Source organism: Marinomonas gallaica (genome assembly GCF_049821165.1).
Taxonomy (GTDB): Bacteria; Pseudomonadota; Gammaproteobacteria; order Pseudomonadales; family Marinomonadaceae; genus Marinomonas; species Marinomonas gallaica.
Genome location: NZ_CP187511.1, coordinates 115,344 through 173,014, shown reverse-complemented (window position 1 = coordinate 173,014; position 57,671 = coordinate 115,344). Strand labels below are relative to the sequence as shown.

Genomic DNA, 57,671 nt, shown 5'->3' with positions numbered 1-57,671 from the left:
TGTTAACCCTTGCTCAATATAAATATCTTGGTGAGCAGTTGGGTCGACTGATACGTTGTAATCCGCACTCACGGTTTTTTTACCTTGTTTCAAGCGAGTAGATACAGTGGGGTTATAGATGGTTAAGGTGATTGGGTCACCCTGACCAAATCCAATGTGCTCACCGTTGAAACCTCCTGCCACCAATATCACCGGTTCAACCCGACAAAGTTCCCCTTGTTCATTGGTGGTGAGATAGTTACCTTCCCCTTTGATACCGTGTAGAAACGGTAAACTGCCTGTTTTTACCGAGGTAATATAAACCACCCCTAGTGCCTCATCGGGTAGACTGGTGGCAGGTGCTCCCAAAGACAGAGCACCTATAAATACGCTGATTAAGTACGTCAAAACACTGTTCATATTGGCTCTCCTCTTGGGTTCAGAAGGTGCGCTCTAGGCTGGCTAGGTAGACATAAAAAGTAAATCAGCAATAACATGCCGACAATTGGAATTAAGATCACCAGTACACTCCAAATGGGCATGCCTGTGTCACGAATTCGACGCACGACAATGGCAAAAAAAGGCACGATGGTTATGAGTGAATAGAGGGCATCCAGCCAGCCGGGATTATCTGTTAGGATTTCGAGGGTGGCTATGATAAGACTGACTAACAGGCTCATCAGCATGAACATCCAGAATGCTTGACGATGGGCAACGCCTTTAAAATCGGCGTAGTGTTTAAAGGCTTCGATGTACCAATACATCCTATGACTCCTATGTTGGAAGAATGTTAAATGTCGCTCAACGCTAGCTATGGCGCGTCCTAGATCAAGATATAGGACGTCAAGGAAAACGACTTAGGACATACTGATGTCATCAGATAAACGAGGAAGGATGTAAATATGTTGGCGGTGCCTTTGCCATTTGTTGTGTCATTAATGTTGTGTGTTTTGGCGGGAAGTCTGTGGCTACAACGACGCCGCTCGACCCCCTTAGCCTGTTGGTTTTTGTTGATGTGTGCCGCAACGACCGCGGTTGTTGGATTACGTTGGACATTGGATTGGGCCGTGTTTCGGACAATGCAGCCGATATTTGCCAGCATTATTCCTGTCGCAGCGTGGTGGATATTTGCGAAAGCGTCGAGTAGTCGCAAACCTTCGTGGCGGCATGCGGTAGTGCCTATTGCGGTGACAGTCGGTTCCTTGACCTATCCGCTATGGCTACCGCCATTAGACGTCATTATTACAGGGCAATACGTCGCCTATGGTGTGATGTTGTGGTGTGCTGCTAATGATGCTGAACATCCGCCAGAAAATGTTCGACTCAGTGATTGGCAATGGGCAATTCAGTCGAAGCGTGTGGCAGGTGTTATGTTGCTGTTTTCGGCCTTGATCGATGGCGCTATGACGGTTGATTTTATGCTGACAGATGGCAAACATGCGCTCTGGATACTATCGCTTGGCCATGGATTAATGTTGCCGATTTTAGCACTTGCGGTCATGTGCATCAGCGTGAGTATGGCCGATGATAGCGCCATAGAGCGCACCGACTCTTCGAGCGCGGACGTCTTGTCAGAAGCGATTTCACTGCCTGAGGGCTCCCTTGCTGAGCAACAAGAGGTCATGGCGCGAACTGAGTCTGTATTGCGCGAGCAGATGTTGTATTTGGACCCCAATCTAACGTTAGCAAGATTGGCCCGTAAAGCGGGGATACCTGCTCGACAAATATCCACAGCAGTGAATAAGCTGACGCAGCAAAACATTTCTCAGTGGGTTAATCAGTTTCGTATCGAGCATGCGAAAACCTTGCTAAAGCAAACAGACGATCCGATTACTCAGATCTACATGGACTCGGGTTTTCAAACCAAGTCCAACTTCCATCGTGAGTTTTCACGTATTACCGGTATGACGCCGTCTGCCTATCGTACACAATCAAAGGTTAATGATTAATCAATCTGTGATTGAGGTTTGCGGCTGAGAAAAGGCCACTTTAATCGACTCAAATACACGCCCATTAACGTCGTTGCGACGCCGATTAGCTGTAAATGAGTCAGTGCTTCATCGAACAGAAAGTAGCCTTCAATGGCGGCCAACGGTGGTACCAGCAGCATCAGCGTCGACACCTGCGAGGCTTTGACTTTACGCAGTAGCCAGACCAACAAAAACACTCCGCCACATGACAAAATCAATACGCCCCAGCCTATTAATGCGTAGGACTCCCAACTTTGCACAAACAGGCTTTCTTGCAAAGTCATCATAAAGCCAAAGGCGACCACGGCTGCGGCAAGATTCTGAATCGCCATTGAGGCCAAAATGTCAGAACCTGAAATCGACATTTTTTGATAAATTGAGCCGAAAGCCAGACACAAAACCCCCGCGACACCGAGTAAGGCTAACCAAGGGCTAAAGGTGGCTTCTTGAACACCCAAGTTCAGCGAAGGGCTGATGACCAGCAACAATCCGGCAATGGCGATAAACATTCCGATGACGCCAAGTAGACTGGTTTTTTCTTTGATCAGTAGAAACGCCAAGAGTGTGACAAGAATAGGCTGTATGGAACCAATCAATGCCATCACCCCAGCGGGGAGGCCTTGTGCTAAGGCAATGTAAGCAAAGCTAAGGTAAAAACTATTGAGCAGTACCCCGGCAAAGATATGCTTCGGCCATTCTCTCTTGGGAGGGAAGGCGCGCTTAAGCGCAAATGCAAGCACGACAAAGATCGTGCCTGCTAGCGCAAAGCGAATGGTCAAATACACATTGGGGTCGATTAAGCCAACAATGAACTTTCCGGTGATAAACCCCGTCGACCAAATGAGAACCAACAAAATGTAGATAATGAGCATCCGTGCACCTATAAGGCAATGATGTTTGACAGTTTAGCTGGAAACTAACATGAATACTCGTTCAACAAAACGAAACTTCTTAGAGAGCCAACAGTCCACTCATCAGGTCGCAAAACAGACTCCCTATGAAAGGTGAGAAGTGGTAGCATTTGCGTCCACGAAAAATAGCGTACGACAGCAAGAGACAGAGCCATGCCAACCTATACCGTATTACAACGAAATGATCAGATGCGAGCAGAACAAGACGCCGATGTTATTTATCAGCTAGGCTTGTGTGGCTATGTGGAAATTGGCTTTCAAGACGCTGATACAGCGGAACAAGCGGTAAGCGAATATCTAGCTAACAATGAGCTGCAGGATAATTACAAAAGGCCATTAGGCCTACGTTGGTTGATGTGGGTGGGTGGAGGTGCCGCATTTTGTTGGTTCACTTACTTGATCTTCTTCTTATTGCCACTAGCGTTTCAAGACTAAGCGTTAGACGGTCTTGAATACACTAGAGCAATTGCGTCGTGGCGAGTTAGCGGGCACGACACGGCTAACATTGAAGGAAGATCTGACGGAATTTCCGCAGGAGATTTTCTCGCTGGCCGACACTTTGGAAGTGTTGGACTTGTCGGGTAATCAATTGACGAGTCTGCCCGATGATTTGTCACGCCTGCATCGGTTAAGCATCTTATTTGCCTCGAATAATCCATTCAAGCAGTTGCCCGATGTATTAGGGACGATGCCCAAGTTAGAGATGATTGGTTTCAAGTCGTGTAAGATCGAAACACTTTCTGAATACTGCCTTCCCAAGCAAACACGTTGGTTAATCCTAACGGACAATCAGATCCAAGCGTTGCCAGAAAGCATCGGTCAACTTAGTCGGTTAGAAAAATTAGCGTTAGCGGGTAACCAACTGACCGCGTTGCCGGATTCCTTTTCAAATTTGACGAATCTTGGGCTGCTTCGCATTGCCGCTAACCAATTGGCGGCCTTTCCCGATGTGCTATTTGCATTACCTAAGCTTGCGTGGTTAGCATTCTCGGGTAATCCATTTTGTGCCGCCGGTGATGAACATCTGGATTTTAAACAAGTGCAGACAAACGATTTTGTATTGCACGAAGTGTTGGGGCAAGGCGCTTCTGGATTAATTTCGCGCGCTTCATGGCTTAAACCAATATACGGTTTTGACAGGCACGTTGCGGTAAAAGTATACAAAGGTGAAGTGACCAGCGATGGCTACCCACAAGATGAATTGGATGCTTGTTTAACAGTAGGGGAGCATGAACACCTTGTAAAACCACTGGCCTATGTTCATGAGCCAGACTGCGCAGCGCTTGTTATGGAACTTATTCCAGCGGACTATTACAACTTGGGGCAGCCCCCTAGTTTGACGTCATGCACGCGCGACACGTTCACCCAAGGACAATCCTTTAGTAGGCAGCAGGCGCTATACATCATCTCGCAAATGCAGACCTTGGTGGATCATTTTGAAGCACGACAAGTGAGCCATGGTGATTTATATGCCCACAATGTATTGATTAATCAAGACCATCATATTTTACTTGGGGATTTTGGCGCCGCATCCAAATACCACCACCTAACGCCTGCACAACAATACGGAATTCGCCGTATCGAACGTCGTGCATTGCAGTATTTTGAAGAGGACATGCTGGGGCTAGTGCGCTAGCCCCAGCAACAGACGCCTTGATTTATTTGGCTTTTAAAAAGTCAGCCACATTCAAAATGATCATTTCATTATCATCTGCGCGGCCTTGTTCACGTCCTACTGAGAATGGGAAGTTATTGTCATTCGCGACGATGATATGGTTTTCGTCGATGCGGTCCACATCTTCAATAGTGACAAATGGGAAGGTAAAGGTACCGTCCATAGTGCCTCGTGGCGCGATAGCATCAGGATCCTGGATATCCATTAAATCAATGTATGCAATCTTACGCAGCATGCCATTGTCATCGGTATCATTCAAATCAACTAAGTAAATACGCTTGAATTGAGCTGGTTTTTTCGACCAACCTTCTCGTGGATCACCACTACCACCGTCTCGTTCAATAATCAGCGCTCTATGTTCGTCTATCATATTGAAATCACCAATCGCATGGTGACTCTCGTTTAATGGGTAAAAGCGAACCGTGTCTTGCCATGTTTTACTGTCTACATCAAATGACAGTAGGCGTAAAACAGGAGTGCCATTAATGTTTTCAGGCTGTCCTGTTTTAGCATCATAGATCGGTTTTTCGAGCAGAGGGTAAAGGGTTTTACCATCGGCTGAAATAGCCATGCCTTCATACCCGCCGGAGCGCATGCTCATTAGTTCAGGGGCTTTAGTACCGGGATTAGATAAGGATTTAAATGCGTTGTCTGGCGAAGCATATTGCACACCCTCTATTTCGGTCGCTATAACATCTTGTACCACGCCTTGTTTATCAACATGGATTAACCAAGGGCCGAATTCATCGCCAATCCAGTAGCCATCAGTGACGGGTTGGATGGACTCAAGGTCAAAATCTGCGCCGGTTAAATAACGTTCGGGGCTGGTTTCATCAATGATCGGAAACGGAACTTTACGGTTAGGATCGGTTAGAAAAGTTGTTTCTTGGGGCATTACACGGCCTGACTCCCAGTCTACTTTGACTTTGTGGAACATCAGTAAGGCATCTGCTGAGTTACTTTTGGTGCCAAAACCATTATCTGTCAGAACTAGGTAATGATCTCGGTCGATCACTCTAATCCCAGAAAAGCCTTGTAACGGTTGCCCTGGAAATGGTCGAGACAGACCCGTGTGCTCATCGCTAATGGCGTACGGTTGCTCAACGCGGTGACTGTCTGGGCCTGTAAATCGGCCAGAATAATTAAAATAGCTTGAAGCTGAGTCAGGTGGAAGTACAAACGTGGCAGCAGGCAACTGTGCATGCTCCTTTAATACCGCTGAGAACTTTGTCACGTTATCAGTATCGGCGGCTAGAGTAACACTGGACATTCCTATCATTGAGATCAAACAAGCTGAACGTAGCATAAAGTCTCCTATGACTTACTGTGCAAATGATGAGCCTGTTTGATCATAAGTAATAGTTATTTAGGTTTGATGACGGCAGCCTTATTAATGATTTTAAAAGCGTCAATGCAAAGAAGAAGCATCAATGGGTATTGGTGTAATAACACGGTATTCGACGTATCGGATGCCGTGCATTGCAGTATTTTGAAGAGGAAATGCTAGCGCTGGTAAATGGCTGTGGTTTGTTGCTCATTGGTGTAGTGGTAAAAATCCACGGCCTGTTGCAGCGGTAATGGATGACTTAAGTAATACCCTTGAAGGTAACGCGCTCCAAGGTTGTTTAAGGTATCCATTTCGGCTTGGGTTTCAACACCCTCACCAAGTACCAAGCAATTGGTCTCATTGGCGAAGCCAATCAATGCAGCGGATAAAGCGCGTCGACCGAGATCTTGGTTTACGTTACAAATTAAACTGCGATCGAGTTTAATTATATCTGCAGACAGTTCTAATATATGTTGGAAACTGGCATAACCAGCACCGGCATCGTCGACGGCTAAGCGTAGACCACGTTCACGAAAGGGCTTTAGATCATTGCGGAACTGGTTGTAATCGTCGATCGGCTCTCGTTCAGTTACTTCTAACACAATACGATGTAAGGGTTGATCTTTAAGCAACTCTTTAAGCTTTGGTGAGCCCACGAATTTAGGCGATATATTCAGCGTTATAAAGCAATCGTCGGGTATTTTATCGAGAGACGCTAACGCAATGTCAATGGCATACAGTTCAAGCAGCTCGCCAAACCCAGCTTGTGATGCTCTATTGAACCAGTAGTCTGGCGTGCGATAAGGCTCGATATTGAATCTCGTTAAACATTCAAAACCAACTGTCTTTTTTTGTTGGTAATCGTAGATAGGTTGAAAAACAGACGATAAGGCACCACTGCGTATCATCGATGAGACTTCTTTTCGTATCTGCTTATGCATTCTTTTACGCTGTAAATCTTTTTCGAGATTACGTGCAGCAAAAGAAGAAAAGAGCGTCAATATGGATAAATCACGTTCAGAGAGTGTTTCGTCTGGTTGCTCGTTGAAGCAGCACAGCGTGCCGTAACAAGAGCCATCACTTAGGAGAATGGGCACACCGATGTAACTGCCAATAGTGAGTTGTTTAGTGATGGGCATTTCGGCGGTGATGGAATTTTCTCGGGTATTAGGGATCAAAGATGGCAATTTATTATCGGCAATCAATTTACAATAGGTTACTTCTTCACAGTCTTTTTGCCCTGCTGCGATATTGATCTGACAACCTTCACGTTTATTGATTTGAGTAATCTCTCGAAAGCCGTTCTTAAACCGCGAAAGAAAGGCCACATCCATATTCAAATGATGCCGGATGGACTCTACCAGTAAATTGATGTCTCTATGTATGATTTCTGAACTAAGATTCTCAAGGTCTGATGGTGCAGAGAGAATACTTAAAATAGTAGAGAATGCATGCTCTGAAAACTGTGTGTTCGCTATTTTTTGCATACGTTGCATTCTCCTTAATAGGTAGTCTTGTACGATGTATGAAATGAATTTAGTGTCAAAATAGTCATAAAATCAAACTGTTATATAAGATCGCCACTAGGCGAGCCGTTACGCAAATAAGTTGTGTTTAAGATTTAAAGGTAATGCATTGGCTCTTTAATGAATGGCTCAGTTGCGCAAGTTGTTGACTGGTTTGAGCAACTTGGGCTGCACCTTCGTTTGATGTTTTACCGATATGAACAATCTGATCAACGCTGCTGTTTATCTCATTGGCAACGAGTGTCTGCTCTTCCGCCGCACTGGCTATTTGTATATTAACATCGGTCATGTTGCTTACATTACTTGCGACAACATCCAGCGCTTCACACACTGTTCGAGCTTGGCTCATTGTTTCTTCAGCATGCTGAGCATTGATTGTCATAGCATTAACCGCTTTTTCGCTGCTACTTTGTAGTACTTTAATAATATCATCAATTTGTAATGTTGATTCTTGAGTTCTTGCTGCAAGTGTTCTGACTTCATCTGCGACGACAGCAAAACCTCTACCTTGTTCGCCTGCACGCGCGGCTTCGATTGCCGCATTTAGTGCCAATAAGTTGGTTTGCTCTGAGATGTCACTGATTACGTTAAGAATGTTAGCAATGCGCTGACTGTCGTTGCTTAGCTGATTAATGATATCGGCGGATTGCTTAATCTCATTGTTCAAGCCTTGAAGATGTTGCTCTGTATGCTCTAACTTATCACGACCTATTGCTGTGGCTTCATCTGCTTTTTTAGCCGACTCGGCTGCTTGCGCCGCATTACTTGCAATGTCGTTGACGGTAGCCGTCATTTGATTCATTGCTGTCGCCAGCTGTTCACTTTCGACTAGCTGCTGATGCATATTCTGTTGAGTTTGATCGCTAATGACGCCTAGATGTTTGGCTGATTCATCCACATCATTTGTCGCTCCTTTGATTTCCTTTATAACGGTATCAAACGCCTCCATAAGGCCATTGAAATTATTACTGATTTGAGCAACTTCGTCTTTACCTCGAACGGGTACTCGGATACTAAGGTCTTTTGTGTCTGCTACATTCCGTATGATGCGGTTTAGGTTCAGTATGGGTTGTACAAGTTTTCTTGAAAAAACAATCCCTATTAAGACCGCGAGTAAGCTGAAAATAGTCAGTGTGATCAGGGCGCTTATAATAATACTGTGAGTGAGATCGGTTATTGTGGCAAAGGCTTCTTCGGTGTCAATTTCACTTAATAATACCCATTTTAAACCTTTGAACTGAACTGGTGTAAAAGCAGAAATTACAGGCACATTGCGATAGTCGTTGATAATGTTATATCCGGTTTGTCCTGACAAACCTAAACGAACACTTTCAGTGTTAATCGCTTGTAAGCCAATATTACTGTTACGTTTTACGATGGCATTTACTACATCATTACTTGTGTCACCATTGCGTAGTGCTTGGCTAAAACCGTCCGCGTCTTCAATGAGAAATCGACTTACAGTGATCGCTTTGGATTTTTGATTGACCAAATACGTTTCGCCGGATTCCCCTAAACCAGACTGCTGCCAGTTATGATTACTGGTCATAATGTTGTTAATGCCGTCAATTGGCATTTGGAAGATTAATATACCCACACGTTGCCCTTTGTCGAAGATAGGGCTAGCGATAAATGAAGCATAGCTGTTATAAGATGGGAGATAAGCCTGAAATTGTGTGATTGCGGACTCTCCTTGATCAAGAGACATCGCCGCTTGATAAGCTTGCGCTAATCCAGAGTTTTTGTAAGGTCCATCTTTCAATGACGTCGCAAAATCGGCTTCTTTATAGACACTGTAAACAACATCACTTGTTTCTGCGGAGACGACAAAAATGTCATAGAAGCCAAAGTGTTCTAAGAAATTACGAAAGTAGGGATGGTAAGCGCTATGTGCTTGATCGTAATCTGTTTTTTGATCTGTAGCGTCTAGTAAATGCTTTGATCCAAGAGGGTGCTTATTAGTACTGATGTACTGTTGTTGAAGGGCGAGAGCCGAATCACTTAGCGAAGTATACAAAGGGTCTAGGGATAGACTTTCGCCTGGGTTATTGTATTTGAAAGTTGTTAAAAAGGATTGTTGATAATAATTTTTAACCGCTTTAAATTGCGAGTCTCTTGATACATTGGTCTGCGAAGAATAGTTTTTATAAGCTTGAGTGAACGCCCGTGTAGCTTCAATGATTAAAGGGCTACTCGATTCAGAAAGCAGCTGATCATTAATGGTATTTAGATAGTCTTCAAGGCTCGATTTTTTGGCTTCGCGAATAGCAATGAGTCGGTCTGCCGCCGCTTGCTCTAGTGCGACCGTCGCATCTTTTTTCATTTGCATTACTAGCACTGTCGTTAGTAAAGCAAGAGATATGATGGTTGTAATGACTAGAATAAGGATTGTTTTTAGCTTGATGGACATAATACATGTCTCCATCGGTAGTGGACATGTTCCCATCATAACGTTACTGATAAGGCTGAAATGTAACGTTTGTTAGAGTGCGTTAAGTATTTTTGTGAATGCCTAAACAAATGACCTTGAATCTGATAACGATCATATTGACTTAAAGCGACTGGTGGCGACGTTAGTCATAAGTGGTGTCATTGTGCTTCAACCAACCATGAGGATGATGACCACGTGGATCACGATGCGTCCAGTGCATTACACCCCCTTTGTTGTTCCATTCGTATTCACCGTAAAATTCAACAGTATCGCCTCTGCGCAAATTTGGAATACGTGGTGCGAGATCAATGTTGTGCGCTACCAGTAGTGTTTGCCCGCTGTCTAGCTTTAAAATAAAGCGCTGATGCTGAGAGCCTTTGGTGTCGTCTTTTAATACGTTAATGACGGTCCCACTGCCTCGAATTTGCAGGTCACTTTGCTGAGCTTGGTACGCTTGCTGCAAGCGTACATCATCTGCATAGCTGTGAAACGGCCATAGGCAGAGCAACATAAATAGAAAGGGAGCGAGTGTTTTCATGATTGGGTTGACTTGAGGAATATAGATAGCCCAATAGTAGTAGATAATCACTCTAGTGAGGAAGCAAAATTCACTAGAGTGAGGTAGTGTTATTAGCCCATACGATAGAACTCAGGGAAGATGGCGTTATCAGTAGGGTGTTCACCAGGTTGAACACGGACTTCGTCAGCATTAACACTTGGGTCTGTTCCTGGACGTGGGTCCCAAATCGCATCGTCACCAAGCCAGCGAGTGGACAGTGCGAAGCGATCTTGATCGGAAGATGAGTTGCCCTGTGCGCCGTGTAATGTCCATGCGGAAAAAATCAACGCATCGCCAGGTTCAAGGTCGAAACCAATCACATCAAAGCTGTCGCGGTCGGCCTCAATATCAGGACATGGAACGCCTTCTCCTTTGCCTGTCCAGCCAGCATTGGCGCCAGATGTACCAAACGCTTCAGGCAAATAGAACACCCTATCATTATGAGAGCCGCGCACGAATTCTAGTGCACTGCCTTTTACTGTGACAGGGGTTAATGCTAGCCAAATCGATGCGATTTGACGGCCTCTGAATGGCCAATATGGAACGTCTTGATGCCATGGTGTCGGTGCGGAAGTGTTGGCTTTTTTGATCAGTAAGTGATCAAAATAAAAACGTGAGGATTTACTTTGCATCGCTTGAGCTGCTAAACGCGCGCAGCCGGATTCTTTAGCGTAGCGATAGATCAGTTCATTTGTGCGCCATAAGTAGCGATCGGTGAACATACGACCTTGCTGGCTATCTTTGTCTGAGTTGTTGTCATTACACAATTGGCTAGGGTGATCCAGTTGGTGTTGACCAAATTCAGTCAATTGCTGAATCCATTTGGTGTCGACAGCGTTGCGTACGCATACGACACCGTCTTGTTGATACTGGTCTATTTCTGCTGAGGTTAACTGGCGTTCGGTCATCTCGTTCTCCATTTTTTTTATTGTTGACCAAAATATAGCCTAGGCTTTAGCATCAGATAACCTGATTAAGTAAATATGTAGTATGGAAAATTTTGATAGTTCTTCGTTGAGTTTGAAAAATCTTAAGACGCTTAAGTTAATTTACGAGCTAGGTTCTATCACGGCGGCAGCAACAGCGTTGCAACAAAATCAGCCAACCGTTAGTTATACGTTAGAGCAGATGCGCGTGGCATTTTCGGATCCATTGTTTGTTCGTTCAGGGCGTGGCATGGCACCGACTAACCGCTGTCATGAGATTATGCCTACCATCGATGAGTTGCTGCGAGGCATGACGCGTCTATTTCAACCAACCGAGTTCGCCCCCAGTCAAGCCGATTTAGACATCAGTATCAGCTGTAATATTTACGAACTTCAGGTCATTATGCCGCCACTTGTTGAGCGACTTAGAGCACTCGCGCCGAATATTCATCTGCTGTTTGGTCAATCGAATGTGAATGGGCATAAGCAATTGCAGCAAGGCCTGAGTGACATATTGCTGTCACCTGTGGAGCACGATTATGAGTCGCTGTATAAACGTTCATTATATAAGGAGCGTTATGTGTGCTTAGTGCCTTCAGGCCATGTTTTAGCTGGCAGGCCAATTAGCTTAGAAGATTATTTGAATGCGAAGCATATTGAGATTACTTACGAAGGGGGCTGGAAACCGCTTTATTTGAATCGACCTGAGCTACAAGGCGAAGAGCTTAATATTGCGCTGCGCTTGCCTTGCGCATCGAATTTTATACCGCATATGGCAGGCAACGACTTAATCGTCACCTTACCAGAGCGCTTGGCGTATTTGATCAAAGGCTCGATGCTGGTTCAGGATTGCCCATTTGAGTGTGCATTTACCTTAAACTTGTACTGGAACAAATTGACGCACCTGTCGCAGGCGCATCAATGGTTACGGCAAAACATCACCTCGATTTGCGCTGAGGAGCTTCAAGTAGGCTCTGAGTAGTTGAGTCGACATCGGAAGCCATGAGGTCATAAGGATTAGCCAACATACTTAAGCAAAATGCTGATGGCGCACACTATGAGTACGGCAAATGTCATAATCATACCGCTTTGACGAAAGATTAGCGTTTCTTTCTGCTGACTCACACCGTAGGCATGGAGTAAGCGGCCAAGACACAGCGCGGCACCAAAAATATGTACCAGCACAGGCGCGCCATTCATGCTTTCATACATCCACACTAGCAGTAATGCCAACGGGATGTACTCACCAAAGTTGGCCTGTACGCGAATAGCGCGAGTTAACAGCGTTTGCTCACCATCGCCAATACCGACTTGATATTTCATACGTAGCTTAATGACACGTGCACTGAGGAACACATAAAGGAAGGCGAGCAATGCTGCATAAATAGGAGTGATCATAAGGACGTCCTTGAGTCATAGGTAGAAGGTTAGAGTACGCTTGTCATGCTTGAGTGCAAGGTTAGAGTTCGAGAAAGTAAAACATAAAAAAACCGGAATCAGTTATCTGAATCCGGTTTTTAGAGGCGTTTTCGCTGCTCCGTTAGTTACGGATCAAGTAGTCGAATGCGCCGAGAGCAGCGGTTGCACCAGCACCCATGGAGATGATGATTTGTTTGTAGGGTACGTTGGTAACGTCACCGGCAGCAAACACACCGTCCATTGAGGTACGGCCGTGTTGGTCGATAACGATTTCGCCACGCTCCGTTAGTTCAATTGCGTCTTTCAGGAATTCGCTGTTCGGTACTAGACCGATTTGCACGAAGATTCCGGCTAGCTCTACTGTGTGTGATTCATCGGTAGTGCGATCGGTGTAGGTCAGACCATTTACACGCTCACCATCGCCCAATACTTCTGTGGTCATTGCATTTTTGATGATGGTAACGTTTGGCAGTGACTTCGCTTTTTTCACCAATACGTCATCGGCACGTAGTGTGTCGCTGAACTCCAATACCGTTACGTGCTCAACGAGACCTGCTAGGTCAATCGCTGCTTCGATACCTGAGTTACCGCCACCAATAACCGCGGTTTTCTTACCTTTAAACAATGGACCATCACAGTGAGGGCAGTATGCAACGCCTTTGCCTTTGTACTCTTGTTCACCGGGTACGTTCATCTCTCTCCAGCGTGCACCCGTTGCTAGAATAATGGTTTTACTTTTTAGTACAGCGCCGTTTTCAAGCGTTACTTCCACCAGTTCTTTTTTCTCAATGCGGGCGGCACGTTGCGTTTTCATAATGTCCACATCGTAATCCAGTACGTGTTGCTCTAGATTTGCGACCATTTTCGGGCCGTCAGTGGCTTTTACCGAAATAAAGTTTTCGATCGCCATGGTGTCGGCGACTTGGCCTCCAAAGCGCTCGGCAACAATACCCGTGCGAATGCCTTTACGAGCCGCGTAGATCGCTGCGGCTGCGCCAGCTGGGCCACCACCAACGATAAGCACATCGTATGGGTCTTTTTCAGATAACGCAGCGGCTTGCTTGTCGCTCGCTCCGGTATCGACTTTGTTTAGGATCTCGTCCAGTGTCATACGGCCTTGACCGAAATGTTCACCGTTAACGTATAGAGAAGGTACCGCCATGACATTGCGTTGTTCTACTTCGTCTGGGAACACACCGCCGTCGATCATGGTAGCGGTCACTTTCGGGTTTAATACGGCCATTAAGTTAATAGCTTGAACCACGTCAGGGCAGTTGTGACATGACAATGAGATGTAGACTTCAAAGTTCAGCTCAGTGTCTAAATTCTTAATTTGCTCAAGCGTTTCTTGTGCCGCTTTAGATGGGTGGCCACCTGCTTGCAGCAGCGCCAACACAAGTGATGTGAACTCGTGTCCCATTGGAATGCCGGCAAAGTTTACGCGAGCTTGTTCGCCTTTAGGGCCAACTGACATTTGTGGTGCGCGGCCTTGAGGATTTTCATTCACCGACAGCGTGATTTTATCGCTGTTCAATGCTTGTATTTCAGTAGCGAGCTCTAACAACTCGTTTGATTTATCGCTGTTATTAACGGACACAGTAATCTCAATCGGATTAACGATGTTTTGAAGGTAAGTGCCCAACTGTTGTTTCATATTTGCGTCTAACATAATGTTTTAATCCGTATCGTTGAGATTGACTGATGCAGTGTGCCTATAAATTTCGGGCGAGAGAGGTCAGCACCTGTCTTTTTGAGAGAAGAGGGAGGTGTGAGGTACCTTGGCTCGAAAATTATTGTGGGCTTTTAACGCCTTGCGTTGGAAGGCAAAGCCCGATGTTGGGCGCTAAGCGCCCAACAAAGGAAGAGGCGTCTTAGATTTTGCCTACTAGGTCTAGAGATGGAGCAAGTGTCGCTTCACCTTCTTTCCATTTAGCTGGGCAAACTTCGCCTGGGTGCGCTGCAACGTATTGAGCTGCTTTTACTTTACGCATTAGGTCTTCAGCGTCACGGCCGATGCCTTCTGCAGTGATTTCCATTGCTTGGATCGTACCTTCTGGGTCGATCAAGAATGTAGCGCGGTCTGCAAGGCCTTGACCTTCACGTAGAACGCCGAAGTTGCTAGTGATCGTTGCAGTTTGGTCACCTACCATGTAGTAGTTGATTTTGCCGATCGCTTCAGACGTGTCGTGCCAAGCTTTGTGACAGAAGTGAGTGTCAGTCGATACAGAGAATACTTCTACACCCATACCTTTTAGTTCGTCGTATTTGCTTGCAAGGTCTTCAAGCTCAGTCGGGCAAACAAACGTGAAGTCTGCTGGGTAGAAGAAGAACACGGCCCATTTGCCTAGCACGTCCTTTTCAGAAATCTCTACGAATTCGCCTGCTTTAAATGCTGTTGCGTTGAATGGCTTGATTTGAGTGTTAATCATGTTTATCTCCTAAGTAAGTGTGTGTTCGCTGTTTGCGTTACCAACAGTGTCTATAATATGGGGACGATGTGACGAAATGAAATTGTGTTTTACTAAAACTAAGATAAAAAAAAACTATTAGGAATTAATAAAAGCTATTCGTCAGGATATTGCGACCGCACTTCCGTAATCTGAACCTTCAAATCTAAAGCAATCTCGGTAAGCTTGGGGTCAAAGTGTTTGCCGCTTTGCTCTTGAACATAGTTGAAGGTTTGCTCGGTGGACCAAGCATTTTTATAAGGACGTTTTGAAAGCAGCGCATCGATCACGTCGGCTAAAGCCACGATGCGGCCTTCGAGAGGAATGTCTTCACCTTTTAAACCCGCAGGGTAACCTTTGCCATCCCAGCGCTCATGGTGTGTTAGAGCAATAGAGCGAGCCATATCAAATAGTGGATCGCCTTCGACGGACAAAATCTCAGCCCCAAATAACGTGTGCTTTTTCATTTCTTCCCATTCATGCTGGTCCAGCTGTCCTGGTTTGAGCAAAATCGCATCGGCAATACCGATCTTGCCGACATCATGCATCGGTGAAGCATGGAAGATGCGTTCGACCCACTCAGGATCATCAACATATTGTTCGGCGATTAAGCGCGATATATGACTCATACGAATGACATGAGCGCCAGTTTCGTTGTCTTTGTACTCAACGGCGCGACCTAGGTGGTGGATAATACGTAGCTTGCTGGCCTGCAGTTCTTTCGTGCGTTCTCTTACCATTTCTTGAAGCTGGCGGTTTTGGTTGTATAACGCTAGTTGATTACGGATACGTGCTCGGACTAAAGGCGGACTAATAGGCTTGACGATGTAGTCGGCGGCGCCGAGCGAGAAGCCTCGTTCTTCATCAGAAACATCATGCTTGGCCGTGACAAAAATAACCGGAATATTGGCAGTAGTTGGGTCTGCTTTTAATAGGCGACAGACTTCGTAGCCGTCCATATCAGGCATCATTACATCAAGCAAGATTAAGTCTGGTTTCGGAGATTTTTGCGCAATGGCTAGGGCTTTAGGGCCATTGAGCGCTACTTTAATGCTGTAATCTTCCCGTAGCGATGCAACCAGAACGTCAATGTTTTCTGGAATATCGTCCACGACTAATAATGTGGGTTTTTGTCGTGTTTCAGAGTCCTGCTTTGAGGCATGACTTACATCGGTTTCTACCATTATGAATAACTCACTCAATCTACAATACGTGCTTTTAGAGCATCCAAGTGTTTTGCCGCTCTTTCAAAGTCATAGACGTTGACGGCATTGCTGATGGCACCCATCAAGTCCTTTTCTTCTACGTTTTTAAACTGTGGTACGAGCGATTCAGCAAGCTCGCGTGATTCAGACAGATTTTGTTCTATATAGTCTGCCAGTATTCCAAGCTGTTTACGCTTATCAACATTATTGATGAACTCGATATTTGTGTCAGAGACGACTGTCTCACTCACTTGGTTTTGCCACGTATCCAAAGTGTTAAGAATAGTCTTTAATTCGGCGTTTACGCCAGCAATGGTCTCTGAAGATGGATCATGTTGTTCCATTTGGGCTTCTAGTTCCGCGGCCAATGTCGCTAACGAATTCATGCCAAGCGTAGCCGCTGTTCCTTTTAGCGTGTGTGCTAGACGAGTCGCATCTTCGTACTCTTGATGCTCTAAATGATGACTTAGTTGCATCGAAAAGTCGGCTTGATTGACTCTAAATCGCCTAAGCAATTGAATGTACAGGGCTAAGGTTTGAGTGTGCTGTAACCCCGTGACTGTATCGATGTTAGTTGAGACCGGCAGTTCAGTTGTGTGAGTCGTGTGTGTTGGCGCTTCAATGCCCACAACCGTTATTTCAGCGTTTACTTTTTCAGTAGGCATCCAGCGGTCCATGGTGCTAAACATGCGCTCTAAATTTATCGGTTTGGCTATGTGGTCGTTCATGCCAGCGTTAATGGCTCGAGTAATGTCTTGCTGCAGAACGTTTGCGGTCATGGCGATGATCGGGAGTGTCGCATACTCTGGTTTTTGTCGGATGATACGTGTGGCTTGATAACCGTCCATGACTGGCATCTGGCAGTCCATCAAGATCATATCGAATGTATTGTTTTCTAATTTAGTCAGTGCATCTTGGCCGTTGACGGCAATGTCTACTTTTATGTTTTGTTGCGAAAGCAGTTCTACCGCCAGCTCCCGATTGATTTCATTGTCTTCCACTAGGAGTATGGAGGCGCCGTGCAGATTATAGTAGCTCGTTACCGGTGATGGAGCGCTCAGCGTGTCTTGCCCTGTTAGGCGTTCAATACCGAGGCTCTCAGCGATGGTGTCAAATAAGCTAGAAATAGTGATGGGTTTGGTTAAGAACCCCGCAATATCCACGTTAGAAGCCGCTTGTTTGACTCTATCCAGTCCATAGGCGGTCACCATAATCATGGTTGGCAATTTAAGGTTGTGTACATGACTGATTCTACGGCAAGTTTCGACACCGTCTAATTCAGGCATTTTCCAATCGACCAGTACCAGCTCATATGGCGCTTTATTTTGATCGGCGAGAGCGATCATTTCTAATGCTTCGTAGCCATCAGCCGCTTCATCGCAAATCAGTCCAATATCTTCAACACAACTTTTTAAAACATCGCGGGCCGTGTCGTTGTCATCAACAATCAATACTCTAGTGATGTCCAAAGAAGAGTTGCCATAACACAATGGGATTTCGTCTTCGACTCGATCCAATACAACGGTGAAATGGAAAGTGCTACCGCCACCGTCTTGGCTTTCCAGCCAAATTGTACCGCCCATTAATTCGGCCAGTTGCTTAGAAATGGCTAAGCCAAGACCGGTGCCACCAAAGCGTCGAGTGGTTGAGGAATCTGCCTGTGAGAAAGAGTGAAACAGATGCTTTTGGTTCTTTTCACTGATCCCGATGCCCGTATCGGAGACAGAAAAATGTACTTCCATCTTGTCGGCCATGTGTTTTACATAGCGAGCACGAATGACAATTTCCCCCTGTCGGGTGAATTTCACGGCATTGTTACCCAGATTCAGTAAAATTTGGCGCAGTCTCGTGGCGTCTCCTTGGAAGACCTGTGGTAAATGCGTGTCGATATCAAACACCAGTTCAAGATCTTTCTCATCGACTTTAATGGTCAAAATATTGGCCACTTCGTTGAGCACGTCCTGTAAATAGAACGGCTCTGTTTCTAAATCTACTTTGCCTGCTTCTATTTTTGAAAAGTCGAGGATGTCATTAATGATACCAAGCAGAGATTCTGCAGAGCTTCGAACATTTTGTATGTAGTGGTGTTGGCGATCATCTAGGCCAGATTTCAAGGCAAGGAAGGACATGCCAATGATGGAGTTCATGGGGGTGCGAATCTCATGACTCATGTTGGCAAGAAAATCACTTTTTGCTCGGCTCGCTTGCTCCGCTGTTTCTTTGGCTTCTTGCAGTTCTTGGGTTTGCTCTGCAATTTCTTCTTCCAATTTACGTTTATAAGATTGCAAGGACAGTTGATATTTATGGCGTTCAGAGATATCGCGCCACGTGCAGATGATCGCCGGACTGTCATCGAGAACAACGGAGATCATGGTCATGTCTGCATAGACTAGTTCGTTGTCTAAGTCTTTAAATACCCATTCTTGATAAAAGTGTCCTTGTTCGAACACTTGTTCTTCTAATAGCGCCAGTTTATTTAGTGATTGCTGCCCATCGGACTGTGAGAAAGGTGACAAGTCACTCATGTTTAGCTGTAATAACATGTCTGTAGAAGGGTATTTCAGGGTGCTGGCGGCGGCATCATTACACTCAATAATAGCGCGGTCTCTAACAATCCAAGCAGGATCAGGGGACGATTCAAACATTGAACGAAAGCGGTCTTCACTTTCTAGAAGTTTGGATAGCTGGCGCTTTACACGCTTAGAGATGGCCCAAGATAAAAGTATGATTACGAAGACGGTGATGCCGCTGATCCATAAAATTGAGGTGCTTAAACGCGTCAGCTGCTCTTCAATTTGTGTCTCTAGGTTGTGAGTCTCGAATTGCACCGATTCACTGATTTGATCAATAAAGCGGGCTAAAGGTGAAAAAATGGCTTCTACTTGGTTGTTGATTTGTTTGCGTTGCGTTTCCAGTGCGATTAACGCGAATCGTTCACCAAACAGACCACCAGATCCCAGCTCAAGGTTGTATAAATCGTTAATGTAGTGACCTTCACCATAAAGTAAGTTTTTAAGATCACTCGACTCTTTAGAGAGTGCTTTATAGTACATGGGGAACTGGAATTCGGTTTGAGAAATGGCATAGTCGAGTCGCTCAAATGTTGGCGATACTCGGTTATTAAGTTGATCATAGAGCATCGATTGCGTTGCTGTGAACGGTAAACTACTGATGACCATTTCCAACGTCAGAATGTCTTCGACTGTTGTCGTTAAAGAGCCCTCAATCGCATTCGAGCGAAGTGTCATATACTCTTTGCTAATCGCACTTTTATCCGCCGTTTGTTCTGCATTGCGGTATTTAAAGAGTAAAACACCTTCTTGTAGGCGTGAACGGCTATTCAGCGCTTTTAGTAGCGTTGTAAGTGCCCTAGTTTTTTCTTGTGCACGCGTCAGTAGGTTGTTGCGCTCTGAGTCTGTTAGAACCTGTTTTTGGGCATCAAACCAGATGTTGACTTGACTGTTTAACTCCTCGATTTGCTTTCCACGGGCTTGCAGAGCACGTCCTAGTTTAGCGATCTCTGAATTCTCTTGTGCAGACTGAATCAGCATACTCGTGGCACTTTTAAATCGGGATTCAAGGTTTTGGTCTAAATACTCTAGATTAGTGTCTTCTAGCAGTGCTTGACGAAGGCGATTGCGCTGGGAGGGGACGACCTCACGTAGTTCTGACACGGCACTTAACATGGCGGCTTGTCGGGCTCGCAGGTTTTGTTGTTGATTACGAAGGTCTTGAGCTGTACTAATTAAAATGGAGGCCCCAATGATAATCGACAAAAGACTAAACAGTGCCAAAAGCCACACAAGTGGCGTTACTGAAGACTGTGCTTGTCCCGATTTACTCATAGGCTACCTCTTAAAAACTCATACGGTAATGTGTCTCCGCAATAAGTGTGCCCAGTTTTATGGTTTTTTAATTCTAACCAAATAGGTAGTTCAGTTTGACTCAGCAGAGTGTTTTCGACCACGTGTTTTTCGGTGTTTTTATGTAACCGTTGATATTGCGTTAGATAGCTTAGGAACTCTGCTCGAGTGGGGGCTCGGCTTGGGCGGAAGTACAATAACACTTGTTCAACTTGTCGTACCGCAATATAGCCTTCTAAAATGGCAGACGTTGGCGTTTCGGTGGAGCCATATCGCTCAAAATCCACTAAGAAATCTTTAACGAGAGGGTCGCTTAGATCGTTATGACACGGATGAAGCTGGGTTGATAAAATTTTTGCCTGTGTATGCTTGATTCGCTGACTTAAGGCGTCATGACTGACAAACGAAAGGGCCGCATATAACGGTGATACGCCATTTTCGTCTAATGACGTTATAAAGTCAGCCGCAGCGGGATAGGTGCTGATTAAGAAAATTACTTTGGGTTGTGGGATGTGGGTCAAAATTTTTGCGGTGGCTTCCTCCGTTGATGGGTTATTACGCGTATAGCCGACTCGCAGAATATCACTGGAATTTTCAAGACCGTAGTGCGCTAGAGCTTTCATTAGGCTGCGCACAGTGATCTCTCCATAGCTGTCTTTTTGCGCGAAGATGGCCATATCACTCGGCGCAATATTGAACTCTTGAGCAACGACCTTTGCCAGTGAAGCAACCTCCCTTTGATAGCTGGCGCGATGGGTAAATATTAACGAACTCACGCCTCTACTTTTCAGCATACTGCTGCCTGTAAAAGGCGATATAAGAGGGAGCTGAAGTTCTACTAACGTGGGAATGGCCGCTACAATGGTTGGTGTTCCAACGCTGCTGATTAAGCCTACGATATTATCGTCTTCAACCATTTTCTCAATAATTGGAACGGTACGAGAAGGCTCATAACCATCGTCTTTTGCAATAAGAGAGACGGTGAAAGGCAGCTCTTTGTTGGTATTTAAGCGTTTTAAGCCAAGCTCAATTCCGTTCACTAGCTGATGGCCGAGCAGCGCGCTGGGCCCGGATAAAGGGCCAGTGAAGCCTAAGCGGATATCTTCTGCTTTGCTGATAAGCGGAATACAGAGCAGTGTAATGATCGAAGTAGCCGCAAACAAAGCGTTATAAACGCGCACAAAAAACTCCTCAAGATAAGGATGGGGGCAGTATGTCAGTAAACGTTAAGAGGCGATTCCTTTCACATGCGATAGCTCAAAGTCTAGTTTAGAAAAAATTTATGTAAATCTCGGCTGTTAATATGTCATGTATTGTAAGGAGATGGGATTAAAGAGAGGCAGGCGCTGAAATTAGCGCCATTGATTGATTCGTGACATCAGTAAGTGGCGTTCACGCTCGGCATGGTCGACCGTTACATAGCGGAACCCAATGCGCTCGCCTGGTTTTTTTTGAGCTAATAAAGCACCTGAACAGTGCGTCACACAACCGATCTTTGGGTAGCCACCGATGGTTTGTCGGTCCTTCAATAGCACAATAGGTTGGCCATCATTGGGGACTTGAATGGCGCCATAGGCGATACCTTCAGAGATGATTCCCTTGAGATTCCGACCGATAGCGGTACCGTCTAGACGGTAGCCCATACGATCGCAATGTTGACTGAGGGTGTATTCGCTACTAAAGAATCGTGCTCGATCAAGTCCTGAAAAATAGCGATACTGATAGCCCGTGACCACATCGATTTCGACCTGATCGTAATTTGGGATAGCAAGGCGAGGGACATGACGAGCCTTGTGATAGGTGGTCTCTTGGAAAGGTAGGCTATCGCCCGCTGCTATTTTATCCCCTTTACCCGATAGGCCGCCGATTTTTTCTCGCATGACAGTCGCGACACTGCCCAGTACGGGCTTGATTAAGAAGCCGCCTTTCACGGCTAAATAGGCGCGTAAGCCGAACGTTGGCTGATGAAAGGCCAAAACATCACCCTTGTTTATTTGGTAGGTCTGCCACGACAGAATACTTTTATCGTTTAACGTCGCTGCCAAATCTGCACCAGTAATGGCAATGCTGGTTTGGGCTTGTGCTTCCAAGGTGAACATACCAAAGGTGATTTCAATCTGCGCGGCGTTGTCGTCATTATCGAGTAAAGCATTGCCCCAACGAAAGGCGAGTTCGTCCATTGGCCCGCCTGTGGTGACGCCTAAGTGCTGGTAACCATGACGCCCTAGATCTTGAACTAAGGCTAACATGCCCGGTTTGATTACTTTAAACGCCATCTAACTGTCCTCCTTGCGCCAAAAAGTCTTCCCGAGAAATAGGCTTGAAGCGAACGGTATCACCCACTTGAATCAGAGCCAAACTATCGCTCTCCCAGTCGACCAGTGAAACGGGTGTGCGTCCGAGTATTTGCCAGCCACCAGGCGATACGCTTGGGTAAACGGCCGTTTGTTGTTCGGCGATGGCGACACTGCCTTGTGGTACTTTGAGTCGTGGGGTGGTTTTTCTAGGCATACGAATTGCTTCAGGAACATTGCCTAAAAAGGCAAAGCCCGGTGAAAAACCAATCGCATAGGCACGGTAGCGCGTTGCGCAATGCAGCTGAATGACTTCATTGGTCGATAAGCCACAATGAGCGGCTACGTCTTCAAGGTCTGGTCCAACATCGGAACCATAATAAACAGGAATTTCTACTTCCTTTCGTGCCTGCTGTGAAACCTTTTCAAGGTCTATAAAAGCGGTCATGTCATGGATGTGTTTTAGGATTTTAAAGCGATCAAAGTGGTCTGTATCAAAGACGACTAAAAGGGTTGTGTAAGACGGTACTACGTCGATTATACCCAAAGAGTCGCGCAACGCTTTACTGACGGCTGCGATGACATCGGCAACCTCATTGCTGATCGTGTGTGAGAAGGTCAGTAAGCAAGCGTGATCACTGACCATATCGACATTAGGGGGAAAGATTAACGCGTCATCCATGATTATTGACCACCGATAACAGCTCGAATGCGCTGTACTGCTTCTACAGCATGATCGCCATCCCCATGAACACAAATGGTATCCGCACGAACGTCTAATGCGTTGCCTGATTCAGTGATAAGGCTGCCATGCTTGCTAAGCTGGAGCACTTGTCGCTCAATTAAATCAAAATTTTTATGCACCGCATTATTTTGTTTGCGTGGCGTTAAGCGGCCTTCCTCGGTGTATAGGCGGTCTGAAAAAGCTTCGAACCACAATCCCAAGTTGTATTTCTTTGCTAGCTCTTTGACATGCTCAGCTTCAGGGACCGCCATGACCATTAAAGAGAGTGAGCTATCGAGTTCGCTGACGGCCTGCATAACGGTTTCTAAGACAGCAAAATTCGCCATCATCGTGTTGTACAGCGCGCCATGCGGTTTGACATAGGTGACGTGTGTGTCTTGAGCATGACAGATCGCTTGCAAGGCACCTATTTGGTATTGAATAAGGACTTTTAACTCTGCGGGGGCGATGTCCATATTACGACGACCAAAGCCGACCAAATCAGGATAGGCCGGATGCGCTCCTATGGTGACATTATATTGTTTCGCCAGTGCAACAGTCTTACTCATCGTCAGTGGATCTGACGCATGAAAACCACAGGCGATATTGGCTTGGTCGATGAATGGCATAATCTCCTCGTCTCGCCCCATTGTCCAAGCGCCAAAAGCCTCGCCCATATCACAGTTTAATTTCATTACTTACTCCAGAGTTAAGATTTGGACATTGTCGTAGGGAGGTACGTGACAATCTCAGGAAATAGGGTAACCAAAGCGATAGCTAATGCGATCAATAAAAAAAATGGCAAAGCAGCGCGAGCAACATAAAGAATGTTTTTCCCTGTAAGTGATTGAATAACAAATAGATTAAATCCTACGGGTGGAGTTATCTGAGACATTTCTACAACTAATACAATAAAAATACCAAACCACAATAAATCAATGCCGGCAGTATCTACCATTGGTAAAATCACGGCAACCGTGAGAACGACAACGGATATTCCATCTAGGAAACAGCCTAGTACGACAAAAAGAATGGTCAAATAGAAAATCAGCATCATTGGAGATAAATCCATGCCGCCAATCCATGCTGCCAACTCTTTTGGTATACCGAGAAAGCCCATTGACAAGGTTAAAAAGTGGGCACCGATCAAGATGAAAATGATCATACAAGCACTTTTTACTGCACCCATTAGGCTATCAATAAAGCTGTTTAAGGAGAGTGAACCCGTTACAGCGGCAATAACAATTGCGCCAGTGACACCAATGGCGGCGGCTTCCGTCGGTGTTGTGATGCCACCATAAATAGACCCCAGCACGAAGCCGATTAAACTCATAACCGGTAATAATTGCTTTAGTGCTTTAAAGCGAGTGCTCCAGCTTATGTGTTCGGCCTTTGTCTGAGGTAATTCGTCTTTATGCAGTAACCCCCAGATCATGGTGTAGCCCATAAACAATGACACTAACAATAAGCCGGGCAGTGCTCCTGCAATAAATAAGCGAGCAATCGATACTTCTGCCGCGACTCCATAGACAATCAAAATGATTGATGGGGGAATTAATAACCCAAGTGTTCCTGAACCGGCTAATGTCCCCACGGCCATTCGCTCACTATAACCTTGTTTTCTAAGCTCAGGTAAGGTCATTCGGCCAATGGTAGCCGCTGTTGCAGCAGACGATCCGGAGACTGCTGCAAAAATACCGCAGCTCAAAATATTAACGTGGAACAATTTACCAGGCACGCCACTTAACCAGGGAGAAAGGCCTTTAAAAAGGTCCTCAGATAATCTCGTTCGAAAAAGAATTTCTCCCATCCAAATGAACAGAGGTAAGGCTGTTAGCGACCAAGATGTGCTTGCCCCCCATGAGGAAGTAGAGAACAGCAATCCAATTTGAAAGTTCTCAGACAGTAATAAGCCAAGGGCACCGACAATAATTAGCGTAAAAGATACCCAGACACCGAATGCGAGCAGTATTAACATTACAGCAGCGAGGATAATTGAAATAAGTGTCATATCCATCGTTATTCCTCCAAGGACAAAGAGTCTTCATGTTTCATGTAGTTGGGGGAATCTCCGCGTATGACACTTAGCCAAGCATCAAATACTGCTAGGGTTAAGGCGATGGCTCCGATCGCCACAGTGAGTTGGGGAATCCATAAAGGAACCGGAATATAGCCATAAGATGTTTCGTCATAGATGTAAGACTCAAAGACCATATAGCAGCAGGAGTAGGCGACAAACCCTGAGAGAGCGAGACCTAGACTTAGAACAACACCTTCTTGTGCTCTTCTTTTGCCATGCTTCAATCGCTGGATAACGAGAGTTACCCTGATATGTCCACCCTCGCGAAACGTATAGGCTAAGCCAAGAAACGTAGACGCGGCCAAACAGAATCCTGCAAAGTCTTCAGCAGAAGGCACAATAAAACCAAACAATCGGCCAATGATTTGCGCCAAAAGCAGCAATGTTATGGCGACGATAAATAAGCCCGACAACCAACCTGATAGTCGATAGCAGTTATCTTTAAATGTATTCATAGGGATCACTATTAAAGTAGTGGCCTCCCGTAATAGGGAGGCCTATAGCAGCGTATTAATGCTGGTAATTGTTAAGAATTGCGCCGACCGCATTAGGGTCTTCCGCTTGCCATTCTTGAATGATGGTTTGACCGATTTCTTTCAGTTCAGACATTAACTTCTCGCTAGGCTCTGCGACTTGCATACCCGCTTCCGCCAGTTTTGCTTTATCGCTCTCTCCGCGCTCCGCCACTTTCTCCCAGCCTTCTTTCTCTACTCGTTCAGCTGCCGCAAGAATGGCATCCTGTGTGGATTTATCGAGGCGACGGAATGCTCGTTTGTTAACGACGACAATATTTTTAGGAATCCAAGCTTTTACATCAGTAAAGTGATTTACATAATCCCATGCTTGGCTTTCAACCCCTGTTGAGGGAGAAGTGATCATTGCTTGGATAATGCCGGTGCTGAAGGCTTGTGGGATGTCAGGTGTCTGAATGGTTGTTGGAACAGTCCCCATTAGATCCGCTAAGCGAGATTGAGTTGGGCTGTAAGCACGCATTTTGGCGCCACTTAGGTCGCTTACCTGATTGACGGGCATTTCTGAATATAAGCTTTGGGCTGGCCAAGCAACGGTATAAAGAAGCTGTAAGCCTCGCTCTTCCAATGTTTTGCTCACTTCAGGCTTAGCGGCTTTCCATAAGGCTTCAGCATCACTGTAAGTGGTGGCGAGGAAAGGGATATTATCATGCTTAAAAATGGCGTTTTCGTTACCTAAAATACCCAAGAAGATTTCGCCCATCTGAACTTGCCCAGAGCGAACCGCTCGCGGTATCTCGGTGTGATTCACTAGTGAACCGCCAGGATGAACGGTTATTTCGAGGTTGCCAGCAGTGGAGTTTTTAATCTCATCAGCAAAGCTGTAGGCCAGTTGAGTAGATAAATTGCCATCACCGTATGGTGTGGGCATGTGCCAGGTTTGAGCAAAAGCTGGTGCAGCGATAACGCTACTGAGCATTAAAGCAGTCGTCAGTTTTTTCATCTTATGTTCCTTTATATTCTAGGTTTAATGTTATTTTGGTTGTAACAATTCACCCTTAACTGCTACAGCAAGGGGGAGGAGGAAATGAAAAATGGATCAGGGTTATAAATTAGCTAAGTCACTGTCCAAAAGGTCTGTGACCAGCATTTTTCCAGGGGCATGAGTGAAACAAATTGGCGGTTTAGCGTTTTTAATTGCCAACTGTGGCGTTACTCCGCAAGCCCAAAAGACAGGGACTTCATCTTCTTTTAAGAGAACCGGATCACCGAAGTCTGGCTGGCTTAAATCCGCAATACCAATGATGGATGGGTCGCCAATGTGGATCGGAGCGCCATGAGCCTTAGGAAAACGTTTAGTAATTTGAATAGCGCGTTTCGCGTTCGCTTTTGTGTAAGGTCGCATTGTTACAACGGTATAGCCATGGAAGCGACCGCTTGTCGTGGTTGGCAGTGTTGTTGTGAACATCGAGACATTGCAGCCTTGCTCTATGTTTCTAGGCATTAGACCTTCTGCCGTAAGGGCATGCTCGAAAGAAAATGAACATCCAAGAACAAACGTTACTAAATCAAGCCGCCAAAAAGACTCAATATCTTGGTAAGATCCGATCAAACTACCATTTTCATACATGAGGTACTCAGGAAGGTCGAAGCGCATATCGATATCATGACCTAGCGTGGGCATAGTGTGTTGCCCAGCCTCTGAGACCGCAATTAATGGACAGGAAACAGGGTTGAGTTGGCAGTATGTCAAGAATTCATTCGCGAACTCGACCGGAAGAATCACTACGTTGCCTTGTACAAATCCCTCAGCTAAACCACTTGTAGAGCCAATATGGGCATTACGTCGTATGGATTGACGTAATGCATAGGCTGATGATTGTGTGGTGAATGTTGACTGAGACATGTGGTCTTCCTAATTTCTGTCACACTTGAGTTAGACCAAGATTAGAAGCACTCCCTATGAAAAGTCTAATCGTGTTTTTTTGAGGTTTTTGATCAATTATTTTTATCAAGCTGTATTTTATGGAAACTACAGGCAATTTCTTGAGCGATTGAAGCTGCTTTTTCTGAAATTGGGTTGAATGGGTCATCAGAATAGGAGGCGGTAAAGCGCAAAGCATTGGGCTGCCAAATGGAACGTACTTTTTGTAGTTCACCAGAGACCAATTCTTTTTGCACAAGGGTATCTGGAAGCGTAGCAATCCCAACGGCATCTATTGCCATACTCCGACAAGCCGCAAGTGAAGATGAAGCAAAAAAGCGTGCAGTTGCGTTATCTAAATCTCGAAATTTCTGGTTAATTTCAGCATAGGGTTTCGTATTTCGTGCGTAGGTGATGATTGGCCATTTAGCTAACTCTTCTAGGTAGAACAATCGGTTAGGTAGTCCTAGATCTGGGCTGGCAAACCAAGAAAGCTGATAAGTATTGAGTTCCAAGTTAACGATGCTAGGCTCTGAAATAGGCCCCATTAGAAGGCCTAAATCAATGGAGTGATCTTTGACGCCACTGGCTAAGGTGCTGGTTACATCAACAGTCATCTCTACGTCCAGGTTGGGCATATCGGCGTGAATTCGAGCTAAAAACTTAGGGAGCCAAGTGTTTACGATGGTTTCTGATACGCCTAAACGCAATAACCCTGAGTAGGCTGAGGTGGATTCAGCCCGTTTGCGAAGTTGTTCAGATTGGAAAAGAATTTTTTCCACATAGGGCAACAACTCTTTGCCCTTTGAGGTTAAAACAATTGGACTAGAGCCTCCTTCTCGTGTAAAGAGTTTGACACCTAACTCAGACTCTAATGCCGAGATACGTGCCGAAATGGCTGGCTGAGTGGTGTACATATGCTCGGCTGTTTTACGAAAACTGCCTAATGTGGCCACCCATATAAAGGTTTCTAGACGTTTATAATTCACTTTTTGATCTCCAATATCTGCATCTGCTGTCAGCTTACTCAGCAAACGTTTAAGCAACAAGAAGTAAGTCGCTGACACAAAGTTGAGTCTTTTACTGAGCTTTTCCTTAGCCCTTATCTATCTATGTTGGAATGGCTTTTGTATGCTCTCAATAATTGTTTGGAGAATACAATGAACAAACTCTTTTCCTTAGTATTGAAAGGGCTGGTGGCAGTCTTACCAATCGGTCTAACGATCTACTTTATTTATTGGCTGTTTGTCACCGCGGAAGAATTAGCGCGTCCTCTGGTGTTAATGGTATGGCCAACAAATTATTATTTCCCAGGTCTTGGTGTTTTAACCAGCTTGCTGATGTTGGCGGTGGTCGGGCTCGTAGTGAACTTTTACGGTATCCGTTACCTAATGAAGTTAAGCCAGCGCTTGTTTGAAAAGATCCCACTTGTAAAGTCCATTTATGGTGCTTTACAAGACATGATGACCGTGTTCAGTTTGTCAAAAAAAACTGAGCAGCAAAGTGTCGTGTCCTTGGAGATTCAAGGTATGCAATTGATTGGTTTTGTGACTGGCGAGAAAATGGGGCAGCGTTTGTTTGGTGATCAAAACTTAGTTGGGGTCTATTTACCTTTGAGTTATCAGATCGGCGGAATGACAGTTTATGTTTCACGTGAAAAACTGACGCCGCTGGATGTCACGATGGAAGAAGGCATGCGCATAGCCGTAACCGGTGGCGTACAATCGAAGAAATAAATTATGATGCAATTAGAACAACTGACGGAATTACTAGAAGAAAAAGGCTATCCGGCCAAGTTAAAAACCTTTCCGCGACGCATATATGTTGGCTCGCTGGGCTCTTTCTATGGCGTCACCATCGTTCAGAATGACAAGACGGGCGCGCTAAAAGTGTCGTATCAACCTCTCATTTTGATCATTGGAAGCCTATTACTGATTTACAGCTTTATTGTCAGTTATGGCAATGACGATATGTTATCAGCCTTAATTGGTATTACGGCAGCATCGGTCATTGCTAACTTCGTTAAATCACGACAGAAAAAGCAAGAAATTGAAGTGATACTGCGAGATTTCGCATAATTTGAATGAGCAGTAAAAACCCGCAATTAGCGGGTTTTTTTATGTCTGAAAAAAATGCTTTGTTTCATTTGAATGTTTTTTAGGTTTCGTTTGAATGTTTTTGCCATCAAAGTGACATATATTTGTCGTAATGTACCCCTCGTTTGATGCTTTTATTCTTTCATATTTTAGTTTTGATACGAGGATTACGTACCATGAACAAGTTAGCGTTAGTTTCTACGGCCGTTGGTTTAGCGGTGTCTGGGTCTGCATTTTCAGCCACACAAATTGAGTGGTGGCACGCAATGGGTGGTGCTAATGGTGAGAAAGTTGTCGAGATGGCGGAAGCGTTCAATCAGGCACAAGATGCTTATGAAGTGAAGCCGGTATACAAAGGCAACTACACCGAAACCATGACTTCTGCGATTGCCGCATTTCGCGCGAAGCAGCAGCCAGCGTTGGTTCAAGTATTTGAAGTGGGGACTGCTAGCATGATGGCGGCAGAAGGTGCGATTTACCCAGTATACAAACTGATGCGCGAAACAGGGCAGCCGTTCATCCAAGACGATTACCTAAGTGCTGTCACAGGTTATTATACGGATGAAGATGGCAATATGCTGTCGATGCCATTTAACAGCTCGACGCCAGTGTTGTACTACAACAAAGAGCAATTTGAAAAAGCTGGCGTGAGCGCACCGAAAACGTGGCAAGAAATGGAAACCGTCTCGCAAAAACTGTTAGACAGTGGTGTCGAGTGTGGTTTCACAACGTCTTGGCAATCATGGATTCAATTAGAGAACTTCAGCGCACGTCACAATATTCCGTTTGCCACTCAGGCCAACGGTTTTGCCGGAATGGACACGGAGTTTGTGTTTAACCGTCCTGCTCAAGTCGCGCACATTGAAAAAATGCGTGAATGGCAGCAAAACGGCATTTTCAGTTATGGTGGCCGCCGCAGCGACTCTGCGCCTAAATTCTATAGTCAAGAATGTTCAATGTTTATGGGCTCTTCAGCGGGTTACGCTGGTATGAAACGCAATGCCTCGTTTGACTTTGGTGTAGCACAGTTGCCTTACAATGCCGAGCAAATCGAGACACCACAAAACACGATTATCGGTGGCGCATCATTATGGGTGCTACAAGGTAAAAGTGAAGAGCAGTACCAAGGTGTCGCAACCTTCTTGAATTTCCTATCGCGTGCTGATATGCAAGCTGATTGGCACCAATTCTCAGGTTACTTACCTATCACACAAGCGGCTTATGAGCTGACCAAAGGGCAAGGCTTTTATGCGGCAAACCCTGGTACAGACGTCGCGGTAAAACAGATGACTTCCGTTGAGCCGACAGAAAACTCGAAAGGCTTACGTTTGGGTAACTTCGTTCAGGTCCGTGACATCATCAATGAAGAACTAGAAGCGGTATGGGCAGGCGATAAAACCGCTCAAGTTGCATTGGACGCGGCTGTTAAGCGTGGTAACGCTTTGCTACGTAAGTTCGAAAAAGCGAACGACTAGTCATCACGGCCTCTCTATGAGATAGCCTCCCCTACAGTGGGGAGGCTGTTATTGCGTGTCTTCTGTTTAGTGACTGGTTGAGTCTTTTTATGTCGGTGTATTTTCCTCAAAAACTTCTGCCCTATCTGCTGCTGATGCCGCAGTTAGTGGTGACGGCTATCTTCTTCTTATGGCCCGCAGGACAAGCGGTTGAGCAAGCGTTTTATCAAGAAGATGCCTTCGGTTTAAGCCGTGATTTTGTTGGCTTAGATAACTTTACTGAGTTGCTTACTAGCTCAGAGTATTTCGCATCACTCAAAACCACCATGGTGTTCAGCTTTTCGGTGGCTTTTTTAGGCCTTGCGGTGGCACTTTGGCTCGCAGTCATGGCGGATCGGGTGATTCGTGGCGCGATGGTGTACCAAACTTTGTTGATTTGGCCTTATGCCGTGGCCCCCGCATTGGCGGGTGTTTTGTGGTGGATTTTATTCGATCCAAGCATGGGGCCCATGGCCTTACTATTAGAATCCATCGGTATCGATTGGAACCACTTTGTGAATGGCGATCAGGCGATGATATTGGTGGTGATTTCTGCCACGTGGAAACAAATCAGTTACAACTTCTTATTTTTTCTCGCTGGTTTACAGGCCATTCCTCGGTCTTTGATTGAGGCCGCGGCGATCGATGGCGCAGGCCCGACCAAACGATTTTGGGACATTGTGTTTCCATTGTTATCGCCCACGACTTTCTTCTTATTGGTGGTTAATTTGGTGTATGCCTTTTTTGAAACGTTCGGTGTGATTGACGCCACCACGCAAGGAGGGCCTGGGCAAAGTACCACGACCATGGTCTACAAAGTCTTCAACGATGGGTTTGTTGGCCTGGATTTGGGCAGCTCTGCGGCACAATCTGTTGTGCTAATGGTCATTGTTGGGCTGATGACGGTGGTGCAGTTTCGCTATATTGAACGTAAGGTGCAGTACTAATGATTGAAAACCGTCCTTGGCTGACCGGTTTCAGTCATCTCGTTTTGATTCTAGGCGTGTTAGTGGTCGCATTGCCGGTCTGGGTGGCGATTGTCGCCTCTACTCATCCTGCCAACGCGTTTGGTGTTGGCCATATTCCGTTGTGGTTTGGAGATCAAGCGTTCGCTAATTGGCATCAGGTGTTGATTGGAAAAGAGGGACAGGCTTCGCAAGTGCTGCGTATGACCTTGAACTCATTGATCATGGCGCTTGGTATTACGTTTGGCAAAATTGCGATTTCGTTGTTGTCTGCCTACGCGATTGTATTCTTCCGCTTCCCATTTCGCGGCTTGGCGTTTTGGGTGATCTTTTTTACCTTGATGCTGCCTGTAGAAGTCCGCATTGTGCCGACCTATGAAGTCGTCGCCAATCTTAACTTACTGAATAGCTATACCGGTCTAACGCTGCCACTTATTGCCAGTGCCACCGCTACCTTTCTGTTTCGTCAGTGTTTTATGAGTATTCCCGGGGAATTAGTCGAAGCTGCGCGCATTGATGGCGCAGGCCCCATTCGTTTCTTCTTCGATATTTTATTGCCAATGTCGCGCACCAATATTGCGGCGCTGTTTGTGATTTTGTTTATTTATGGTTGGAACCAGTATTTGTGGCCGCTGATCGTGACCACGGATGATGCTTACTACACGTTGGTGATGAGCGTGAAGCGTATGCTGTCCGTGCCGGATGGCGATATTGAGTGGAATAAAGTCATGGTGTCGACGTTGCTGGCGATGATTCCACCAGTGCTGGTCGTTATTGGCATGCAGAAGTTATTTGTGAAAGGTTTGGTAGACGCGGAGAAGTAAAGTGTCAGATTTAGTACTTAGAAATATCGGTAAAACATACGCCAACGGCTACCAAGCCATCCCAAGCATCGATTTAACCATCGAAGAAGGGGAGTTTATTGTCTTAGTGGGTCCGTCTGGTTGCGGTAAATCAACCTTGTTACGCATGGTTGCAGGACTTGAAAGTATCAGCCAAGGCGATTTACTGATTAAAGGTGATCAGGTCAATCACAAAGAGCCTGCAGAGCGAGACATCGCAATGGTGTTCCAAAATTACGCTTTGTACCCACATATGTCGGTCTATGACAACATGGCCTATGGCTTAAAGAATCGTGGTGAGCCAAAATCAGAGATTGAAACCAAAGTGAATGCCGTCGCGCAGATGCTGGGGTTGGAAGAGCTACTCACGCGTAAACCTCGACAGCTGTCTGGTGGACAGCGTCAACGTGTGGCCATGGGACGCGCGATGGTACGTGACCCTAAGGTGTTTCTGTTCGATGAACCTTTGTCTAACTTAGATGCTAAATTGCGAGTGCAGATGCGCGTTGAAATTCGTGAGTTACAGCGTAAATTAGGGACGACGACTTTATATGTGACCCATGATCAAGTGGAGGCGATGACCCTCGCGGATCGATTGGTGGTGCTAAATAAAGGCCATGCAGAGCAAGTGGGTACTCCCATGGCGTTATACGAACGTCCAGCCTCGACATTTGTGGCGCAGTTTATTGGTTCACCGTCGATGAATCTTATCCCCAGTTCGATAGAAAATGGGGTTTTGCAGTTAGGTGTGGACAGTCAGCTAGCTTGTCCACAGTTTTCCACGGATAAAGTCATGTGGGGCATTCGTCCAGAGCATGTTGATATCGTACCCTTGCAGGACGCCGACTTGAGCCTACAGGTAAAAGCCGTAGAAGCGCTGGGCGCAGAAACATTGATTCATGGCTCGGTAAAAATCAGTGAAGATAAGCAATACCCATTTGTGGTGCGTTTGTCGGGTAATCACGCACCAGATATTGGGCAGCCCATTGGTTTAAGAGTGCCACAACAGGCGTGGCATGTATTTGATGCAGAAACAACGAAGAGGATTGAACCACTATGAAGTTGACCAAAGTGATGGGGCATCGTGGTGCGGCATTATTGGCGCCTGAAAATACCCTTGCCTCGATCCGAGCCGCGGCGGCGACGGGGGTAAAGTGGGTGGAGATTGATGTGTATCCCATTGCTCAAGGTGGCTTGATCATTTTTCACGATCATACTTTAGAGCGCTGTACGAATGGCTTTGGAAATACATTAGAAGCGAACTTGGAAACAATGTTGTCACTGGATGCCGGCTCGTGGTTTGGGGCTGAGCACGATGGTGAAAAAGTACCAACCCTTGAGCAAGCCATTGATTGCATCCAAGTACTCGGACTTGGCTTGAATCTGGAAATCAAATACGAAGACGCCGATGTGGAGCGGGTTGTACCGCCTATATTAGCAGTGCTGTCAGAACGTTGGCAGGATAACGACAAATTGATGATTTCAAGTTTTAACTATGAGGCTTTACAGATCTGTTATCGCGAAGATAAACAGCGACATCTTGGCTACTTAGTTGAAGACGTGCCGAGTGATTGGCTGCTTAAGCTGGCGGCTATTGAAGCCTTTAGTTTGAATTGCTATTACGCAGTACTCACTGAGCAACAGGCTCGTGCCGTGAAGTCCGCGGGCTATAAGTTGTTGTGCTATACAGCCAATGAGGCGCATCTTGTCGAGCGGCATTGGGACTGGGGAATGGACACGATCATCACCGATGATCCAAATCAGTTCATGCACTTGGAGTCGTAGTTTGAACCTAAATGAACGTCAGCAGCATATTTTAAATTGGGTACAGCAATGCGACTTGCTACCAGTAGAAGAAATGGTTGAACGCTTTGGTGTGTCTTCGCAAACCATTCGTAAAGACATTAATCAGTTGGCGGAAAAACATTTAGTGCGTCGTCAACATGGTGGTATTGCCCCCGTATCGACGGCAGAGAATCTGTCGTTTGCCAATCGTCAGTTTTTGAACAGCGATGCGAAGCAGTTGATCGCAGCGCAGGTAGCAGATGTTATCCCAAATGGTGCCTCGGTATTTTTGGGCGTGGGGACCACCGTCGAATTTGTCGCTAAAGCGTTGCTGAAACATCAAGACCTAAAAGTATTTACCAATAATCTTACGGTGGCGACTATCTTTGCGCTGACACCGCAAACGTCTGTTCATATGACCGCGGGAAGTATGCGTCATCGTCATTGTGACCTAGTTGGGTCAGACACCATTGAAAGTATGCGTAAGTATGTCTTTGACTATGGTATTTTGGGCTGTGGTGGGTTGCATGAGCGTTTTGGTGTGCTGGACTTTGATCCAGACGAAGCCAATTTAAGTCGAACGTTGATTGAACAAAGTCGCCATGTTTTATTGGTTGCGGACCAATACAAATGGGGGCGAAAAGCCAGTGCACGGGTGGCGGGTTTTGAACAAGTCGAAATGCTGTTTACGGATGATATTTCAGCCCCACGACAACAGCTACTTGAAGCACAAGGGGTGCGTTTAATATCAGCAAAGGAGGCTACAGGTGAGTAACAGCCCGCAGCCGTTAGAGTGGTTGGACGCCTCTGTATTGCGGCAGGTGCGATACCTTTTTACTGACTTTGATGACACGTTAACACTGCATGGCCGCTTACCTGCAGTGACGTTACAGGCACTATACGATCTTGAGGCGGCGGGCATACACGTGATTCCGGTTACCGGTGGTTGTGCCGGATGGTCAGATATGATGGTTCGAGTCTTGCCAATTGCGGGTGTCATCAGTGAAGGGGGTGGGGTGTTTTTACAGCCGAGTCAGCGTTCTGTGCAGTACCATTATTTCAACGATGAAGCCGCTATGCGCGCACAGCAGGCCGAATTGCTGGCGCTGATACAGCCTCGATTGAAACGATTTTCTGCCCTGTCATTGACGAAAGATCAGCAGTTTCGACTAACCGACGTAGCGATTGATTATGCGCAGGACATCGTTCCACCGGCGACTCAAGAAAAAGAGGCATTGCTAGCCGATTTGCTGACTCTTGGATTAAATGCAAAAGCCTCTTCGATTCACATTAATATTTGCCAAAAAGGGGTGGATAAATACGCGATGACTGAGCGTGTTTTAACCGAATTCTTTGGTGTTTCTAGGAAGGCGGCAAAAGAATGCGTGCTGTATGTTGGCGATGCGCCTAATGACGAAAGTATGTTTGCTCAGTTTCCGCTAAGCGTTGGGGTGGCTAATATCGCCCCCCATTTGGATACGTTGACCCATTTGCCTCGTTTTATTACCAATGGGGCTGGGGGCGCTGGGTTTGCGGAGTTGGCTGAAAAAGTGCTCACCAGCCGTCCATAAAAAAACGCTGCATCATGCAGCGCTTTTTATAGATCTAGAAACCTAGATTTGATTAGAACAAGTTCTCGATAGCGATGTTACTGGAGGGGGCTTGTTCAGACGATGAATTGTTCTGCGTATTGCTGCCTGCTTGTTCAGAGCGAGCGCTCATGCGTCGTTCGGGCACATGGTCTTTACGGAACATTTCAAACATGGCATTTGATTGCCCCGGTAATGCACGCTCGCCTGTATCCGGATCAATTCGCACGGTAACCAGTGATGAGGGCTTGTTGACGTAGCTGGCGGGGGTATCTGCTAACGCCGCGCGCATGTAGTTAATCCACGTTGGCAAAGACGCTGACCCACCCCATTCTCCACGGCCTAGTGGCGACATATCGTCAAATCCAGTCCAAACCGACGTGACAATGTCACCGTTGAACCCAGAGAACCAAGCATCACGTCCGTCATTGGTTGTACCTGTTTTACCGGCAATGTCACTACGTTCCAGTACACGAGCACGACGTCCAGTGCCATAACGAATCACGTCTCGCATAATGTCGTACATGATATAGGCAATGTCACTGTCGATGACTCGGGGGGCAACAGGGAGCTCGATCACACCGCTGTCCGTATCAAATAACCCTTTGTTGGGGGCATCAGGATTGTCGATATCATTTTCTAGCATTGTGCAGTCGCTACACACCGTCATTGGCTCAGCTTGGAAGACGATTTCACCTGCACGGTCTTCAATACGATCAATCAAGTAAGGCTGGACACGATAGCCACCATTTGAGAAGACAGCGTAGCCTGTCGCAATTTGCAAAGGTGACAAGTTTGCGCTGCCTAAAGATAATGATAAGTTGCGTGGTAGCTCATTGGGATCAAAGCCAAAGTGCTTAACGTATTCGAGCGTTGGGCGGATGCCCATTTCATCAAGTAAGCGAACCGATACGACGTTTTGAGAGCGGTATAAGGCTTGGCGCAAGCGTGTTGGGCCATAAAATTTACCGCCGTCATTGGTCGGGCGCCAAGCGCTGGCTAAGTTACTGTCATGGAATACTACAGGCGCATCATTGATCACCGAAGCGGCTGTGTAGCCGTTGGCTAACGCGCTGGCATAAATAAACGGTTTAAAGTTAGAGCCCGGTTGGCGCTTAGATTGCGTGATACGGTTAAACTTGTTGCTGAAGTAATCAAACCCACCCACTAAAGATTCAATCGCTCCATCTTTGCTGTCCAAAGAAATTAAGGCACTTTGTACGGCAGGGGATTGCGCTAGACGCCAAGTTGTATTGTCATCTGGACGCAGTTGAATGATGTCGCCAGCGACCAATACATCGTCAACTGTTTTAGGGTTTTTGCCATGGTAGTTTTCATTGATGTAGGGTGCGGCCCAGCTTATGCCATCAAAGGATAAGTCGGAGGTGCTGCCATCTTCTAGGCGAAGCTTCGCATTGGTATCTGTTGTTTCAAGCACAAGAGCAAGAGTCCAGCTCGGAATATTGCTGAAGTTTTTAAAGACGTCTTGCTGTTCTTCTAGTGTCGCGGAGACTAAATTGGTACGAGTGTCTAATGTGCCGCGGTAACCATGGCGCTCATCGTACGCCATCACACCATCGTAGACGGACTGATTGGCGTTGTTTTGACGTTCTGAATCGATGGTGGTGTAGACCACCAAACCTTCGGTGTAGAGTTTTTCTCCGTAGCTTTGGTACAGTTCATGACGCACCATTTCAGCCACGTAATTGGCTTCAATATCGGGTTGAATACCGTAGTTCTCAGCCGTCACCGGCGCTTCAACAGCATTTTGATAGGCCTCTTTCTCGATCATTCCCAGTGTTAGCATTCGCTGAAGAATCCAATTACGGCGGATCAAGGCTCGTGAAGAGTTTGCAACTGGATTATAGCGTGAAGGCGCTTTCGGTAAGCCTGCGATCATGGCGTATTGTGCTAACGTCAATTCGTCAAGATGCTTACCATAATAGACTTGGGCCGCCGCTTCGAAGCCGTATGCACGTTTACCCAAGTAGATTTTGTTCATATAAAGCTCAAGAATGTCATGCTTAGACAGTTCTTGTTCCAACTTCAATGAGATGAAAATCTCGGTAAACTTACGCATGAAGGTCTGTTCAAAAGACAAGAAGTAGTTTCGCGCTACTTGCATGGTGATGGTACTACCACCACTTTGAATCTCCCCCGTTGAAACCAATTGATATGCGGCGCGCAATAAGCCAACAATATCGACACCAGGATGATGATAGAAGTTGCTGTCTTCCGCGGCCAATACGGCATTCTCTAAATCATGCGGAATGTCTTCATAGCGGATTGGTGAACGGCGTTGTTCGCCAAATTCGCCAATGAGCTTTTCATCTCGCGTATAAATACGCAATGGGATCTGCAGCTCAATGTCTTTCATTTCCTCCTTGGTCGGAATGCTGTCTTTCACCTGTTGATAAACACCATAGGTAATGCCAACAGTTGCCAAGGCGCCAAGAAGGGCAAGGATAAAGAGTATTTTGAATGTTTTGGCCATGATCGGTCACTGGTTATTTTGTGTTCTGACGATTATACCTGACTTGTGTTGACCTTGGTGGCTTGTGGGGCTGAATTTTCATGTTATCTTGTTGTAAAGATATGGCGCTGATTGCATAAGTAAGTTCATAATCGCGTCATCATCAAAAGCTATGGATGGCTTTACTATTTTCATGGAGGGAACCATGCATTTTCTCGCGCGACCGTATTTATTGGTTTGGCGTCAAGACCACTGGCAATCATATTATTGCAAAGACTACTTTCACTGTAATACTCAGGCAAACCAAAGGGATGCATTGTCAGTTGGTAATGTATCTATTGATGATGCGTTAAAGCAGTTGGCTGAATTGTTACCCTCGCATGCCTCTAAGCCTGTGGCTGTGCTGTTGCCAGATCATTGGTTGGAGAGCGATCAATTTGAGCTGGATACAGAGTTACCCCAATCACTGTATCTGATGGCAGCTCATACTCAAGCGAGCAATGTCACTCGGCACGATGCTCAGCAGCATACGCTCAGTTATGTGGTGATTGCTAAAAGCGATCAATCGTTATCCATGTATGTCGCAGTGTTACTTAAAAAATACCATGAGATTTTTCAACAGCTTGGTATTAAAAAGGTATTCAGCGAGCGCGCTATTCAGGTGAGTAATGCTCACTCATGGCGGGTCCTTCGCTCTGTTATGAGACCGTTCTCATCCTACCAAAAAGATTATCTTGAGCGTCGTGCAGAACGAAATTCACGAATGGTACTGGTCGCATGTATTGCTTTGGTGGCGCTTTCAGGCATTTGGGGGAGCGTAGTGATTCGCAATTTAACACCAAAAGCTGTGGACACATTTAAGTGGCCTTGGCCAAGTGTGGGGCATCATCAAACCCATGTGGTGGATAGCTTAACTCAATTGCGTACTCTGCCTGTTAATGTTCGGCTAGACGACATGTTAGTCACTGAGGATAAGGTGCATGTGACGGTTACGGGAAATTCCAGTGATGTTCAAGTATGGCAAGAAAATTGGCCCGATAGATTACCGCCACTTGAAGTAACTATGAGTGAGGAAGTGCTATGAAACAAAACATCTTTCAGTCTTTTTCCTCGCCTAAGTATTTGAAATGGTGGCTGTTAGTTGAGTGTATCCTAGTGGCTTGGCTTATTAATGTGCTGTGGCAATACAAATTAGAACGCCAAGTGGCGATAGATCGTTATCAGCATCAAGAACAGCAGTGGCGCACTATTGCGCATTCTCTCAACATGTTACCGCAAGATTTTCCGGTGACACTGCTGAAACAAAATGACACCGTCATTGGTATGCACATGGTTGCGTCCATGTCATTACCTCAGTGGTCGACGGTGCTAGAAGCGATACAGCAGCGTTTTTGGTTAACGCCAGAAACGGTTATATGGCAGCGTCATAATGAGCAATGGCGAGCTGATATTCGCTGGCAGCTGCTTCGTCCAAGCACATTAAAACCCGAAATAAATATCTTACCTTTTGAGCAACGAGCCTATCGGCCCCATTCCGGGGAATTAATCAGTACTGTTCACGGTGCGAGTTCCGCGGCCTTGATTAAGGTGAATCAAAAAGAACTGTGGCTACACGAAGGGCATTGGTCACCAGAGCTCCAAGCCACACTTGCTCAGATCGATCAGGACTTCGTGATTTTGCAAAGCGCGCAAGGACTCACCCAGAAACTGTACATGACGGGATTAAACACACTGGAGCAATCACAAAAGGAATACTAAATGCAGTCACTCAAAACATGGATGGTTTTTGTGGGCTTTATTTTACGAGTATGACGGTTCAGGCTCTAGACGTGTTTGTCCGCCAACAGCCGCTACAACAAGTGTTACCTCAGCTTGCGGCTGAGTTAGGGACCAGTGTGGTAATTGACCCCAATATTGATGCGGATATTACGCTGTCTATCCGAGACGCCAATTGGCAGCAAATACTCAGCGCTGTGGCACAACAGCTAACACTGTCACTCAGTTGGCAAGACGAGATTGCGATTTTGACGCAGAGGCAAGAGGGGTCTTTAGCCTCAATGAAAAGTGAATCAAGTGACGAAGAATGTGCCGATCGCATTTGGCATTTGAAACACGCAAAAGCTGGTCTGGTAGGAGAGCATGTAAAGCAGTTCTTCACGGGAATAAGAGTCATTGTAGATGCCCGAACCAATGCCATTATGACCCATTACTGCGGCACCGAAGAGGTATTAGGCAGCGCTATTGTCTGGCTAGACAGCCCTATGAGACAGATTGAGATTGCGGCTGAAATCGCGCAAGTCAGTGATTCAGTACAAGAGCAGCTGGGTGTTAACTGGCAAGCACGATTAGTCGATCAAGTGGACAGTGGTTTGATCTCTAATGTGGACTTAGGAATTGCGTCGGCACCCATCAGCGTGGGGCTATCCGGCGTTAGTGGCAACCTAAACTTGTCGGCGACATTGGATTGGCTTGAACGTAATGGCTCCGCGAACATTATTGCGCGGCCGAAAATTGTGACCTCAGAAGGGCAGCCTGCACGCATAGAGTCAGGTACCGAAGTGCCTTACCAAGTCATGGATGATGAAAACTTAAGTGTGGAGTTTCGTCAGGCGGGGCTGGTGCTGGAGGTAACGCCAGAGGTAAAAGATGCGACCACATTGTTGTTAAACTTAAAGATACACCAAGATTCGGTTGGGGATATGGTGAACGGTGTCCCAAGCTTAGAAACCAATCGAGTTCAGACGCAAGTGGAAGTCAGCAGTGGCGAAACTCTAGTATTAGGAGGTATTTTTAGGGAAGAAAAGTTGGTAACGGTCAGCAAAGTTCCCGTGTTAGGGGACGTGCCATTATTGGGGGCGTTGTTCCGTCAGCGGACTGAACAGCAAGAAAAGAGGGAACTACTTGTATTTATTACGCCAAAACTGCTAAAAATGTCGGTAAACTAGGCAGTAGCCGAAATACAGTTAACTTCGAAGTACTAAAACATGATTAACGCCCCGACTATTATCTTAGTGGGTCCAATGGGAGCGGGTAAAACCACCATCGGACGCCTTCTGTCGCAACAGTTAGACAGAGAATTTTACGACTCTGATCGGGTAATTGAAGAGAATGCCGGTGCAGACATTCCTTGGATCTTTGAAAAAGAAGGTGAGGAAGGTTTTCGCCGTCGTGAAACTCAAACCCTACAAACCATGCTAGAAGCGGACCAAACGCCCGTTGTCTTAGCAACGGGTGGCGGTATCGTCATGAAAGACGAAAACCGCGATATGCTGAAACATCAACCCTTAGTCGTGTACCTTTTTGCTTCGGTGACGCAGCAATTACAGCGTACCTCTAAAAGTAATCATCGCCCATTATTAAAACAGGGGAACCCTAAAGATACGCTGACGCGTCTATTTACGGTGCGAGACCCTTTGTATCGAGAAGTGGCTTCTGTCATTGTTGAAACCGATTCTCGTCATCCTAAAACCGTTGCTAATAAAGTAATGGACGCGATTAAAAAGCATTTAGCTGCGGAGGCTTAAATCATGCGCACACTTACCGTTGATCTTGGAGATCGCTCTTACCCGATATACATAGGCGCGGGTATCCGCCAGCAGAAGCAACTGTTTAGTGATGCCATTGCTGGTAAGCAAGTCATGGTTGTGACCAATACCACTGTGGCAGAACTTTACTTAGCCGATGTAATAGCAGTATTGGGTGATGACTACCAAGTGGATACGTGCATTCTGCCTGACGGCGAACAGTATAAAACACTGGAAACGTACGAACGCATTATGTCTTCGTTGTTAGAAGCGAAACATAACCGCACGACAACAATCATCGCATTGGGTGGTGGAGTGGTAGGTGACATGGCCGGTTTTGCGGCGGCGACGTATCAGCGTGGCGTGCCATTTATCCAAGTGCCGACGACCTTATTATCACAAGTCGATTCTTCGGTAGGCGGCAAAACTGGTGTCAATCATCCGCTTGGCAAGAATATGATTGGCGCTTTTTATCAGCCGCAAGCGGTGATCATTGATACGGAAACGCTGAAAACATTGCCAGAGCGTGAGTTATCAGCGGGCATGGCCGAGGTCATCAAATACGGTTTGATCTGTGATGCCCCATTCTTTGCATGGCTTGAAGAGAATGTTGACGACTTAATGACACTAGATGGTGAGAAAATCACTCACGCTATTTATGAGTCTTGCTACGCTAAAGCTCGAGTAGTAGCGCAAGATGAAAAAGAAGGTGGCATTCGTGCTATCTTGAATTTGGGCCACACATTTGGCCACGCGATTGAAACAGAAATGGGCTATGGTCAATGGCTACACGGAGAGGCGGTCGGTGCGGGTACGGTATTAGCGGTCGACCTTTCTTGGCGAATGGGCAATCTGACTGAACAAGATGTTGAGCGCAGTGTCCATTTATTGGCCAAAGCGAAATTGCCAGTGTTGCCGCCTAAAGGCATGACACGGGAAGCGTTTATTGCACGTATGTTACTAGATAAGAAAGTATTGGATGGGAGCTTGCGTCTAGTACTGTTACAGTCATTGGGTGAAGCCTACGTTACATCAGCCTTTTCCATGGATGATTTCAACGGCTGTTTAGACGATGCTATTGAAGCGGCAAGTGCCCAATAAATAACCCTAAGACTTGAGGACACCTATGGCGGAGCCAAACTTTCAGTTTAATCTGGAGGAAGCCTTAGATCAGCAACCTAAAGTGATGCTGAGGAATCCGTTTGGCTCAAATGACACTCAAGTCTTCTTTTCTAGCGAAGAGCGTAACCAGCAATTAGGTATGCTGGAGCATCTAAGTCGATATTCCAACTTGTTGTCAGTAATACGCGGTGCCAGTGGCAGTGGTAAGACGCGCTTTTTACAGGAGTTTATTCGACTGCAGAATGACACGGCTGTGATTAGCCATGTGAAAGCATCGATGTTGATGACCGCCGGTCAATTGTTGCAAGCCATTTATGCTGGCTATGCGGATGTGTTAGACAGCAGTAATGCTGGTACGTCGTTTGGCCCGCTGTTGAAGTTTGCACATGAAACGGAAGTCAAAGGACAAAAGGCCATTATCTTGATTGATAATGCCCACGAGCTAAACACGGATGCTGTGACCATGTTGATGGACATGATGTCATTGGCGACAGAATCTCAAGAAGTCCCACACGTGGCACTGTTCACAGAACACTCCTTAAGTCGTAATTTAGACGCCTATCAAAAGAGTCGTTACGAGCAACTTAGTCATGAGCTGAAATTAGAGCCATTTTCGCTGGAGCAAACACGTGCTTATATGCTGCACCGTGTTCGTGCAATTGGTGGCGGTATCAACCTGCCATTCAGTGATAAACAGGTTAAAAAGATATTCCAGCAGTCAGAAGGTCAACCTGGCGGCATCAATAAAGCCGCTTTAGCAATGATGGGCGATGCCACTGCAGCGCAATCATTGGGCAAAGAAAAGCGCGCAGGCTTTAAGTTTAAAGGTGGGTGGTCGTTTGGTTTTCCGATTGTCCATATGGCTTTAATGTCTATTATTATGTTGGGTATTCTAATCGCGGTGATCTTTAGTGATGGAGACGACGATACGCCGGTTACGAACACCACCAGCATTGCGCCGATTGCACAAAATGCTCCGCGTCAAGCCAGCTCAGAAACCATTGCCCGAATTGAAGCGATGCAGCGCCAAATTGGCCAAGAGTCTCCTGTGTCATTACCACCGGTTCCTGCTGAAGCGTTACAACCGAATCAAGTTAAAAACGCTAATCAATCCAACAATACCTCTACGCCGACGTCTAATATCGCCACCGCTCCGATTCGTTTAGCATCGCCAGAACCTGCCAATCAAACAGAGCCACAGCTATCAACGCCTATTTTGCAAACAGAGGCGTCTAAAGTGGAGCCTGAACCAGAGTCTATACCGTTACAGCAAGTAACCAGCGCGGATCCATTTGATAAGACAAAAGAGTGGTTAGAACGAAACCCCAATCGTTATACCCTACAATTACTGGGAACTCACAATAAAGACACGGTGCAGGACTTTATTCGTGATCAAGGCAGTTTGGGCGCGTTTAGTTATTTTGAGTCGCTGCATAATGGTCGAGCTTGGTTTGTGGTGGTGTACGGCGAGTATCGTAATCGCAGTGAAGCCATTGCTGCGGTAGAGAATCTACCGAATGGGCTGCGTAGCTTGAATCCTTGGGCTCGCAGTGTGCGTGGTATACAGCAGGATATTCGGAAAGCTGGCGCGCAATAAGTAAAAAATATGGTCGTTAAAGGTTAAAAATACCCAAAATAATGGTTTTTTCGTCTAGTTTTTCGCAAGAAAATGTGAAAAAAGTAAAAAAAACCATATTTGACTGAATAACCCTCAAAGCCAGTGGATTTTTCTGCCCCGTTATCAGCAAGCCATAGATAATTCTCCTTTACCATGAGAATGGTTTTCATCTAAGCATGGTTTGCTGTGTTTCCTGTCTAAATAATGATCTGGTCGATTTGAGTGCCCCCCCATCGCGGAGTAGTATGATTCCACGTTTAAATGGTTAGGTGAGTCTATAACAACCATTTCACAAGCACTTCTGATGCTTGTCTACCTAACTGTATTTGAAATTATCGAATGAAAGTTTTCTATATTTAACTGTGGGAGTTGGTGTATGAATGCAGGTCTTTATCGTCCTGGCGAGTTCAAAGACAACTGTGGGTTTGGCCTAATCGCTCACATGGAAGGCACGTCTAGTCACGACCTTCTCAAGACCGCCATCGAATCTTTAACCAGTATGACACACCGTGGCGGTATCGCTGCGGACGGCAAAACTGGTGATGGCTGTGGTCTGTTGATTCAAAAACCCGATGCGTTTCTTCGCGAAGAAGCACAATCACTTTTCAATCACGTCTTTTCGGATTTGTACGGTGTCGGCATGGTCTTTATGGACCAAGACGAAGCGCTGGCGCATGAACAACGTGATTCATTAACCAAAGCACTAGAAACCGAAGGGTTGAATGTAGTGGGCTGGCGTGACGTGCCAGTGGATCCTTCATGCTTAGGTACTATCGCATTAGATTGCTTGCCTCGTATCGAACAAGTGTTTGTAGACAGCAACCGTTTGGATGCGCGCACGTTTGCGACACGCCTTTTTGTTGCGCGCCGTCGCTGTGAGATCGAGCTTGCGCACTATGAAAACTTCTACATCTGTTCATTGTCTGACAAAGTATTGGCATACAAGGGCTTGATGATGCCCGTTGACTTGCCAACGTTTTATAAAGACCTAGGTAACGAAAAACTTAAAACGGCCATCTGTGTTTTCCACCAACGCTTTTCAACTAATACACTGCCGAAATGGCCGCTTGCTCAGCCATTCCGCATGTTGGCGCACAATGGCGAGATCAACACTATCGAAGGTAACCGTAATTGGGCGATTGCACGTGGTAATAAACTGCGTTCGCCATTGTTACCGGAAATACAAGAATTAACGCCTGTTGTTAACCTCACTGGTTCTGACTCGTCTTCTATGGACAATATGTTAGAGCTGCTAGTGACCGGTGGCATGGATATTTTCCGTGCCGCTCGTATGATTATTCCACCAGCATGGCAAAACGTTGAAAACATGGATCCAGAACTGCGTGCGTTCTACGAGTACAACTCGATGCACATGGAGCCATGGGATGGTCCTGCTGGTCTTGTAATGACCGATGGTCGTCATGCGATTTGTATGCTTGACCGTAACGGTTTGCGTCCAGCTCGTTGGGTTGTGACGAAGAATGGTTACATCACGCTTGCTTCCGAAATCGGTACTTATAACTACAAGCCTGAAGACGTTGTATCAAAAGGCCGTGTGGGTCCAGGTAAGATGTTGGTAGTCGATACTCAGACAGGCCAAGTACTGCATACAGATGATATCGATAATAAGCTAAAGGCCGCTCACCCATACAAAAAATGGTTGAAGCAAGAAGGTTTGCGTATCGAAGCGTTGCTGCAAGAGCATTCAATGGAGTTCGTTCCATTTACTCGTGAGCAAATGTCAACGTATCAAAAGATGTTCCAGATTTCTTTTGAAGAGCGCGATCAAATCTTCCGTCCGCTAGCGGAAAGTGGTCACGAAGCCGTTGGCTCTATGGGAGATGACACGCCGATGGCCGTCATGTCTAGCCAAACGCGTCCAGTGACAGATTACTTCCGTCAGAAGTTCGCCCAGGTGACCAACCCACCCATCGACCCACTACGTGAGTCTGTTGTTATGTCGCTTGAGACATTGATCGGTGTGGAACGTAACTTGTTCGAAGAGACGCCAAAACACGCGAACCGTATTATTTTATCGTCGCCAGTATTGTCGGCACGTAAGTACAGCCGTCTGTTGGCAATGGATGATCATCGCTTCCGTTTGGTGCGTTTGAATACAACGTACAATCCAGAAGAAATCGGTCTAGAGCAAGCGATCCGTAACCTACAAATGAGTGCGGAAGAAGTGGTGCGTAACGGTGCGGTAATTGTTGTCTTGACCGACCGAGAAATTGAAAAGGGCCACTTGCCAGTACCCGCGCCGATGGCGGTTGGTGCGGTGCATCACCACTTAGTCGAAGTGGGTCTACGCTGTGATTCAAACATCATTGCGGATACGGGTTTTGCCCGTGATCCTCATCAATTTGCGGTATTGCTAGGCTTTGGTGCTACAGCGGTTTACCCCTACTTATCTTACCGTTTGATCAATGACATGATCGATAAAGGTGAAGTATTGGGCGATCCAATCATGTGCCATCAGAAATACCGTAAAGGTATCAATAAAGGCCTGATGAAGATCATGTCTAAGATGGGGATCTCGACCGTTGCTTCTTACCGTGGAGCACAGTTGTTCGAAGCGGTTGGTTTAGATAGCAAAGTCGTTGATCTGTGCTTTAAAGGCGTACCAAGTCGAATTCAAGGTTCTACGTTTGCCGATTTTCAGCGTGAGCAGAAGCTTATTGCTGACAACGCTTGGAAAGCACGTAAGCCAATTAACCAAGGCGGTTATCTTAAATACGTACATGGTTCTGAGTACCATGCGTTTAACCCTGAAGTGGTTCGTAATCTACAAGCATCGGTTACCAGCGGTAAGTTTGAAGACTTCAGCAAGTACGCTGAACTTGTAAACAGCCGCCCAGCGTCTATGCTGCGTGACCTGTTTGCATTGAAAGATGATATTAAAACGGTTGGCCTAGACAAAGTTGAATCGATTGAAAGCATTCTGCCGCGTTTCGACTCTGCGGGTATGTCTCTGGGGGCTTTGTCACCAGAAGCACACGAAGCGTTAGCACAAGCGATGAACGAATTGGGCTGTCGCTCAAACTCTGGTGAGGGTGGTGAAGACCCTGCGCGTCACGGTACAGAGCGTCGCTCTAAAATCAAACAAATCGCCTCTGGCCGTTTTGGTGTGACAGCAGAATATTTGGTCAATGCGGAAGTGCTGCAAATTAAAGTGGCACAAGGTGCGAAACCGGGTGAAGGTGGTCAGCTACCTGGCGGCAAAGTGAACGGCTTAATTGCTCGTCTACGTTATGCGGTTCCGGGCGTGACTCTGATTTCACCACCGCCGCACCACGACATCTATTCGATTGAAGATTTAGCACAGCTAATTTTCGATTTGAAACAAGTGAACCCAGAAGCCTTAGTGTCAGTGAAACTGGTTTCTGAACCGGGTGTTGGTACGATTGCAGCGGGTGTTGCAAAAGCCTACGCGGACTTGATTACCATCTCTGGTTACGATGGTGGTACAGCGGCTTCGCCAATTACCTCTATTCGTCATGCTGGCTCTCCTTGGGAGCTTGGCTTGGCCGAAGCGCAACAAGCGCTTCGCTCAAATGATCTTCGTGGCAAAATTCGTCTACAAACAGACGGTGGTCTAAAAACTGGCCTAGACGTTGTTAAAGCAGCAATCCTAGGTGCAGAAAGCTTCGGTTTTGGTACCACACCAATGGTGGCAATGGGCTGTAAGTTCTTGCGTATCTGTCATCTAAACAACTGTGCGACAGGTGTTGCAACGCAGGACGAAAAACTGCGAGAAGAGTACTTCATCGGTACCGTGGAAATGATTAAGAATTTCTTCCGCTTTATGGCTGAAGACACGCGTCAGTGGATGGCGAAGCTAGGTGTGACCACGATGGCCGATCTGATTGGCCGTACAGATTTGTTAAAACTGCTTCCTGGTGAAACAGAGAAACAAGCTAACTTAGATTTGTCGCCAATTCTGAATAATGACGCGATCCCTGCGGATAAGCCGCAGTACTGCCAAGTGCCGTTTAACCCGCCGCATGATAAAGGCCTACTGGCTGAGAAAATGTGGGCAACGGTTCAACCTGCAGTAGAAGAGAAAGAGGGTGGTGAGTTTACGTTTAACGTAACGAACCAAGACCGTTCGATTGGTGCGCGTTTGTCAGGCGAAATTGCTAAACGATACGGCAACCAAGGCATGGTTGATAACCCGTTGACGTTGAAATTGACCGGGACTGCAGGTCAGTCGTTCGGTGTGTGGAACGTCGGTGGTCTTCACATGTACTTAGAAGGTGATGCGAACGATTACGTTGGTAAAGGGATGACCGCTGGTAAGTTGGTTGTGCGTCCACCTAAAGGTTCTGAGTTTGACTCAAAAGACTCTGCGATTATTGGTAACACCTGTCTGTACGGTGCAACGGGCGGTAAATTATTCGCGGCGGGCACGGCGGGCGAGCGCTTTGGTGTGCGTAACTCTGGCTGTCATGCGGTTATTGAAGGCGCAGGCGATCACTGTTGTGAATACATGACCGGCGGTCTGATTACGGTACTGGGTAACACGGGTTACAACTTCGGTGCCGGTATGACCGGTGGCTTCGCTTACGTGTTGGATTTAGACCGTACTTTCGTAGACAAGTACAACCATGAGTTAGTTGAGATTCAGCGCGTAGGCACTGAAATTACGGAAGAATACCGTTCACACCTACGCAGTGTGATCGAAGAGTATGTTCGTGAAACTGATAGCGAGTGGGGCCGTGAAATCCTAGAAAACTTCTACGATTACATCGGTAAGTTCTGGTTAGTGAAGCCAAAAGCGGCCAGCCTTGGACAGCTATTGGCAAATACTCGTCAGCGTCCAGAATAAGCGACTTGGTTTTAGAGAAGGCTCTAACCCAGTTTGACCCATTTGAAAGAGTGCCGCGCCGAGCGCGGCCACAGGAGATAGCAGCTTATGTCTGAGCGCTTGAACAACGTATTTCAATTTGTTGAAGTAGATCGTAAAGATCCAAAGAAAAAACCACTGCTGACACGTAAGTCTCAGTTCGTGGAAATTTACCGTCCATTCGAAGAAACGAATGCGAAGCATCAGTCTCACCGTTGTCTTGAATGCGGTAACCCATACTGTGAGTGGAAGTGTCCAGTACACAACTACATTCCAAACTGGTTGAAACTGGTATCGGAAGGTAACATTTTAGAAGCCGCGGAGTTGAGTCATCAGACCAACTCACTGCCGGAAGTATGTGGTCGCGTGTGCCCACAAGACCGCTTATGTGAAGGGGCTTGTACACTGGGTGAAGGTGGCTTCGGTGCGGTAACAATCGGTTCTGTCGAAAAATACATTACTGATACGGCGTTTGCATTAGGCTGGCGTCCGGACATGTCCAATGTGGTACCGGTTGATAAAACGGTTGCCATTGTAGGGGCCGGCCCTGCTGGTCTGGCGTGTGCAGATATCCTTGTGCGTAACGGTGTTAAGCCAGTGGTATTTGATAAAAACCCTGAGATCGGCGGTCTATTAACGTTTGGTATCCCAGAGTTCAAACTTGAAAAGTCTGTCATGACACGCCGTCGTGAAGTATTCGAAGAAATGGGCGTTGAGTTTGTGCTTGGCACAAGCGTAGGTGACGACGTACCGTTTGAGCATCTGCTAGAAGAGTATGATGCCGTATTCCTCGGTATGGGCACGTACAAGTACATGAAAGGTGGCTTCCCGGGTGAAGACTTACCTGGTGTGCACGACGCTCTAGATTTCCTAATCTCGAACGTGAACCATTGTTTAGGCTTTGAAGAAAGTGAAGACGACTTTGTTAGCATGAAAGGCAAACAAGTTGTGGTTCTAGGGGGTGGTGATACGGCGATGGACTGTAACCGCACATCGATTCGCCAAGGTGCTAAGACCGTATCGTGTGCGTATCGTCGTGATGAGGCAAACATGCCTGGTTCTCGTAAAGAAGTGCAAAACGCTCGTGAAGAGGGTGTGCAGTTCCTATTTAACCGTCAGCCAATCGAAATCGTAGGTGACGGCAAAGTAGAAGGTATCAAAGTTGCGGAAACACAGCTGGGCGAGCCTGATGAAAATGGTCGCCGCCGTCCTGAGATCATCGAAGGCAGTGAGCAAATCATTCCTGCTGACGTGGTATTGGTCGCGTTTGGTTTCCAACCTAGCCCCGCACCTTGGTTTGAAAAGTTCGGCATCGAAACAGATGCAAGTGGTCGCGTTCTTGCACCCAACAAGGGTCAGTACATGTTCCAAACAACCAACGAAAAAATCTTCGCCGGTGGTGATATGGTTCGTGGTTCCGACCTTGTTGTGACGGCCATCGACGAAGGCCGTAAAGCAGCGGAAGGCATTATGGATTTCTTAGAAGTTTAACTGTTCGTCATGTGACTCACTGATAAGTGATGTCTCATCTAAGCCTCTATCTTCGGATAGAGGCTTTTTTTACCCATACAATTTATTTCTTTCGTTCTGCTTCGAGCTTCTGGATTTCTTTGTATAACGCTTCTGCCTCTTCGGTGATCATAGCGTAACCTCGAATATCGCCATTACGCTGAGCCTGAAGCCCTTCTTCCAGTTTTGCAGAGTATTGCTTCTGTAGCACTTTCAATGGATCAGATTTGAATAAACCAAACATATATGAGCTCGTATTTTTAGGGATGTGCTAATACATACGCATGAGAGTTGAAAGCCGATGACCCCATTTTGCATTCTAAACATGGGCTCCTCACTTTTTCCCTTTAATTAAATCAATCCCTGCTCGATGTGCCCCCACCCGTTTTGTTAGGCTAAGGTCAAAGCGTTTTAAATATAAGGAACAAACTGTGCAACTTAATACCAAGGAACAAGAGCATTCGTTAGAAGTGGAAATCGGTAGTGATCATATTGTGGTACAGCGGCGCTATGATGTGGCGGGTGCAATCAATGACCTGCTTATTGCAATATGGTTTTTAATTGGCAGTTTCTTTTTTTTGAGTGAGTCTTTGACGTATAGCGGTACATGGCTGTTTATCGTTGGCAGTGCTCAGCTGATGGTCAAGCCAATTATTAAGTTAGTGGGCTTTGTACATGTAGGGCAAATACATCCACAATTAAAACGTCGTCGCGAAGAGAAGAAAGTTAGCAATAGATGAGGCATTTGCAGGCGGGATTCCTGCAAATGCCATGTGGCTAGATTAAATACGGTTTAGTAATTCCGACTTCTTAGCATTGAATTCATCTTGCGTTAGTACGCCCGCTTCGAACAACCCACCCAGTTTTTCGAGTAAAGCAAAGATTTCGTCACTGCTAGCCGAAGTTTGGGGGTTATTCACTGGCTGCGAAGTATTGTAGTCAGGCTGAGCGTTAAACGCAGGCTGTTGGCTTGGCTGCGCAAAGTTAGTTTGTGGTGCGGGTTTGGACGGCTGTGAGCCATTACCAGAGACCACTGGCAAGCTGTCTACTGATACGCTACCGAACTGGCTGCTAAACGTCAGTGATTGATTGCCGCCTTGTTGTTGGCTGACACCACCAATGTTGTGGTTCAAGGTGTCGTAAACCGTTACTGCACCGTTCATTTCAACGGCTAATCGGTTAGGGAACACCGCGTAACGAAGGTTGTTTTGAGCGCCACTGCTGAATGGTTGCCCTAGATTAGCTGGCCACCACTGACTACTGCCTGGCGTACCGGCTGGAATAACTGGAAAGACAGTCGTATTGACCAGTGCGTTTGCCAATTCATTGCACAAGTTGTCGACAGTGTTTTTTAGACCATAGTTGAACATATCGCCAACCATGGTCATGCCGCCACGCATCCATTGACCGGAACCGCCCAGCTCTGGGCAGTTAAACTGAGCCATGCTGCCTGAGCCATTATTGACAGCGACCAACATGTGTACGACAGCGTCTTGACTCAGTCCGTAACGGTTAGAAACATCGTTGACGAGCTGTTGTCCGGCGGTAGTGAGTTGTTGCATGATTGTATCCTACGGTTGCGTCTGTCCTTGATAGAATGCTTATAAGCATTCGCACTGAGAAAGATGGCGTGGTTGAGTTGTGACTGGGTAATGTCACAATCTTAATGGGGATGATAGTGATACATTGTGACACATTGGCTACTTCAGGTGTTGATTATTTGATCAATGTAAGCTGTTTTAGTTTTTAAACTTCCACTATTTACTAAAAATGGGTTTTGCTCTGGGTAAACTGCGTTGTAAGCGGGGCTTGTGGATTCCTATTTCAAGAACTTGCCTGTACTGTTAATTCACTGGGGGTCATTCCCCCGTCATGAAAGCGTGCTTATAGTGCGTGAAAAGACCGTTTAAACAGGGAGCGAAACATGGGTAAGGTACACTTTGTGGGTGGCGAAAAAGGTGGTGTGGGGAAATCAATGACAGCGCGATTATTGGCGCAATATTACATTGATCACGAACTGCCTTTTTTAGGGTTTGATTGCGATGCCTCGCATGGCACTTTTTCACGCTTTTACAATGACTTTGCCTCAACCGTTGTGATTGGCGAAGAAGACAGTCTTGACGGTTTACTCGAAGCGATGGAAGAAAATCCTGATAAAGACTTAATCATTGATTTGGCGGCACAAGCCGCTAAACCGTTAGGGGAATGGATTGACGAAACCGATGTGTTTGGTCTACTCGATGAAATGGATTACCAAGTGTGCTTATGGCACGTGATGGATGACGGTGCAGACTCAGTCGTGCTGCTGGATCGTTTGTTAGAGCGTTATCAGCAACCTGAACTTGAATTCATTGTGGTACAGAACCTAGGGCGTGGTACTGACTTCTCGCGTTTTCAAAAGTCAGAAACGTACAAAAAAGCCGAAGCTCGTGAAGCCTTTATTATTGAGTTACCTAAGCTGCAAAGTAAGTTGACGCAGAAAATCGACTTTAACAACAGTAGCTTTTGGTCGGTGGCTAACAATCGCAGTTTGATGAACATTGCAGAACGTCAACGTATGAAAGTATGGCTACGTAACGCTTACGAGCAGCTAGCATTTCTAGAGTAATCGCCTCGATCAACTTTTTAATACTTACTTAGAGCACCAACAAAGTCGTATGTTGTCGTGCTCTGAGTGAACGCTTTCAAAGTAAGACCACAGTTCTTCTTTATTTCGACTTGAGAACCTTGAGCTCTCTTGCGATGTTTAATACTCGGCTTAATGGAGGAGTTGCGCCAATATGAAGAAGACATTACTCATCGGTGGCGTCTTGCTTGCCAGTGCCGCTGGCGGTATTTGGCACGCCAATCAAAATTGGTCTGAACCCAAAGTCATGCCTGTCGTCGGGGCAACCGCTAGAGATTGGCACCCTGAGACGTTTTGGTATGAACCATGGGGGGCTTCTTTGGTACATAAAGGCATGGATATTTTCGCTGAACGTGGCACACCTGTGGTTGCGGCTACCCATCATATTATTATCTCTGAAAATGATAGCCCTCGTGGTGGCAAGAATATTTGGGCATTAGGGCCCAACTGGCGTTTGCATTATTATGCCCACCTAGATTCTATTGCAGAAGATCTGGGCTGGTATATCGAAGCTGGTACACAAATAGGTACGGTTGGCAGTAGCGGTAACGCGAAAGGCAAACCGCCGCATTTACATTACGGTATACGTAGCATGATTGCCGATGACTCGCGGATTGATGATTCCACCCTTGGCGAACAAAAAGCCTATTGGTTAAACCCTATTGAATACCTTGAGCCAGTCATAGTAAATTAATGAAAATGGTTGTCATTTTTTATGATGATACCGTGATCTAAACGACTGATTACAAGGACTTAGGGAATGAAAAAACGCATTTGGACGACCGCTTTATGGATAGGGTTAAGCAGTTCGGTGATGTATGCACAAGAAAACGCTCCAAGTCCTACCGTTAATGAATTGATGAGCGTCATGCGCATGCAGGACTCCATGTCATCAGGCTTTGATGCAATGTTACCAATGATCGATGCCTTATCAGATCAATGGCAATTAACGCCTGAGCAAGAGCATACATTAAAAGGCATTTATCGCGACTGGTTTAAAAACGATTTTGATCAAGAAAGCTTAATAAACAAAATATCATTAGAGTACGATAAGGTTTTCACTGAAGCTGAAATGCAAAAAATGATCGCTTTTTATGAAACTCCGACAGGACAAAAAGTATTAGACAGCTTGCCTCATCTGACGCAGTTAGGAGCACAGCTGGGGATGCAAGAAGGCCAGAAGAAACAGCACCTACTTGAAGAAAAGATTCGCGTATTTTATGAAGAAAATGTTGAGTCTCAACCCTAATCTGCTCGACACTTCTGTGACTCCCTTCCAATGATTTCCTGCCAAAACTAACCGATTGGTTAGTTTTGGCAGGAATCCTGCTACATTAGTGATATACACTTGATTGCCTCACTCATTAAAGTAGAGGCGTAATCATGATTTTTCTTGTAAATAATTTAATAAAAAATAATGGGTTACTATAGTGAGCCTCGGCTTATTGAGCTCGCTGGATGAGGAGTTGCGGAAACTATGATCCGTTTTTTGCTGAATGATCAGGACATAAACGAAGAGAACTGTGCACCGGATACAACAGTACTAGAGTATCTACGCACCAAAGTAGAGCAACGCGGTACGAAAGAAGGCTGTGCGTCTGGAGATTGTGGTGCGTGTACTGTTGTGCTGGCGGAAGCAACGAATGGTCAGCTGCGCTATCAAACGGTCAACAGCTGCATTACTTTGCTGGGCAGCTTGCACGGCAAACAATTGCTGACGGTTGAGCACTTGAAAGAGCAGGGGGCTTTACATCCGGTGCAGCAATCCATGGTGGACTTGCATGGCTCCCAGTGTGGTTTTTGTACGCCAGGCTTTATCATGTCACTGTTTGCGTTATACAAAAACTGTGACCAGCCGACCCGTGCAGATGTGGAAAACGCCTTAGCAGGTAACCTTTGTCGTTGTACTGGGTATAGGCCAATTATAGATGCAGCGCTCAGCCTAGCGGGTAAAGGCGCTTCAGATATTTTTACTAAGAGCGAAGCGTCTACTTATTTGCGCCTGACAGGCATTCTAAAGCAACACCCAAGTGGCTTTATTGAGCATGGTACACGCCGTTTTTTGATTCCTACAAACGGCGACGAATTGTTAGCACAGCTACAGCGATTTCCGGATGCGAAACTGGTTGCAGGCGGTACCGACTTATCATTGAGCATTACCCAGCAACTACAGCAGCCTGAAACCCTTATTTATTCTGGACGAGTACAAGAACTCATGCAGATTGAAGAAAGCGCCAGTACCCTTAAGATTGGTGCAGCGGTTACTTACAGCGCGATGCAATCCTCATTACATAAATACTTTATCAGCTTTGCCGATATGCTCGAGCGCCTCGGATCGTTACAAGTCCGTAATCAAGGCACGTTAGGCGGCAATGTGGCCAATGCTTCGCCTATAGGGGATACGCCGCCTGTATTGTTAGCATTGGATGCAACGATACACGTGCGCAGTCCAAATGGACGTGAAACGTTCCCGATCAACACCTTCTTTACTGGCTACCGTCAAACAAAGCTGCCTGCGTCAGGTTTTATTGAGTCGATTGAAATTCCGTTACAGCCCGAATGTCAGCTTTATGTGTATAAAATTTCTAAGCGTTTAGACGATGATATCTCTGCGGTCTGCGCGGCGTTTTCGATTGCATTAAAGGACGGGAAAGTGAACGACGTACGCCTTGGCTTTGGCGGCATGGCGGCCACACCAGCGCGAGCATTGAAAGCAGAGCAAGCGCTCATCGGTCAGTCATTTACCGAACAAGGCATTTTGGCGGCGCAAAAAGCGTTGGCGGAAGATTTCAGCCCCATTGATGACGTACGCGCGAGTGGTGCGTACCGTCTAAAAGTGGCACAGAATCTTCTCCTGCGCGCGGTACTCGAACAAGATAACCCGACGCACGAAGCGTTGGAGGTGGTGCAATATGCGTAATCTAAAAGCCAGCGGTAACACTGCTATTCAAACAAGCAGTGCGACTGGCGTGGCTCGAAAGCATGAAAGCGCGACTAAGCATGTGTCTGGAGAAGCGATTTATGTCGATGACATGCTTGAGCCGCGCGGCACTCTTTTTGGCGCGGTTGGCTACAGCCCAATCGCAAAAGGTCGAATTACCTCCTTGGACTTGTCGTCTGTCCGTCAAGCCGAAGGAGTGGTGGATGTCTTGCAGCTGGAGGATATTCCGGGGCATACCGACATTGGCGCAGTATTTGGGGGAGATCCGATCCTGACATCGGATGAAATCAAATACCAAGGCCAGCCAATCTTTGCAGTGGTAGCGCAAAGTGAGTTGCAGGCGCGACGCGCGGTCAAGCAGGCCAAGATTGAGTTTGCCGAGCAAACACCGACGCTGGATGTGGTTGAAGCCTTAAACACTCAGCAGTTTGTTCGACCTTCTCACTTTATGACTCATGGCGATGCGAAAACCGCATTAGATAATGCGCCAAAGCGTCTAAAGGCTGAACAGC

The 57,671-nt window shown here is 46.2% G+C and carries 52 protein-coding genes (2 of these 52 cut by a window edge); 27 read left to right on the top strand and 25 right to left on the bottom strand.

Annotation, left to right across the window (positions count from 1 at the left end; genetic code table 11):
- Positions 1–399, bottom strand: the 5' portion of a protein-coding gene (locus tag ACPUEK_RS00800) for a hypothetical protein (RefSeq protein ID WP_067215518.1). It extends 102 nt beyond the left edge of the window; only the first 399 of its 501 coding nucleotides appear in the window; the start codon lies at positions 397–399; the stop codon falls past the left edge of the window.
- Positions 396–743, bottom strand: a complete 348-nt coding sequence (locus tag ACPUEK_RS00795; protein ID WP_417504745.1) for a DUF805 domain-containing protein — start codon at positions 741–743, stop codon at positions 396–398. The genes ACPUEK_RS00800 and ACPUEK_RS00795 overlap by 4 nt, the downstream gene beginning before the upstream one ends.
- 138 nt (positions 744–881) lie before the next feature.
- On the opposite strand from ACPUEK_RS00795, the gene ACPUEK_RS00790 reads away from it, so the two are divergent.
- On the top strand, positions 882–1,928 hold the full coding sequence (locus tag ACPUEK_RS00790) for a helix-turn-helix domain-containing protein (protein WP_067215513.1): 1,047 nt from the start codon (positions 882–884) through the stop codon (positions 1,926–1,928).
- On the opposite strand, the gene ACPUEK_RS00785 is transcribed toward ACPUEK_RS00790, so the two are convergent.
- On the bottom strand, positions 1,925–2,821 hold the full coding sequence (locus ACPUEK_RS00785) for a DMT family transporter (protein ID WP_425641940.1): 897 nt from the start codon (positions 2,819–2,821) through the stop codon (positions 1,925–1,927). The genes ACPUEK_RS00790 and ACPUEK_RS00785 overlap by 4 nt on opposite strands.
- 192 nt (positions 2,822–3,013) lie before the next feature.
- Here ACPUEK_RS00785 and ACPUEK_RS00780 point away from each other — a divergent pair, with 192 nt between their 5' ends.
- Together ACPUEK_RS00780 and ACPUEK_RS00775 are read left to right on the top strand one after the other, a co-directional pair.
- On the top strand, positions 3,014–3,295 hold the full coding sequence (locus ACPUEK_RS00780) for a hypothetical protein (RefSeq protein WP_067094655.1): 282 nt from the start codon (positions 3,014–3,016) through the stop codon (positions 3,293–3,295).
- Between the two features lie 13 nt (positions 3,296–3,308).
- Positions 3,309–4,496, top strand: a complete 1,188-nt coding sequence (locus tag ACPUEK_RS00775) for a protein kinase (protein WP_425641939.1) — start codon at positions 3,309–3,311, stop codon at positions 4,494–4,496.
- Positions 4,497–4,518: 22 nt separating this feature from the next.
- On the opposite strand, the gene ACPUEK_RS00770 is transcribed toward ACPUEK_RS00775, so the two are convergent.
- The 5 genes from ACPUEK_RS00770 to ACPUEK_RS00750 all read right to left on the bottom strand — a co-directional run bounded on the left by ACPUEK_RS00770 (position 4,519) and on the right by ACPUEK_RS00750 (position 11,286).
- Positions 4,519–5,841, bottom strand: coding sequence for an esterase-like activity of phytase family protein (locus tag ACPUEK_RS00770; RefSeq protein ID WP_425641938.1), 1,323 nt, complete (start codon positions 5,839–5,841; stop codon positions 4,519–4,521).
- A 197-nt stretch (positions 5,842–6,038) separates the two neighbouring features.
- Positions 6,039–7,349 (bottom strand): sensor domain-containing phosphodiesterase, encoded by a 1,311-nt coding sequence (locus ACPUEK_RS00765; RefSeq protein ID WP_425641937.1) that lies wholly within the window; start codon positions 7,347–7,349, stop codon positions 6,039–6,041.
- A gap of 127 nt (positions 7,350–7,476) precedes the next feature.
- A complete protein-coding gene (locus tag ACPUEK_RS00760; RefSeq protein WP_425641936.1) occupies positions 7,477–9,798 on the bottom strand; it encodes a methyl-accepting chemotaxis protein in 2,322 nt (773 codons plus the stop codon).
- Positions 9,799–9,961: 163 nt separating this feature from the next.
- Positions 9,962–10,357, bottom strand: a complete 396-nt coding sequence (locus ACPUEK_RS00755) for a DUF3465 domain-containing protein (protein ID WP_425641935.1) — start codon at positions 10,355–10,357, stop codon at positions 9,962–9,964.
- Positions 10,358–10,449: 92 nt separating this feature from the next.
- Positions 10,450–11,286, bottom strand: coding sequence for a phytanoyl-CoA dioxygenase family protein (locus ACPUEK_RS00750; RefSeq protein WP_425641934.1), 837 nt, complete (start codon positions 11,284–11,286; stop codon positions 10,450–10,452).
- Between the two features lie 82 nt (positions 11,287–11,368).
- Between ACPUEK_RS00750 and ACPUEK_RS00745 the strand changes: the two genes are divergently transcribed.
- Entirely contained in the window at positions 11,369–12,286 is a 918-nt protein-coding gene (locus tag ACPUEK_RS00745; RefSeq protein WP_425641933.1) for a LysR family transcriptional regulator, read from the top strand.
- A gap of 35 nt (positions 12,287–12,321) precedes the next feature.
- Here the strand turns inward: ACPUEK_RS00745 and ACPUEK_RS00740 are convergent, their stop codons facing one another.
- The 14 genes from ACPUEK_RS00740 to ACPUEK_RS00675 form a co-directional block, all read right to left on the bottom strand.
- Entirely contained in the window at positions 12,322–12,702 is a 381-nt protein-coding gene (locus tag ACPUEK_RS00740; RefSeq protein WP_425641932.1) for an MAPEG family protein, read from the bottom strand.
- Between the two features lie 142 nt (positions 12,703–12,844).
- On the bottom strand, positions 12,845–14,392 hold the full coding sequence (gene ahpF / locus ACPUEK_RS00735) for an alkyl hydroperoxide reductase subunit F (RefSeq protein WP_067215488.1): 1,548 nt from the start codon (positions 14,390–14,392) through the stop codon (positions 12,845–12,847).
- 202 nt (positions 14,393–14,594) lie between these two features.
- Positions 14,595–15,152, bottom strand: a complete 558-nt coding sequence (gene ahpC, locus ACPUEK_RS00730) for an alkyl hydroperoxide reductase subunit C (protein ID WP_067215486.1) — start codon at positions 15,150–15,152, stop codon at positions 14,595–14,597.
- Between the two features lie 134 nt (positions 15,153–15,286).
- Positions 15,287–16,354 (bottom strand): response regulator, encoded by a 1,068-nt coding sequence (locus tag ACPUEK_RS00725; RefSeq protein ID WP_425641931.1) that lies wholly within the window; start codon positions 16,352–16,354, stop codon positions 15,287–15,289.
- Positions 16,355–16,368: 14 nt separating this feature from the next.
- Positions 16,369–20,220, bottom strand: coding sequence for a response regulator (locus tag ACPUEK_RS00720; RefSeq protein WP_425641930.1), 3,852 nt, complete (start codon positions 20,218–20,220; stop codon positions 16,369–16,371).
- Positions 20,217–21,419 (bottom strand): ABC transporter substrate-binding protein, encoded by a 1,203-nt coding sequence (locus ACPUEK_RS00715; protein WP_425641929.1) that lies wholly within the window; start codon positions 21,417–21,419, stop codon positions 20,217–20,219. The genes ACPUEK_RS00720 and ACPUEK_RS00715 overlap by 4 nt, the downstream gene beginning before the upstream one ends.
- A gap of 171 nt (positions 21,420–21,590) precedes the next feature.
- On the bottom strand, positions 21,591–22,514 hold the full coding sequence (locus ACPUEK_RS00710) for a biotin-dependent carboxyltransferase family protein (RefSeq protein WP_425641928.1): 924 nt from the start codon (positions 22,512–22,514) through the stop codon (positions 21,591–21,593).
- Positions 22,504–23,214 carry a 5-oxoprolinase subunit PxpB gene (pxpB, locus tag ACPUEK_RS00705; protein WP_425641927.1) on the bottom strand — a complete coding sequence of 237 codons (711 nt, stop codon included), beginning with the start codon at positions 23,212–23,214 and terminating at the stop codon, positions 22,504–22,506. The genes ACPUEK_RS00710 and pxpB overlap by 11 nt, the downstream gene beginning before the upstream one ends.
- 2 nt (positions 23,215–23,216) lie before the next feature.
- Positions 23,217–23,951, bottom strand: coding sequence for a 5-oxoprolinase subunit PxpA (locus ACPUEK_RS00700; protein ID WP_425641926.1), 735 nt, complete (start codon positions 23,949–23,951; stop codon positions 23,217–23,219).
- A gap of 14 nt (positions 23,952–23,965) precedes the next feature.
- On the bottom strand, positions 23,966–25,273 hold the full coding sequence (locus ACPUEK_RS00695; protein WP_425641925.1) for a TRAP transporter large permease: 1,308 nt from the start codon (positions 25,271–25,273) through the stop codon (positions 23,966–23,968).
- Positions 25,274–25,275: 2 nt separating this feature from the next.
- Positions 25,276–25,791, bottom strand: a complete 516-nt coding sequence (locus ACPUEK_RS00690; protein ID WP_425641924.1) for a TRAP transporter small permease — start codon at positions 25,789–25,791, stop codon at positions 25,276–25,278.
- A gap of 55 nt (positions 25,792–25,846) precedes the next feature.
- A complete protein-coding gene (locus ACPUEK_RS00685) occupies positions 25,847–26,809 on the bottom strand; it encodes a TRAP transporter substrate-binding protein (RefSeq protein ID WP_425641923.1) in 963 nt (320 codons plus the stop codon).
- 102 nt (positions 26,810–26,911) lie between these two features.
- Positions 26,912–27,712: a putative hydro-lyase gene (locus ACPUEK_RS00680; RefSeq protein ID WP_425641922.1), complete on the bottom strand. Its 801-nt coding sequence runs from the start codon at positions 27,710–27,712 to the stop codon at positions 26,912–26,914.
- A gap of 92 nt (positions 27,713–27,804) precedes the next feature.
- Entirely contained in the window at positions 27,805–28,797 is a 993-nt protein-coding gene (locus tag ACPUEK_RS00675) for a LysR family transcriptional regulator (protein WP_425641921.1), read from the bottom strand.
- Between the two features lie 93 nt (positions 28,798–28,890).
- Between ACPUEK_RS00675 and ACPUEK_RS00670 the strand changes: the two genes are divergently transcribed.
- From ACPUEK_RS00670 to ACPUEK_RS00630, 9 genes are all read left to right on the top strand, one after another.
- Entirely contained in the window at positions 28,891–29,466 is a 576-nt protein-coding gene (locus ACPUEK_RS00670) for a DUF502 domain-containing protein (RefSeq protein WP_425641920.1), read from the top strand.
- 3 nt (positions 29,467–29,469) lie between these two features.
- Positions 29,470–29,808, top strand: coding sequence for a hypothetical protein (locus ACPUEK_RS00665; RefSeq protein WP_425641919.1), 339 nt, complete (start codon positions 29,470–29,472; stop codon positions 29,806–29,808).
- A 194-nt stretch (positions 29,809–30,002) separates the two neighbouring features.
- Complete coding sequence (gene ugpB, locus ACPUEK_RS00660) at positions 30,003–31,301, top strand: sn-glycerol-3-phosphate ABC transporter substrate-binding protein UgpB (RefSeq protein ID WP_425641918.1); 1,299 nt, start codon at positions 30,003–30,005, stop codon at positions 31,299–31,301.
- A gap of 89 nt (positions 31,302–31,390) precedes the next feature.
- Positions 31,391–32,266 (top strand): sn-glycerol-3-phosphate ABC transporter permease UgpA, encoded by an 876-nt coding sequence (gene ugpA / locus ACPUEK_RS00655; RefSeq protein WP_067030016.1) that lies wholly within the window; start codon positions 31,391–31,393, stop codon positions 32,264–32,266.
- Complete coding sequence (gene ugpE, locus ACPUEK_RS00650) at positions 32,266–33,108, top strand: sn-glycerol-3-phosphate ABC transporter permease UgpE (protein WP_067030018.1); 843 nt, start codon at positions 32,266–32,268, stop codon at positions 33,106–33,108. Before ugpA ends, ugpE begins: the two co-directional genes overlap by 1 nt.
- Before the next feature lies 1 nt (position 33,109).
- Positions 33,110–34,186 carry a sn-glycerol-3-phosphate import ATP-binding protein UgpC gene (locus tag ACPUEK_RS00645; protein WP_067030021.1) on the top strand — a complete coding sequence of 359 codons (1,077 nt, stop codon included), beginning with the start codon at positions 33,110–33,112 and terminating at the stop codon, positions 34,184–34,186.
- Positions 34,183–34,911: a glycerophosphoryl diester phosphodiesterase gene (locus ACPUEK_RS00640; protein WP_425641916.1), complete on the top strand. Its 729-nt coding sequence runs from the start codon at positions 34,183–34,185 to the stop codon at positions 34,909–34,911. Before ACPUEK_RS00645 ends, ACPUEK_RS00640 begins: the two co-directional genes overlap by 4 nt.
- A gap of 1 nt (position 34,912) precedes the next feature.
- The gene (locus ACPUEK_RS00635) at positions 34,913–35,686 is read left to right on the top strand and encodes a DeoR/GlpR family DNA-binding transcription regulator (protein WP_067215459.1); all 774 of its coding nucleotides are present in this window, start codon (positions 34,913–34,915) and stop codon (positions 35,684–35,686) included.
- A complete protein-coding gene (locus tag ACPUEK_RS00630; RefSeq protein WP_425641915.1) occupies positions 35,679–36,482 on the top strand; it encodes an HAD-IIB family hydrolase in 804 nt (267 codons plus the stop codon). The genes ACPUEK_RS00635 and ACPUEK_RS00630 overlap by 8 nt, the downstream gene beginning before the upstream one ends.
- 52 nt (positions 36,483–36,534) lie before the next feature.
- Here the strand turns inward: ACPUEK_RS00630 and ACPUEK_RS00625 are convergent, their stop codons facing one another.
- Positions 36,535–38,994: a penicillin-binding protein 1A gene (locus ACPUEK_RS00625; protein WP_425641914.1), complete on the bottom strand. Its 2,460-nt coding sequence runs from the start codon at positions 38,992–38,994 to the stop codon at positions 36,535–36,537.
- Positions 38,995–39,178: 184 nt separating this feature from the next.
- Between ACPUEK_RS00625 and ACPUEK_RS00620 the strand changes: the two genes are divergently transcribed.
- From ACPUEK_RS00620 to ACPUEK_RS00585, 8 genes are all read left to right on the top strand, one after another.
- A complete protein-coding gene (locus ACPUEK_RS00620) occupies positions 39,179–40,057 on the top strand; it encodes a hypothetical protein (RefSeq protein ID WP_067030047.1) in 879 nt (292 codons plus the stop codon).
- Complete coding sequence (locus tag ACPUEK_RS00615) at positions 40,054–40,731, top strand: hypothetical protein (RefSeq protein WP_425641913.1); 678 nt, start codon at positions 40,054–40,056, stop codon at positions 40,729–40,731. Before ACPUEK_RS00620 ends, ACPUEK_RS00615 begins: the two co-directional genes overlap by 4 nt.
- 17 nt (positions 40,732–40,748) lie before the next feature.
- Entirely contained in the window at positions 40,749–41,918 is a 1,170-nt protein-coding gene (locus ACPUEK_RS00610) for a type II and III secretion system protein (RefSeq protein WP_425641912.1), read from the top strand.
- Between the two features lie 39 nt (positions 41,919–41,957).
- On the top strand, positions 41,958–42,497 hold the full coding sequence (locus ACPUEK_RS00605) for a shikimate kinase (protein ID WP_067030056.1): 540 nt from the start codon (positions 41,958–41,960) through the stop codon (positions 42,495–42,497).
- Between the two features lie 3 nt (positions 42,498–42,500).
- Positions 42,501–43,598: a 3-dehydroquinate synthase gene (gene aroB, locus ACPUEK_RS00600; protein WP_425641911.1), complete on the top strand. Its 1,098-nt coding sequence runs from the start codon at positions 42,501–42,503 to the stop codon at positions 43,596–43,598.
- A gap of 25 nt (positions 43,599–43,623) precedes the next feature.
- The gene (locus tag ACPUEK_RS00595) at positions 43,624–45,216 is read left to right on the top strand and encodes an SPOR domain-containing protein (RefSeq protein WP_425641910.1); all 1,593 of its coding nucleotides are present in this window, start codon (positions 43,624–43,626) and stop codon (positions 45,214–45,216) included.
- A 397-nt stretch (positions 45,217–45,613) separates the two neighbouring features.
- Positions 45,614–50,065, top strand: a complete 4,452-nt coding sequence (gltB, locus tag ACPUEK_RS00590) for a glutamate synthase large subunit (RefSeq protein ID WP_067215442.1) — start codon at positions 45,614–45,616, stop codon at positions 50,063–50,065.
- A gap of 87 nt (positions 50,066–50,152) precedes the next feature.
- The gene (locus ACPUEK_RS00585) at positions 50,153–51,574 is read left to right on the top strand and encodes an FAD-dependent oxidoreductase (RefSeq protein ID WP_425641909.1); all 1,422 of its coding nucleotides are present in this window, start codon (positions 50,153–50,155) and stop codon (positions 51,572–51,574) included.
- Between the two features lie 82 nt (positions 51,575–51,656).
- On the opposite strand, the gene ACPUEK_RS00580 is transcribed toward ACPUEK_RS00585, so the two are convergent.
- Positions 51,657–51,836, bottom strand: coding sequence for a DUF6435 family protein (locus tag ACPUEK_RS00580; protein WP_067215437.1), 180 nt, complete (start codon positions 51,834–51,836; stop codon positions 51,657–51,659).
- A 187-nt stretch (positions 51,837–52,023) separates the two neighbouring features.
- On the opposite strand from ACPUEK_RS00580, the gene ACPUEK_RS00575 reads away from it, so the two are divergent.
- Entirely contained in the window at positions 52,024–52,332 is a 309-nt protein-coding gene (locus ACPUEK_RS00575; RefSeq protein ID WP_067215434.1) for a YrhK family protein, read from the top strand.
- A gap of 42 nt (positions 52,333–52,374) precedes the next feature.
- Here the strand turns inward: ACPUEK_RS00575 and ACPUEK_RS00570 are convergent, their stop codons facing one another.
- Positions 52,375–53,154 carry an SHOCT domain-containing protein gene (locus ACPUEK_RS00570; protein WP_067215431.1) on the bottom strand — a complete coding sequence of 260 codons (780 nt, stop codon included), beginning with the start codon at positions 53,152–53,154 and terminating at the stop codon, positions 52,375–52,377.
- Positions 53,155–53,516: 362 nt separating this feature from the next.
- Here ACPUEK_RS00570 and ACPUEK_RS00565 point away from each other — a divergent pair, with 362 nt between their 5' ends.
- From ACPUEK_RS00565 to xdhB, 5 genes are all read left to right on the top strand, one after another.
- A complete protein-coding gene (locus tag ACPUEK_RS00565) occupies positions 53,517–54,200 on the top strand; it encodes a mobilization protein (protein ID WP_067030080.1) in 684 nt (227 codons plus the stop codon).
- Between the two features lie 172 nt (positions 54,201–54,372).
- Positions 54,373–54,912, top strand: a complete 540-nt coding sequence (locus ACPUEK_RS00560; RefSeq protein ID WP_067215426.1) for a M23 family metallopeptidase — start codon at positions 54,373–54,375, stop codon at positions 54,910–54,912.
- A gap of 66 nt (positions 54,913–54,978) precedes the next feature.
- A complete protein-coding gene (locus ACPUEK_RS00555; protein ID WP_067215423.1) occupies positions 54,979–55,467 on the top strand; it encodes a DUF2059 domain-containing protein in 489 nt (162 codons plus the stop codon).
- Positions 55,468–55,695: 228 nt separating this feature from the next.
- The gene (xdhA, locus tag ACPUEK_RS00550; protein ID WP_425641908.1) at positions 55,696–57,138 is read left to right on the top strand and encodes a xanthine dehydrogenase small subunit; all 1,443 of its coding nucleotides are present in this window, start codon (positions 55,696–55,698) and stop codon (positions 57,136–57,138) included.
- A protein-coding gene (gene xdhB, locus ACPUEK_RS00545; protein ID WP_425641907.1) for a xanthine dehydrogenase molybdopterin binding subunit crosses the window boundary here: on the top strand, positions 57,131–57,671 show its beginning. The gene runs 1,820 nt beyond the window's last position; only the first 541 of its 2,361 coding nucleotides appear in the window; it begins with the start codon at positions 57,131–57,133; the stop codon falls past the right edge of the window. Before xdhA ends, xdhB begins: the two co-directional genes overlap by 8 nt.

Excerpts from the sequence above, each read along its gene's own strand:
- ACPUEK_RS00640 (WP_425641916.1), top strand. The coding sequence starts at position 34,183 with ATGAAGTTGACCAAAGTGATGGGGCATCGTGGTGCGGCATTATTGGCG.
- ACPUEK_RS00695 (WP_425641925.1), bottom strand. The coding sequence starts at position 25,273 with ATGGATATGACACTTATTTCAATTATCCTCGCTGCTGTAATGTTAATA.
- ACPUEK_RS00720 (WP_425641930.1), bottom strand. The coding sequence starts at position 20,220 with ATGAGTAAATCGGGACAAGCACAGTCTTCAGTAACGCCACTTGTGTGG.
- ahpF (WP_067215488.1), bottom strand. The coding sequence starts at position 14,392 with ATGTTAGACGCAAATATGAAACAACAGTTGGGCACTTACCTTCAAAAC.
- ACPUEK_RS00755 (WP_425641935.1), bottom strand. The coding sequence starts at position 10,357 with ATGAAAACACTCGCTCCCTTTCTATTTATGTTGCTCTGCCTATGGCCG.
- ACPUEK_RS00555 (WP_067215423.1), top strand. The coding sequence starts at position 54,979 with ATGAAAAAACGCATTTGGACGACCGCTTTATGGATAGGGTTAAGCAGT.
- ACPUEK_RS00740 (WP_425641932.1), bottom strand. The coding sequence starts at position 12,702 with ATGATCACTCCTATTTATGCAGCATTGCTCGCCTTCCTTTATGTGTTC.
- ACPUEK_RS00625 (WP_425641914.1), bottom strand. The coding sequence starts at position 38,994 with ATGGCCAAAACATTCAAAATACTCTTTATCCTTGCCCTTCTTGGCGCC.
- ugpB (WP_425641918.1), top strand. The coding sequence starts at position 30,003 with ATGAACAAGTTAGCGTTAGTTTCTACGGCCGTTGGTTTAGCGGTGTCT.
- ACPUEK_RS00680 (WP_425641922.1), bottom strand. The coding sequence starts at position 27,712 with ATGTCTCAGTCAACATTCACCACACAATCATCAGCCTATGCATTACGT.
- ACPUEK_RS00610 (WP_425641912.1), top strand. The coding sequence starts at position 40,749 with ATGGATGGTTTTTGTGGGCTTTATTTTACGAGTATGACGGTTCAGGCT.
- ACPUEK_RS00570 (WP_067215431.1), bottom strand. The coding sequence starts at position 53,154 with ATGCAACAACTCACTACCGCCGGACAACAGCTCGTCAACGATGTTTCT.
- ACPUEK_RS00710 (WP_425641928.1), bottom strand. The coding sequence starts at position 22,514 with ATGGCGTTTAAAGTAATCAAACCGGGCATGTTAGCCTTAGTTCAAGAT.
- ACPUEK_RS00615 (WP_425641913.1), top strand. The coding sequence starts at position 40,054 with ATGAAACAAAACATCTTTCAGTCTTTTTCCTCGCCTAAGTATTTGAAA.
- ACPUEK_RS00780 (WP_067094655.1), top strand. The coding sequence starts at position 3,014 with ATGCCAACCTATACCGTATTACAACGAAATGATCAGATGCGAGCAGAA.
- gltB (WP_067215442.1), top strand. The coding sequence starts at position 45,614 with ATGAATGCAGGTCTTTATCGTCCTGGCGAGTTCAAAGACAACTGTGGG.
- ahpC (WP_067215486.1), bottom strand. The coding sequence starts at position 15,152 with ATGATTAACACTCAAATCAAGCCATTCAACGCAACAGCATTTAAAGCA.
- ACPUEK_RS00725 (WP_425641931.1), bottom strand. The coding sequence starts at position 16,354 with ATGGTAGAAACCGATGTAAGTCATGCCTCAAAGCAGGACTCTGAAACA.
- ACPUEK_RS00750 (WP_425641934.1), bottom strand. The coding sequence starts at position 11,286 with ATGACCGAACGCCAGTTAACCTCAGCAGAAATAGACCAGTATCAACAA.
- aroB (WP_425641911.1), top strand. The coding sequence starts at position 42,501 with ATGCGCACACTTACCGTTGATCTTGGAGATCGCTCTTACCCGATATAC.
- ACPUEK_RS00670 (WP_425641920.1), top strand. The coding sequence starts at position 28,891 with ATGAACAAACTCTTTTCCTTAGTATTGAAAGGGCTGGTGGCAGTCTTA.
- ACPUEK_RS00765 (WP_425641937.1), bottom strand. The coding sequence starts at position 7,349 with ATGCAAAAAATAGCGAACACACAGTTTTCAGAGCATGCATTCTCTACT.
- ACPUEK_RS00605 (WP_067030056.1), top strand. The coding sequence starts at position 41,958 with ATGATTAACGCCCCGACTATTATCTTAGTGGGTCCAATGGGAGCGGGT.
- ACPUEK_RS00685 (WP_425641923.1), bottom strand. The coding sequence starts at position 26,809 with ATGAAAAAACTGACGACTGCTTTAATGCTCAGTAGCGTTATCGCTGCA.
- ACPUEK_RS00785 (WP_425641940.1), bottom strand. The coding sequence starts at position 2,821 with ATGCTCATTATCTACATTTTGTTGGTTCTCATTTGGTCGACGGGGTTT.
- ACPUEK_RS00565 (WP_067030080.1), top strand. The coding sequence starts at position 53,517 with ATGGGTAAGGTACACTTTGTGGGTGGCGAAAAAGGTGGTGTGGGGAAA.
- ACPUEK_RS00665 (WP_425641919.1), top strand. The coding sequence starts at position 29,470 with ATGATGCAATTAGAACAACTGACGGAATTACTAGAAGAAAAAGGCTAT.
- ACPUEK_RS00795 (WP_417504745.1), bottom strand. The coding sequence starts at position 743 with ATGTATTGGTACATCGAAGCCTTTAAACACTACGCCGATTTTAAAGGC.
- ACPUEK_RS00620 (WP_067030047.1), top strand. The coding sequence starts at position 39,179 with ATGCATTTTCTCGCGCGACCGTATTTATTGGTTTGGCGTCAAGACCAC.
- ACPUEK_RS00580 (WP_067215437.1), bottom strand. The coding sequence starts at position 51,836 with ATGTTTGGTTTATTCAAATCTGATCCATTGAAAGTGCTACAGAAGCAA.
- ACPUEK_RS00595 (WP_425641910.1), top strand. The coding sequence starts at position 43,624 with ATGGCGGAGCCAAACTTTCAGTTTAATCTGGAGGAAGCCTTAGATCAG.
- xdhA (WP_425641908.1), top strand. The coding sequence starts at position 55,696 with ATGATCCGTTTTTTGCTGAATGATCAGGACATAAACGAAGAGAACTGT.
- ugpA (WP_067030016.1), top strand. The coding sequence starts at position 31,391 with ATGTCGGTGTATTTTCCTCAAAAACTTCTGCCCTATCTGCTGCTGATG.
- ugpE (WP_067030018.1), top strand. The coding sequence starts at position 32,266 with ATGATTGAAAACCGTCCTTGGCTGACCGGTTTCAGTCATCTCGTTTTG.
- pxpB (WP_425641927.1), bottom strand. The coding sequence starts at position 23,214 with ATGGATGACGCGTTAATCTTTCCCCCTAATGTCGATATGGTCAGTGAT.
- ACPUEK_RS00585 (WP_425641909.1), top strand. The coding sequence starts at position 50,153 with ATGTCTGAGCGCTTGAACAACGTATTTCAATTTGTTGAAGTAGATCGT.
- ACPUEK_RS00745 (WP_425641933.1), top strand. The coding sequence starts at position 11,369 with ATGGAAAATTTTGATAGTTCTTCGTTGAGTTTGAAAAATCTTAAGACG.
- ACPUEK_RS00790 (WP_067215513.1), top strand. The coding sequence starts at position 882 with ATGTTGGCGGTGCCTTTGCCATTTGTTGTGTCATTAATGTTGTGTGTT.
- ACPUEK_RS00760 (WP_425641936.1), bottom strand. The coding sequence starts at position 9,798 with ATGTCCATCAAGCTAAAAACAATCCTTATTCTAGTCATTACAACCATC.
- ACPUEK_RS00690 (WP_425641924.1), bottom strand. The coding sequence starts at position 25,791 with ATGAATACATTTAAAGATAACTGCTATCGACTATCAGGTTGGTTGTCG.
- ACPUEK_RS00700 (WP_425641926.1), bottom strand. The coding sequence starts at position 23,951 with ATGAAATTAAACTGTGATATGGGCGAGGCTTTTGGCGCTTGGACAATG.
- ACPUEK_RS00770 (WP_425641938.1), bottom strand. The coding sequence starts at position 5,841 with ATGCTACGTTCAGCTTGTTTGATCTCAATGATAGGAATGTCCAGTGTT.
- ACPUEK_RS00560 (WP_067215426.1), top strand. The coding sequence starts at position 54,373 with ATGAAGAAGACATTACTCATCGGTGGCGTCTTGCTTGCCAGTGCCGCT.